The following is a 57,671-nucleotide window of genomic DNA, read 5'->3' as shown; positions in this document are numbered from 1 at the left end:
ACTTGTTTCTGGGTCTGTTGTTCGAAGCTTTCGTACGGCTTTTGCTAGGTACATTCTAATGTCTGCTTCTTTTCCTGAAAGCGCGAGCTTGGATAGGGTAACTATATCTATTTCAGATTTCATCTTGACTACTTTTTTGATTTTTTGAATATTTAGTCATTATATATGTATATGTAATGATTTTAAAGTACTTTGACTATGGCTAGATTTTGTATTATTTTGAAAATTAGTCATTTTGGAGGTCGTGTAAATTGTTTGAATCAAGAAAACTAAAGTTTGAGAAAGGAATTTGGCGAGTTGATGCCTTCGGTGGAATTGAGCTTTCAGCATATGGAATTCCCAAAATTTTTATTTCGTTATCTCAGATTCAAGACGTAGGCTTGAATAGTCCATTGGTTAAGGGAGTTCAGACTGGTGAACAGAAATGGATAAAAGAGCCACTTAATCGCATTTCAGAGTATTTAATTGGCTCATGTTGGGAGCACGGAAAGCGCATAAGTCGTCTTAGCGCTTTTGAAAATACGTTTGAGGTTGATACCTCTAAAATTCAATTTGTTCATGCGGGAGATAATATCCATTTAAACGGTATTGATTATCCATCGGCAGTCCCCGATAGAGCTATAAAACTTGGTAAGAATCTGAAGGGGCTTTCTAAAAAGTCTATTTATGCAATTGTCCCTGTACTTAATAGTAATCTTACTGATTTCTTAGTTGTTCCTTGTGTTGAGTTATATCGTTTCTATATTGGCGTAAGTAGTGGCTTCATTAATAAAGTATTAACCAACGATATTTCTCAATACTTTTGTTGGGAAAAACCTCATTTGAGAGTTAAGACGCGACTTAGTCGTCTTGAGCAGTTCGTAGCTTACCGAGGTTATGATACTGAAGAAGGAAAAGCCTGGTTCCAGTGTTCCTCGGACCATATCAAGAGAACTGCAATAGAAAAACGATTAGTTGAAGATGATGATCCTGAGTCAATCACCACAGCAGAATTAGCTTCAAATTTTTCTGCTGGAAGAGCTCCCTTTTCATTAAAATCGAGGTTTCCATTTTCAGATAGTACGACATTAACTGTTTGTGGAAAGCGGTTTCGATATTTTATGGATGGGAAAAAAGATACATGGGCAGTTTTTGCTGCCAATATTATTAATTGTGATCATAAAGAGTCTTTTTCCGTCAAAATATCTAGTGATAGAAGCTTGGATGAAGCTCAACCTTGGTCTCCTGAAATAGGTGATTCGGATGACTTTATTGACAGTCCATTTGACGGGGAAAGTGCATTGCCTGAAACCGATGAAGATCCTAATGTATTTGTGGGTGGAGTTGCGGTTCTGAATTCAAGTAATCGCTTTACTGCTATGAATGATGTGGACTTTATTCATACTGCGACAGGAGAGGTTAATGATCCTGTTTATGGTCAAGGGGCAGAAGGAGAATCCATTTGCTATTCTTATGAAGATGTTGTTGAAACAGATACCAACGAAAATACTCTTCATAAAAAAGATTTCGATTCTCATGTGTACGAAATTGATCGTCTGATCACTGATTTTGTTCGTCTGATCCCTTACATGAGGGTATATAATAGTGCCAAGGGCTGGGAGGTTGCGTCCCGAGGCTGCGAGTCTGTTTTGGAGCAATATGGAGAGATAGTGACTACATTTTTGCCATCTCGATCTAGAAGGCACTCTTGGCGAACCATAGAAGATAATGGTTCTAGACGTCTTCGACAAATTGTGTGGTTAGAAATCTGTATTGCGCCAGATAGATTTATTTATTTGGCTGAAATGGAACTGAAAAAATCTGAACTTGGACGAAGTACTTTAGGAATTATCAGAAACAACTTCGAATATATGTCTGAATCAGATTTTAAGATCTTTTTGGAAATGACAGCGGTTAAAAATCGATGGCCAAAAATGTCTCATGGATGGAGGAGTGAAAAAGCTCGAGCAAGATCTGCGCAGTATTTCTCAGAATATTCTCATGTAGGTTTTAGTCATCCTGAATTTATCTCTGATACAGATTTGCTATCTGAAGAAAAATTGGCCAAATGGGCTGAGGTCCTTAGTAAAGGTGTTCTAAGTGAGGTGAATAAATACTTAGCGGTCATATAGATTAAAAAAGGCGTTTCAGCATCTTTTCTTTTTAGGCTGAGTTAATTAAATAGTTAGGTAATACTTTAATGTTTGGAGCGTCTTTGAACTATTAATGTACTTTTGTTTAAAAACAACAATAGTCTGTCTAGAGGCTAACATAAGCCTCTAGACTAAATTTCACTTATTCCATGATTGCTATCTCTTATGTGCAGTAGATTAATGCTGTAACCTATTTGCAAGGTATCAACTTTGATCTCTGCTTATTCTCTTGAAATGATTACTATAAAGGATTTTGTTATTTAGCTGTTTTCAAGTATTGTAAATCACAGTGGTTTAAAAACATGACGTAAATATAATATTTAGAAAGGATTTCTATGAAAGGTTTTTCATTTGCTCTCGTTTTATTTTCTTTGATGGCTTTTACGTCTAGTACAGTTAGCGCACACGGTGGCCGTTTAAACTCCTCAGGCTGCCATAATGAACGAAAAACAGGTGGTTATCATTGTCATCGCTCCTCTGGCTATAGTGCCTCAAGAAACTCTTCTAGCAAAAGTGGTATTAATGCTACTAAACCTATAAAGAAGGATATAATTAGAACATCAAGCAACAAGGTTAATTCTCTTTCTAAGAAAGCCACTATTCAAATTAGTTCAGATCTCACTACAACAGATATTATTCAACTCCAAACTTACCTTGACTTGTTAGGATACGATATTGGTGTGATTGATGGCATTGCTGGAGAAAAAACTAAGCGAGCTTTAGAGTTATATCGCTTAAAACATTCGAACAGTAGTAATCAAGTGTTTTCTAAAAAGAGTCTTACCCTATTGAAGTCAAGGATTAAACTTTATTTTCCGTAGGTGTTTACTATCGATTTATATAATGAAGGCGCTAATTTGTTTGATTTTATCTAATTAGTTATGCTCCAGAAGCTTGTGAATACTTATCTTGTCATTGGGAGTAGCGCAACATTCCGGTTTTGTGCAATGTAGGCAAGGATATGCAATCGCTTACAACTACACTTTGAAGTCTTCAGAGAGGGGATTATACCTTCTGGCAAGAAGGTGCGATTTCTTTTCTTACTCCTCATAAAGTATTAAAAGCAATTCAACCAAACAAATAGCTGCTTTGAATCCATTAATGCTATTGAGGTAAAATCTGGCTTTGAATTCTTATCTTCATTACCTGTGATGATATAGGAGATAGCATTGAATCTATAAAACTAGAAAAACAGCGCTAAAGCCGCGTCAAGTCGTTTGGGTTATTTAGGTTTTTTTGGGAAACGTTGGGTTAGATAAATTTGCTACAAAACCAACTTTCTTTCTGAGTGTGCCAACATACATGTTTGCATATAGACTAACTGTTCTATCGGTTGTAGGGATTCTATGTTTCTTGAGGTATTTAACAATACTATTCAGTTCTTCTATATTTGCTGTATAAATGCTTTTATCTAAATCTGAAAAAATAACTTGTCTCAGCCAATAGCATAAAGGCCTGTCAAAGTCAGAGTATGCGGATTTGGAAAAAATTGTTCCTTCAGATAGTGTAATTAAACGATTTGGCCAATCATCTAGAAGCCACAATACAGTAATTAGGATTTTTAGTCTTTCTTCACTAGAGCGTAGTTCAAAACTAGGGTGAGATTTCTGATCTATACTGCTGGCAATGTCAATATTGAGGATCTCCTTTATTTTTGTCTTTATACCACCCTCAAAATAGCGCCTTTTCATTAGGCCGGCTATTAATTCCCATAAACCATTGAACTCTTGCAAAGCTAGAGGTTGGTTTAGAGAAGGAAAGCAAGGCTCTCCTTTTGTAAATTGTTTAGTAAAGTGAAGGCACAATCCGATATAAGGCTCCAACTCTGATGATATTTTGCGATTATTCCCCTGCCATAAGGGCCGCTCACAAAAGGAGCATAGGGACAGGTCTGTTGCTGGTGTTTCGTATTGTTGGCTACCTATGCCTCTGCGTTGATAATCGATAACGTTATTACAGTGAGGGCACTTGTCCCTTAGTAAACACTGATGCTTTTCACAAAATAAGCAGAAAGAGAGGCGCCAGTGTTTTCTGAAGTAAGCTGTCGAAGAATCCTTTAAGCATTGAGGGCAATACTGAATTCCATGCTTTTTTCGTGTTCTATGGTAAATTCCAAGAGGTAGTATCCATTTAGTGAACCCGTTTGAATTTATTTTTTCGAATAGTTGACCTTCAAAGCTCGTAAGCATTAGGTTCTTAATTTGCTCAGCATTTTGTTTGGTCTTTACCTCAAGCTTATTAATTAATTCAGGGATATATAGTCGATCAATGTCTCTAGTAAAGATTGAGGAATCTAAGTTTAAGACCCCTTTGTATAAGGCATGAGAATACATACCGTTCTCGATAGCTAACCTTGTAGCCCATGAAGATAGAAGCTCATCCTTGAATGGTTTTGGATGAAGCGGTAGAAGCATAACTAAAGAGCTATTCCCGTATCCCTAACTCGGTCTGATGGCGGAGTAAAACCGCAGTTAGAAATGGTTTCTGGGGTAATTTTCTCCTCTCCATTTTTTAGAGCGAATGTAGCAGCTTTATTGAGAAGCATGGATAGCTCTCCGATACTCCCTTCTGAAAAGGCATAGATCTTTTTACTCAACAAACCACTATGTAGATTTGATTCTTCTTTTAGGGGGGTAATTGATTCGAAAGTTCTTAATAGTTGCCTAAAGCCTTTATCTAGTTTCCATTTTGGAAGAAAGATTGGTTGAAAGCGGTTTTGAATTTGTGGGTCTGTACTTGTTGCTCTTAGTAAATCTTCCGTACCACAGGCAATTATAGAAATGCGTAGTTCATTTCCAAGATATTTTAGTGCATTCAAGAATTGCTGTCGCTTTAAGGTGGAGCCAGCAAGAGAGTTGTGCAGTTCGTCAATACAGAGAACTTTAAGACCTATATCCTTCAAAACTTGAACTGTTCGCGTTCTTTTAGCTGACACAGAGGCTGCAGGTACCCTCTCATAGAGTGATGATAGGATCGATGCATATAGGTCTGACTCATTGGGCGACGGTGGAGATTGAACATACATTACAGGAATTATAATGCGACCATAATCTGACTCATTGTCTGGCAAGTGAGATTGACAAAACTTATTTACAAGATCTGTTTTTCCATTATTAGTCCTGCCTATCAACATCAAATTTGGCATCCTTGCTACTCGTGGATGTCGGTAGATGTCTTCAAAATGTTGAAGTATCTCGCGTGCTTTTGGATATCCGATCCACCTAGGTGAGGATATTTCTTGTATTCTTTCTTCAATCGAGAGAAGAACTTTTTGCTTGCAGGATGAGTGTAAATGAGGGTAATTAGACATAGCTCACCTTAGTATAATTCAATATCAGTAAATGGTAGGATTTCATCTTCTTCTGGAGTGAGTTCATCATTAATTTCTATAGAAGGTTTCACGTTGTGTTCGACTTGCCAGTTTCTACGCCTTTCTGCTTGGCGGCGTTTTCTTTTCTCCGTCGCACGCTGTTGTTTAGCTAGACGAGTTTTTTCAATCGCCTCTTCTTCAATCTTTCGAAGCTTTTCGATTCCTCGAAATATAGTTTCTTCGTCGATTGCATATGCTTCATTGTCTACTACTAACTTTTTAGCTGCTTTGAGTTCCCAGAGACTGATTGAAGGGTGTGAGGAATTAAGATATGGAATTGGAACATATCTTTTTGAGTCAGGATCGAGAAAATATATGTGACTAATATCTCTAGGGTCACGAGCGAAAATAAACTTCTTGGATTTATTTGGGGTATCTTCGTCGGGAGTTCCAATCCATTTTCTTAAAGCATCTGAGTAGTAAAAAATATAATCGGCTTCTACACCATGTGGTTGGATAGAGCGTTTGATATAAGGAGTAAAATCTAAGCGTAATGTTTCTTCGTCTTCAATTGGAAACGGTAAACCAATTCCTGGTTTATCTTTGCTACCGAAAATTGCTTCTGAGTATAGTTTTATGGGAGGTATGTTGCTAATTCCACGGTGGGGACGATGGTGGTAGCAGTATACAACGAAGACTGAAAACCAGAGGTCAAGTTCTGATAAGGTCATACAGGCTTTACCTTCAGAGTCGTAATCTAATTTCATTTGTACATTGGAGAACGTCGTTCCAGGCAAGTCTTGTACTTCTTGCATGAATGTCCGAAATGCTCTTTCTACATGAGGCCCATAGTTAGGTTGTCCGCGGGGACGAAATTCTAGAATAATTCCATGTTGTTGGCAGGCACGTTTCAACATATCACCACGAAACTCTTTTGCGTTATCGACATGAATTTTTTGCATCTTTCCGAAGATAGGCCATTCTGCATCTATATCGCGTTTGGCTAGCCAATTTTCTTTCGGAAGAATTGCTTGAGATAGACAAAGGCCTGCTGAAGACGAGCCTGGAGGGTCAAGTGTCATCTTGAAGCCACTTATCATTTTCGTCGCGACATCTAAACAAATTGTAAGAAATGGGCGCCCAATTGGATGTCTGTGTTGCTCATCAACTACGATTATATCAACGGGCGTATGATCCACTTGGACGACTGAGTTAGGGTAATCTGCTCCAGGGAAGGACCCCGTCTTCGGATCATATTTCTGTTTGGCTGCTTTTGCACCTAATCGAGATTTGAAAGTGTTTTTCCTGTCTAGCTGTTTGATACGGGCATAGACAGTATTTTTATGAGGAACAGGAAGCTCAAGCTTCTGGCACTCACTTTTTAATAAAGTGAATACTTTAGTAATCGATTTCCGCTCTTGTTTGAGATAGTGATTCTGAATATACGAATCAATGAGCTCATTGACCTCAGGATCAAGTTTTAACGTACCACTATCAGATCGCTTTTGTCTTAATAAGGAAGAGACTAAGCCAGTTTCTTCATAGGTTTTAAGCCAACGGTATATCGTTGCAACACCCTTGTTACTCTTTCTAGCGACTGTTTGTACACTCTCTGCTGTACGCTTTTTCAATAAAAGTAAAGGTTTAATGATTTCATAACGCTCAACTGCTAGCTCCCACTCTTTGTCTTTTGCCAACAAATGGGTATGTGCTGGTGATTCTGAAGAAACCTTTAAAGCAATATCTTGAACGTCCACCTGTTCAGTTTTTCCTGATTCGATTAGTCGAATTAAGAGGCGGGAAAAGCTCTTAATTTCAATGACGATTGCACCATCTCCTCTCCAGTACACAAGCTTACCAGGGACTATAGATATCATATTTCCTCCTGTGTCCAAATTTTACTATGCATTGTGAGCGGAACATTGAGATCGCAGCCAATCCTAAAGTTGGCGATTAAGTACCAAACTATAGGAATCATTGTGGCTTTATTCCTTGGGGTGTTGCATAAGGCTGCAATAAGTAAATCTGGGTCCGCTTCCTGAAGATCACTGAGAACAGTCAGAATGTGTAATGCCATCTCAGATTCGACGTTAAGGTCTTTATATCGCCACAAAAACTTTATATTATCTAAATAAGGGGTTCGCACCTCGACCTCAGTGAAAACCTTAAATTCCCAACCTCTCGCTAGTGCCATAGTTTTAGCTGCTCTGAATTTGGGTAGTAGACTTTTCCAGCTATCTCTAAAGTCAGCCCTGTATTTAATTTCATATAGAACAGGTTTGTGTTCCAAATAATCTTGAAATATTAGAAGGCCATCGGGAGTATAGCTTCGCGCAATATTGTATTTGTCAGAATAGCGAATGGTTAGAGGCTGTGGGGTTATGCTTTTGACAGAGTCGTCGAATCGCCACAGCTCCATAAAGTCGCGCTCTAGAGAGGATTCATATGAGCCGATTTTGGGTACAACGCCGGATACACTCCGGTTTGTAATACCAATTTTTCTAACGGATGAGAGATTGGTTATATTACTCATTATCAATTACCTCTAGAATTATAATAAATATTATCACTTATTAATGTTTCTTACATCTGTCCCTAAGCCAGGTGAAATCTCTTTGGCTCATTGTGGCGTTTTATTCTTGGATGAGTTGCCTGAGTTCGACCGTAAAGTGTTAGAAGTGCTTCGAGAACCTTTAGAGAACGGTGAAATTCATTTGTCCCGGGCACGAGGGCAAGTTTGCTATCCCGCTCGCTTTCAATTGGTCGCCGCTATGAATGCGAGCAATGAAGCTTATCAAGGGGATGATTATTATGGTTCAAGGGCCAGCCAAGGGTATTTGCGTAAACTCTCAGCGCCATTCTTAGATCGGATCGATCTCCATGTAGAGGTGCCACCTTTGCCTTCCAATGTCTTGGTAAACGCTGGCGAAACGGGGGAAAGCAGTGCTTCTATACGAGAGCGGGTCGAGCAGGCTGTTACAAGACAAAGAGCACGCCAAGGCTGCTTAAATGCTCAGCTAAATGGCCGTGAATTAGAAGCAATTTGTGCCTTAAATGAAAGTGATAAAGCTTTTATGCAAGGGGCGTTAGACAAGTTAGGCCTATCCGCAAGGGCCTATCATAGAGTGCTAAAAGTAGCGCTTACTCTCTCTGATTTAAGCCAAGCTGATCTGGTAGAGCGTCGGCATCTTATGGAGTCTCTCGCCTACCGTAAAATGGAGCAGAAACTTGCGAAAGTGATAGGGCAGGGGTAGGTTAGCGCTAAGATGAGTTTTTCAGCTTACCGCCTAATCGCTGACATGATGGAAAAATACAGCTATGTACCCAAGGAAAACGCTCGATATTCCCTTCGCTAAAATATTTAAAAATATCCTCTTTAATAAAGATAAAGAGGGGGCTGGATTCGATCAAGAAGGCTATTTAGCCTGCTTTTCTGTGCGATCGGGCTTTGATCTTTTGATTAATAGTCTTGGGTTAACCTCTGAGCACAAGATACTTATGTCTGAAGTGAATATTAAAGGCATGGTGGATGTGGTTGAAGCAAACCACAAAAGTATTCAATTGATTTCACTGGATGACGACTTGGATATTGACGCTGATATTGATGAGTATTTGGATGAAAATACTAAACTGGTCGTGATAGCACAGCTTTTTGGTGGTTATAAAAATATTGATGCTCTGATTCAAAAGTTTCAGGCCAAAGGTGTGTTTGTGGTGGAAGATTTATCTCAAGCTTACCAAGGGAACTTAAAACGGCATTCTTCCTATTGTGATGCGGCGTTTTACAGTTTTGGACCACTAAAAACGGCTAGCCTTGTGGGTGGTGGTATCGTCTATTTGAAAGACAAAGCTTTGTTAAAACGAATGCAGCAAACCTTGCTTTCTTACCCTAAACAAGCTGAATTAACCTATGTTTCCAAGGTGATAAAGTTCTATCTATTTCATCTACTTTTGCATAAACAAGTCTATTCACTTATCTCTCGTTTATTGGGGGATAAGCTCACTTCTGTAGTAAACAGATTATCGCAAACAAACTCAGGGCCATTTGACATTGAGTCTGTTCGGTTTCAGCCTTGTTCAAGCTTGAAGCGCATGCTGATCGAAAAAGAACAGCCTGTAGAATTACAAGGTGAGAACAAGTATGAGAGTCTTATTAAGTTATTGGATTCTCATATTAGCTTTGTGAATAAAAGCTATGTGCATCAAGAGTATACGAAGGATGAGAGTACGCATTTCTGGTTGTTCGCAGTGAGAAGCCAGAATAGCGCAGCCTTAATGAGTGCTTTGAGGCTGCAAGGCTTTGATGCGTTTGATCGTACTAACTTACTGTTAATTCATCAGGATGCAGAAAAGGCAAATACCGCAGGTAAATTAGCGGATTTAGTTTATTTGCCTTGTCTGAAAAAGATGAACCAAAAGAGCTTGGTTAAAATGGCTGAAACCATCAATAACCTAGCTTAATCTCGTTGGTTTTTTGTTTGCTAAGCGGCAAAAAATTATAAAGCGAGTTTATTAACGGCCACGCTTGCTACCGCAAGATCTTGAGCGCCAATGCCTGTGAGGTCTACGACACTGATATTGACCTTAGCAAAGTCGATATCGTCCCTCTTGCCTGCAAGTAAATGCCCTAGCTCAATATCACTGTCTTCAGCAATTGCGTCAGCGCGTACCGCATTCCCAAAATCCCCATGGTGTAGGCATTGTTCATGGTTATCTGTGACCAGAATATCGGCGTTAGCCAGTACATCTGGCGCGATTTCAGATTTCCCCGGGCTATCAGCCCCAACCGCCACAATATGAAGTTCTTTAGGAAGGTCTTCTGCTTGAACCAGTGCAGTACTTGAAGGTGTGGCAGTGACCAGTATTTGGCTTGTGTGACACACCTCTCGTACACTTTGCATAACTTCGACTGTGATCCCTGACTCTGCTTCGAGCCTTTGTTTGAAGGATTGGCTTTCTTCTAGCTTTCGAGCATAGATAGCCACTTTTTTGATGCCTAGCTTTTGGCTAATCATTTGGGCTTGTAGATAAGCTTGGGTGCCTGCGCCGACTAAGCCTAAACAAGCATCCTTGGATACAGGCTTTAAAGAAGCCGCTAAGGCACCTGCTGCCGCTGTACGAACCTGAGTTAGCCAGCCTTCATCTTGGAGTAATGCTACGGGGACGCCTGTTTGTGCAGACATCACAAGCACTAAGCCATTGTTAGCCGGAAGGCCTTTTGCCGTATTCTGATAAAAACCAGAGGCCACCTTGATGACAAAATAAGGCTGCTGAGTATGTTGAGCCGCCTTAACATGGCAGTCACCAAAAAAAGCACCATTGGACTCTTTAAATAGAATCTGCATTGGCTCAGGCTGCTCAATTAAGCCCTTTGAATAATCAATAAAGATCTCTTTTACGGCATCTATTGCTGCTGTAAAAGATAAAGCTGGGCGAATATCTGCTAACGGAATAACGTGCATCTTAGTCTCCTTATAATCCTGAATCTCTGGGTTACAGGTTGAGGGCTACAGGTTGGAGAAGTTAGCTTCAAAGTGCTGGCGCATGGCTTTGAGGCCTTCAGTGAATACCTTGTCTCTACCAAAACCAAGTCGGAATCTGTCTTTAGATACCTCATTCAAGTCAGAGGCATAAATTGAGGCGGGCAATAGTAAGATACCGCTTTCTTCAAGGAGTGATTTGCAAAAGTCTTCCACATTGCCAGGGCCAATATAACGAGGGAAGGCCACACAACCACCTAAAGGACGCTGCCAATCAATGATGCCAGGGTAGTCCGCAAAAAGTTGTTCTAGCTCTGCTACATTACGCTGCATCAAGTTAAGGTTGCGAGCTAAAATCGCGTCTTTGTTTTTTAAGGCAATGATGGCCAATTGCTCAGAAGGCGCTGAGTTACAAATAGACAAGAAATGCTTATAACGCTCTACTTTTAAAAGTACTTCTTTATCTTGTGAGGCGATCCAGCCAATTCTAAGGCCGGGTAATCCATAGGCTTTAGACATGACATTAAGGGAAATACCTTTTTCATAGAGATCGGCTATTTGTGGCATTTGATCATCTGAATTGAGCTCGACCCCACGGTAAACTTCATCACTGAAAAGGTAGATATCATTTTCTCGGCATAAAGTGATGACGTCTTCGAGCTCTGTTGCGCTCAGCACATAGCCTGTGGGGTTATGGGGAAAGTTGATTGATAGTAGCTTGGTATTAGGGCGTATAGCGGCTTTAATTCCTGCAATATCCAGTTTCCAACCGCCTTTGCTCTGGCCTGTTTTATCTTCGATGAGAGGGACACCTGTTACATCGCAAATGGCTAAAGGGATAGTCTCAGCGCTTTGGTAATTTGGAGTAGGCACTATGACGTGGTCTTTTTCTGTAAGTAAGCATCTTGCTAGGGCATAAATGCCTTCGCCTGCACCTGCTAGGCAAAGAATATTGTCTTTTTGCATGGTTTGATAAGTGCCCGCGATGAGTTCGCGTAATTCAGGCGCGCCCCAGGTTTCCGTATAACCTAATGTGAGGTTGTCGTACTTTTCTCTGTCTTCCTCACTTGCCATGGCCAATAGTTGGCTCAATGTCAGGGTTTCTAAATCTGAGGCTGTCATATGGTGTTTGGCTTTAAATTCCCACTTGGAAAAAAAGACTTCTAAAGAAAAATCACGCATAGGTTTTGGGGACGTCATCATTATCAAACTCTCCGTTTAAGCTAAATGTTGAATAGCGTATTTGTTGCATTAATTGAACGATCAGTGCTGTCGAACATCTCGTAACAGGGTGTATAAACTGGCTCTTGAGATGCCAAAAGCCTTGGCAACATAGTCGCTAGAACCTCTTACTTGAAAAATCTGATTGGCTTCTAGGGCCGCCACTATCTTGAGCTTGTCTGCTTTGCTTGTTGCATGCATTGCCATCCCAAGTTCGGCCAAGGTTTTAGCTATGATTTGGTTTGTATTTTCGCGCCAATCTGAGCCCATAAGGGCAGGGCTTTGTTGCTCTGATTCAATATCGATTAATGACGCCAGTAGCTTGGCAGATTGTGCTAACAAACCGGTTTTCATATTGATGCAAAGTAGGTGGGTTGCGACGCCTTCATCATCTCTTAATACGCTTGTAATCGATTTTGTGCTTTCACCTTCTGGGGTGGATTTCGAATAAGGGCCAATAATGGCTTTGTTATCAATTTCAGTGGTGAGCTCATCTTCATCAATCAGTGAGTCATCACCTATTGTTCGGTTGGAATAAGGGTTCTCGATATGAGCAATTTTGCCTGAGTCTAAATCGTGTATGACGACCTCAAGTTGATTGGGCAATAAGAGTGAAATGGCTTTACATAACACTCTGTAATTTTGAAGAGAATCAGACATCTTAGCTTCCAATAAATTAATCAATAGATAAATTAGATTTGTACAGATTATCTATATTTAGATGATTTGTCTAATTTTTATTTCGTTTTTAAATTATATTGCTTAAACTGGCTCTTAACTCCACTTCCAAGAGTGATGAAAATAGACTTAATTATGTTGTAAAGGTAAGTGATCAATACGTGAATGCTTCGAATATTGGCCTGCAAGGAAAAAGTAATGAAAAATAAGCATCGACAAGCAATTTTGGATCAAGGTCTTGATATTAAGAATCTAGATTCAGATCCACTGATACAGCTAAGTAAGTGGCTAGAGTGCGCCAATCAAGCAGGCATTCGTTACCCAGGAGCTATGAGCCTAGCAACCACTGATTTTTCTGGTTCTCCAACTCAAAGAATGGTGATGTTAAGAGAGATTAGTGCGGATGGTTTAGTATTTTTTACAAGTCTAAGTAGCAATAAAGCTGAGCATATAAAGCGGCACTCACAAGTGAGCGTTTTGTTTCCATGGCATATGTTGGAGCGGCAGGTTGTAATAAGAGGGTGTGCTGAAAAGATTGCAAAGAATAAGGTACTTAAGGCCTTTTTAAGTCGTTCTGATATGAGTCAAACGAGTGCTTGGTTATCGGATCAAAATTCGCCGGTCACCTCTCGTGGGTTGATTGAGGCAAAATTAAATGAGATTCGCGACAATGCTAAAAATGGAAAATTGGGTATGCCCGCATTTTGGGGTGGTTATATGATAAAACCTGAAAGCGTTGAATTTTGGCAAACAGGAAAAGATGGTATAAACGACAGGATTCTTTACCGTAAAGATCAAGCTGGCTGGATTCTGGAAAGATTAAACCCTTGATGCTCACTTAGGCCATATATAAATAATGGCCTTAAAGTAAGGTCATCAACTTTTTTACATGTGGTTTAAACCAAAATTCTCCAAGAGAGAAATTAACATTCGACCGCTTTTTTCCCTGTGCTGGTGATGAATTAAGCGAGCTGTTTCAGCGTTATTGGATTCAATCGCATTAATAACATCCAAATGGTCTTTATTTGAACTATTTGGTTTAGGTCGCATTTTCAAGGTTAGCATTCTTACTCTGTGAGATTGCTCAATAAAGTTGCTAACCAATTTTTGTAAACGCTGATTATCGGAAAACTCAACTAGATAACGATGGAAACGTTCATCAGCAGCAGCCCACTGAATTAAATCATCTTGTTGTAATGCTTCATCCATTGCAGTTACGGATTCACGCATAAGCGAAAGCTGATCATTATTGAGACCATTAGTTGCACATAACGCCGCAGCTGTGGACTCTAAACCCGTTAAAATCTCATAAATTTCTTTCATGTCTTCAATCGAAACAGGTTTTACTCTCATACCATGTCGTGGCTTAAGTTCAATTAACCCTTCACGTGCCAATTGCAGCATGGCTTCTCTTGTCGGTGTTCTGCTCATTTCCAATAGTGTCGAAACTTCTTGCTCAGTCATATGACTGCCTGTATGAAGTTCGTTATCGAGAATTTTTCTTTTAAGTTCTCGATAGGCTTTATTAGCTAATGGTTCTTTTGGCTTGGTTTGTTTTTTATTCATTCTATATACTTTATTGAGTCTATTTCTTGAATTTTCTTTGTGTATTCGACTCGGCAGATTGATATATCAAGTCTTCAACAGTTAGGTTATTCATGTAACTTTCAACAGGGTTGGCTAATTCTGTTTGATACAAAATATGATTGACAACATGTTGCTGTAAATTAAATACACAATCGCCGCCAAAATTGTCCGTCGAAAACTTGTACTCATGTGGCTGCCAATTGGCCTCTCCATGTAAACGAGTGTTAATTTTACCATCCCCATTTAATATTAGAGAAGCGTTACTGCCTTCTATTTGCATTTCCCCCATGGTTAATCGTGTATTTTGGGCGCTATGGTCAGCTAATCGGTTTCCATCAAATACGGCTCTAATATCATGATCGAATTGGAATAGGACAATGCCTGCATCCTCACCTTTAATATTAGGATTTAATTGTTGTAAATCAGCATAAATGGACTCAACTTCACCTAATAGATAACGAAAAACGTCAATCCAATGAATTCCTGTTTCATGAATCAAAAAGCGTTTCATTTCTCTAAAATAAGGCTGTCTTACTAGATAAGCGTTTTTACCTTGGCCATCACCAGGTCTCAGTCTAAAGGTCACATTGTAAACTTTGCCTAAACGGTTGTTGTCTAATAACGTTTTGATTTCTTGATACCAAGGCTGAAAACGAAAGTTTTCATGAATGATAACTTTGCCATTATGCTGCTTAATAAGATGGGCTAACGCTTCGGCTTCTTTTAAAGAAGGTGTAAAAGGCTTTTGGCAAATACAAGGTATGCCACGTTCTACCGCCGCTTTTACAAATTCAACATGGGTTTCTGGTGGTGTAATAATATCAACTAGATCTGGTTTAGCTTCATCCAACATGCTGATGAAGTTGGTATAGGTTGATTTGATATTGTATTTAAGGGCAATATCAGAAGCGGTTGTGGCGTTACGACTACATAACGCCACTAATTCTGCTTCTTCAATTCGAGCCCAAGCATCATAATGAAACTGGCTAAAATAACCGGTTCCTACTGTCGCTACTCGAAGTGTTTTTGGCACAATAATTCCTGCTAATTAATTTTTAAGTTGATTAATAACAGCTGAGGTAATAGCTTCTGTCCCTGCTGTTCCACCAAGCTCAAAAGGGGTAAGCTGACCGTCGGCAAAGGCGTTATCTACAGCATCTCGAATGAGATTGGCTGCTAGGGATAAACTGGCCATCTGGTGATTCTGCCCTAACCAATCTAACATCATGGCAGCAGATAAAAACATAGCAGTAGGGTTAGCTTTTCCTTCACCAACAATATCTGGCGCACTACCATGACAAGGTTGGAAAACAGCATGATCATCACCTATATCTGCTGATGGAGCCATCCCCATACCACCCATTAACGCCGCTCCTAAGTCAGAGAGAATGTCACCGAACATGTTTTCTGTGACTAATACGTCAAAATGCCAAGGATGTCTGACAAGGTTTAATGCCATTGCATCGACATAACTATGATCTGCAATGATAGATGGCGCTAGTTTTGACTGCTCATCGAAGACCTTACGAAAGAAAGCAAATGACTGAAAAACGTTAGCTTTATCCACACAGGTTACTTTGCCTTCGCTACCATTTTCTTTACGGTGAGAGGCTAATTTAAAAGCAAAATCAAATAATCGTTCTGATACTGAACGAGTAATTACCATGGTATCTTTTGCAATTGCGTCGTTTTCAACAGAGCCTTTACCGTGAGAAGCAAATAAACCTTCAGTTGATTCACGAATTAAAACAAGATCAATATCTTTTGCTTTTTCACTTGCTAAGGGTAGGTCTAAACCTGGCACTAATCGAACAGGCCTTACTCCAGCATACAAACCTAGTTCCATACGAAGGTCGATTTGAGGAGATACTTCGGTACCATCTTCATAACGAACAGAAGGTAATCCCATGCAGGATAACAATATGGCATCAGCGTCTTTGGCAATACGCTTAGATTCATCGGGAAAAGAGGTACCTGTGTCTCGATATAATGCTGCGCCTGCAGGAACATCAATAAAATTAAGTTCAACATCACCTGTTTTTTGGCAGGCAAGCTTTAGTATTTCTAAACAAGGCGGTGTAATTTCTGGCCCAATACCATCACCTGCAAAAACTGCGATATCAAATGTCTTATGAGACTCTTTCATTTTTTATTCTCCGATTGAACTAAGGTTTTATTTGGCCCATTAAAGAGCCAATGACTAGGTGCGAGACCTGTATGGTTTTGCTTGAACTTTGAAATTTGATGACCTAATAAACAGCCTAAAAAGATCGTATTTCGATCTGGACCACCAAAAGCTAAACTAGAAATATTTTTCAACTTTTGACTTTTCACTTGATCTAAATGAGGTCGACCCATTGAATGAGATAAAAAAGCAGTTTCAACCCAATCCAAATGATTTTCATCTACATCAATTAACTGTGTAGCTTGCTCTTTACCGTCAGGTGCTACGCGGATAATCTGGTTACTCACTATGCTAGTAACCCAAAAATAGCCTGTGTCATCTTTAACTAAACCATCTGGAAAGACGCCCTTATCAAAGTGAGTTAGGGTGACCTTATTGGTTAAGTCCCCTTTTTCACTAATATCGAAACGGCTCAAACGACGGGAAAAAGTCTCGTTAACATATAAGAAACTGCCATCTTCACTTACGAGGCATTCGTTGGTGTAACCAAGATTGTCAGCAACAATACGTGCCTCACCTTTGTCATAAAGAATGATAAAACCGTCTTGGACATCGGAGCGATAAGCCGCTGCACGAGGAATGGTTTTGGTACTGACTGTTATCCAAATTCTGCCTTGATAATCCAAATGCACAAAGTTGGTTGGAGGAATTCTTTTATTATCTAGATGAGTTAAAAATGCTTGAGCTGAGCCATCTGGAAACAATTGATAAACGCCACCTTCTTCTTCTCCTAAGTGGGCGATTAAAAAGCTGCCATCTTCTAATAAACAAATACCATTGGGCTTAAGTCTAAAGTCTAAGTTGTTCGCTAAGATTGAAAATTGCTGGCCATCACTTTCAATGACAGTCACACCGCCATCCCAATTTGAACAATAAATCCGCTCATTTGATGTTGTTAATACACATTCGGGTCGCTGCAATTGTGAGCCAATGCTGCTGATACTATCTAAGCTATACATAAGTCATCCTTAGCTAGGTCTTTATGGATGTTTTTTACAATAGCTAGGTTTATATTTTATTGCAATAATTAATTTATTAACGTATACATTAATAAATCTATTCGATAGAGTAGATGTCTCAAGAGTGAAAATAAAAACAAAATTTTGGAGTGACGAAATGAAGAAGGCTATTGCTACGTTAGTTTCTAGCGTTTTAATTACATGTGTTTGTGCAAACGTGACAGCAAAGGATCGCTATCCTGAAAGAGATATTACCAATGTCGTTGTTTGGTCTGCTGGCGGTGGTACAGATGTCATTAATAGAATGATAACGTCTGAAATGTCGCCTCATCTTGATGTCAATATTAACGTGACGAATCGACCTGGTGGTGTGGCTGGTTCTTTAGGGATGAGCTACGTACACAAATTAAAACCGGATGGTTATACCTTGGTTGGATTATCCGAATCAGTTGTTTCTTCTGCTGTCCAAGGGGGATGGAAACAGCGAATGGATGTATGGCATCCTTTTATCGTAGGTGGCTCGCCTGATCTCATTTCAGTTTCTTCTAATTCAAAGTTCAATACCTTAGAAGATGTCATTAATGCTGTAAAAGCTAACCCAAAATCAGTAAAAGCAAGCGCAGGTGGAGCGGGTTCTATTCATCACCTTAATTTGTTGGCACTCGCAAATGGTACCGAAGCTGAGTTTAATTATATTCCTTACCCTGGATCGGCACCGGCACAAACAGCAGTACTTACTGGTGAAGTTGATTTAGTTATTACTTCATTGGCAGAACAACAGCAGCTAATAAAAGGTGGACAGTTAAAGCCGCTTGCTATGTTAGTTGCTAATGCTCAAACCTTAGAAGGTGTAGATACTATTCCTTCTGCTTTTGACTCGTTTCCACAGCTGCAAAAGCATCTACCTATCATGCAGGCCATTGGTTTTGCGATAAAAAATGATGCACCAGACTCGGTTAAAAATAAGCTAACCATTGCTTTTCAAAAAGCCATAGCAAGTGAAAAACTGCGTACATGGGCGAAAGATAATTACTATGTTTTATCTGGATTGTCAGGTCAATCTGCCAGCAATGAGTTTGCTTTTTTAGAGTCACTATTTTCTTGGACTCTTCAAGATTTAGGTGCAACCAAAATCAGCCCAAAAGTTTTGGGCATTCCAAAGCCAGCCGAGCTTCAATTGAACTAGTTATTACTCTGTGAAAAGGTGGCCTGTCTATAGGCCATCTTTTTTGTTAATTAAAGATTTACCCTTTTGGGGGATGTATGCAACCTGAACAACTTATAGTGTTACGACGTGCTGATATCAAAGCAGCCATTGTCATCATTATAGTGTCACTGTTAATGATTTTTGAAAGTGCTTCGTTTCCACTTACAGACAGTTATGCGGGAATTCAAAATGCTTGGTATGTTTCGCCAGCTTTGTTTCCTATATTAATTGCGAGCATATTATTGATTTGTGGCGTGACCTTATTATTTAAAGGATTAGCGTTCGTTAGGGCCCATAAGGAAATTCCTGTTGTTAGAACTAGCCAAGCAAGTCGCTGGCGTTTTGTACTACTGGTTTCATTAATCTCTGGCATGGTTTTTAGCTGGGTTCCATTGATAGACTTTGCGATTTCTTCTTTTACTTTCTTATTTTTATTTATTCTGGCGTTTTATTCAGATAGCCCTGCCTTACAGCATAAGGTGCTGACCATTTGGACTTCAGTGTCATTAATTTTGTTGGTGCTGTATCAAACTAGTGCTTTAAGTGAGGGAGGTAGAAACCTATTAGATTGGGGGGCTTTGTTATTTGCTCTTTTAATGGTTGGAATCTTTAGGAAATGGTCTATTAATTTAGATTGCTTTACTAAGTGGAAAACCAGTGTCAAAACCGCTTTTATAGTCACTTTAGTTGTTTGCCCCATCTTTCGATTAGGTATGTTGGTCCCGCTACCAACAGAAGGCATAGTGATTGAAAAAATGGTGGATGCTAAATATCTAGTAAGAGATATGTGGAGGGGGAATTAATGGATATTCTGTCGTCATTTTATGTCTTTGGCAGCACACTGGCTTCTCTACTATCGTCTCCTATTAATATCTTAATTCTAATTGGTGCGTCTTTTTTCGGCATTATTTTTGGTGCCTTACCTGGATTAACAGCAACGTTAGGTGTGGCACTATTAACAACCTTAACCTATGGAATGGATGTTAATACCGCCTTGATTGCTCTGCTTGGATTATATGTAGGTGCAATTTATGGCGGATCTTACCCTTCAATATTAATTAATATTCCAGGCACGGCTGCGGCTGCGGCTACAGCCTTGGATGGATATCCACTCGCGTGTAAAGGACAAGGGGGAAGAGCTTTAGGCCTCACCACAACAGCTTCTTTAATTGGTACTCTGATGGGTATTATTGTATTGGTAATGGCTGCGCCTTGGGTTGCCAAAATGGCGTTACAATTTACCTCATTTGAGTTCTTCTTACTGGCTCTATTTGGCATTTTAATCAGTGGTACTCTCACCAGTTCTGATTTAGTTATAAAAGGCTGGATAGCGGGTCTTATTGGTTTAGCGATTGCGACAATTGGTCGAGACCCTCTGCAATTCTTCCCACGTTTTACATTTGATTTACCAGACCTAGACCAAGGTTTAGAAGTTGTGCCTGTGTTGATTGGTGCATTTGGTATTCCTCAAGTTATCAATGCTTTAAGGAATAAAGAGAGTTTAGGCGCTATGCAGGACTTCGGACGCATAATGCCTGAGTGGTCCACACTTTTTAAAAATCGCAAAAACATTACGCGTTCATCCATGATAGGAATAGGGATTGGTGCGGTTCCTGGTATTGGTGAAGATATTGCGGGTTGGGTGTCATATGGTGCTGCAAAAAACACCTCCAAACACCCTGAAACGTTTGGTACTGGAGAGCCAGAGGGAATCATTGCATCTGAAACCGCTAATAATGCTTGTATTGGCGGTGCGTTAATACCTTTACTCACCTTGGGTATCCCAGGAAGCCCGCCTGCGGCTATGTTATTAGGTGCATTGATGCTACACGGCATTACGCCAGGCCCTATGATAGTGGTTCAAGATCCTGGTTTTCTAATCGAGGTGACGGCTATTTTGGTTTTATGTTCAGTTGCTATGTGGTTTAACGGCATGTTTTTAGCCAAACAAGTGGTAAAAGTGTTAAGCATACCTGCCCCCATCTTTCTACCGGTTGTTACTTTGATGTGTGTACTGGGTTCGTATGCACTGGGATTGAATGTATTTAACTTATACATGATGGTTCTGATTGGTGTAGTTGCCTATTTCTTAGCTCAAATGCAGTACCCCATTTCGCCATTGGTTATCGGTGTCATTTTAGGGCCTATGGCGGATGAAAATTTGAGAAGAGCCTTGATGGTTTCAGAAGGTAGTCTTTTACCTTTCATTGAACGTCCCGTCTCCATTCTTTTACTACTTGTCATCGCATTAATCCTTATCAGTAAAACCCCTTTAAATCAAAAACTGAAAGACCTTTTCTTTCATAGCTTTAAACGATTGAAATCGAAATAAGAGGAGAGTGTAGTGAGTGTATTGTTAGGCTGTATCGCTGATGACTTCACTGGTGCAACGGATATTGCATCGGTATTAAAACGAGAAGGTATGCGGGTTTTGCAAATTAATGGTAACCCAGCTGAACAAGGTGTCGTACCTCAAAATGTGGATGCTGTTGTTATTGCTCTCAAATCAAGAACTCAGCCAGTAAATAGTGCTGTTTCTGACTCTCTTGCCGCGTGTAATTGGTTATTGGAGCAAGGCGTTCTGCAAGTCTTCTTTAAGTATTGCTCGACTTTTGATTCGACAAAAGAAGGGAATATAGGGCCTGTCATAGATGCGCTGTTAACACGATTAAAGACGGATCAAACTATTGTTTGCCCCAGTTATCCAATTAATGGTCGTACCTTGTATGCGAGTAACTTGTTTGTTCATGGGGTGCCTCTTGCTGAATCTGCAATGAAAGATCATCCGCTGACACCTATGACAGATTCAAATTTAATCCGTTTGCTAGAAGGGCAAACAAAACACTTCATAAAGCCGATCAGTTGGCAACAAGTCCAGTCTGGTGTGACTGCATTAGCTAAAGAGTTTGAAAGCTTAAAAACGGGAATCTATGTAGTAGATGCTTTGGTCGATGAAGATTTGGTGACTATTGCCCATGCTGCCAAGGACATGACGTTATTAACCGGTGGTGCGGCATTAGCGCAAGGTCTGCCGAGTTTATACCGCAAACTTAAGTGGATGAAAGCTCAGCCTGAAACAGACGGTCTTAAATTTTCTCAAGGGCATACTTTAATCTTGGCTGGTAGCTGTTCAACAGCCACACGTTCGCAAATAGAGTACTTTTTAGCCTCATATTCAGGTATTGCTATTGATGCTATTGCTTTGTCCCATGGCGGTGAAGAGCTGCAGCGGCTTGAGAGTTTTATTCAAAACAACGCTGGTGCAGATCCCATTTTAGTTTACGCCAGTGATGCTCCCGAGAATATCGCCAAGGTGCAAGCAGAGCTAGGTGTGGAAGTGGCTGGAAAGCTAGTAGAAGACTGCATGGCTCAATTAGCAATCAAAAGTGTTTCTGAATATGGCGTCAACAATATTATTGTGGCGGGTGGTGAAACATCTGGTGCTGTTGTCTCTGCTCTTGGAACCCCAGCATTAGTTATCGGCGATGAGATCGAGCCGGGTGTGCCATGGACTTTTTTAGAAGGCGAGAAAAACATCGCTCTTGCGTTAAAGTCAGGTAATTTTGGTTCTCAAGCTTTTTTTGTAAATGCCTTTGATATGACCTGTAAAGGGGGTGTTAAATGAAATGGCTTTCAGAGCGAGAAAACTTAATTGAATCCGTGCTTAAAATGAATAATTTAGGCATAAATCAAGGAGCGTCTGGTAATGCCAGTATTCGGGTTGAAGGTGGCTTTCTTATTACTCCTTCTGGGGTGGTTTATGAAGACCTTGATCCTGAGGATATTGTCTTTGTAGATACACAAGGAACTAGTCACCCTGACAAAATAAACCGTAAACCATCAAGTGAGTGGCGTTTTCATTTGGATATTCTCAATGCCCGGGATGATCTCAATGCTATCGTGCATACTCATGGTAAATCAGTTGCGACTTTAGCTTGTCTTAGAAAAGAGATCCCCCCGTTTCATTACATGATTGCCCTAGCAGGGGGAAACACGATTCGTTGTGCTGAATACGAAACCTTTGCGACTCAATCATTATCCAGTGCGGCTTTAATCGCCTTGGAAGGGAGAAAAGCGTGTCTACTTGCTAACCATGGACAAATTGCCTGTGGAACTAGTTTAAAACAAGCCTTAGCCATTGCTCTAGAAGTGGAGACACTTGCGGATATCTACCTTAGAATTTTAGCATCGGGACAATCCCCTTTTTTACTTACCGATGAGCAAATGCAAGAAGTACATGCACGTTTTTCAAAAGGCTATGGTACCGCCGGAAGTCTACAGAATGAGAGAAGAGGTTAACTATGTTTGTTGTGACTGTTAAATTTACGATTAAGGCGATTAATCAAGACAGGTTTCAAACCTTAGTATTACAGCAAGCGAGTAACAGCTTAATAAATGAAGATGAATGCCATGTATTTGAAGTCTCAAAACAGGCCCAACAAAATAGTGATGTAACCTTCTTTTTATATGAAGTTTATGAAAGGAAAAAGAGCTTTGAATTGCATTTAGAAAGTCAGCATTTTTTGACTTTTAATGAGATAACCGCTGACCTTGTATTGGCCAAATCAATAGAAGTGTTTGAGACCTGTTGATCAGCTCGATTGGACTTAAGAAATGACTCATTCGCCCGAGTATTATACTCGGGCTTTTTTTATATCTAAGCATAGAGTAAGGTAATATAAGCTTAATTTAATCTTGGTTTAATACCGCACTTAACCTTTGACAGCTTAATATAAATGTCTTGAATAGAGCCAAATGAACGGCTTCTCGTACCTTACAAGAGCTGCAGTAGCTGCCAACCTCCAAAAATAATCAACAAAACGCCCGCGATCTGACTGACTTTTAGCATCCATTCTGGGCTAATTTTATGGCGTACCATGGCGACTCCAATTGCTAGCATCAGCCACCAAGTTGCAGAGCCTAAAAATACCCCAGTGACCATGGTGCCAGCTGAACTTGATGTCAGAGAGATACTGCCGCCAAGAGCCGAGAAAACAGCCACAAAAGACAGTATTGTCATGGGGCTCGCGAGTGTTAGTGCAAGAGTCGAAAAGAAAGCGCGGAAAATACCTGCTGTTTTTTTACTTGTACTCGCTGAGCTGTCTGGTGCTTTGGCTCTCAGTAAGCCTTGGCCTAACCAAATTAAAAAGAGCCCACCAAATAGTGCCAAGGGGGTTGAAAGGGAGGTAAATGCTTGAGTCACCGCCGCGAGGCCAAAAGCCCCAATGGCCCCATAAACCGCATCGGCAGATGCCGCACCTAAGCCGGAAGCAAAGCCTACTTTTGCACCACTGGTTAGAGTGCGTTGCATGCATAATAAGCCAATAGGGCCAACGGGAGCTGCAATGGATAAACCAATAACAGCGGCTTTCATCAATAATAAAAAGTCCATCGGACCTCTCCTTTAAGTCAGTAAATGAATAGGCATATTTTGACAAAAGAGAAGAAGGGGCAAAATAATGAAGTTTCTGAATAAATTTGAATTGAACTAAACTATTTAGGTAAAACAACAAAAGTACCGAAATTATGAAAATAGATCCTTTATCTTGGAAAATTTTAACGGCGGTTCAAAATGATGGGCGCATATCCTTAAAAGCCCTTGCGAATGAAGTTGGCTTGTCTTTGCCTGCAACCTCAGAAAGGTTAAAGCGGTTAGAAGAAAGTGGCATTATTAGTGGTTATAGCGCCACCATATTACCTGAAGCCATCGGCTATAAGGTGATGACCATAATCGGCATGACTACATTACAGCCTAACAAAACTCGATTGATGCAAGAGTTAAATGAGATGCCAGAGGTGATTGAATGTTTGCATGTAACAGGGCAGGATTCTTATTTATTAAGAGTAGTAACACGGGATTTGCAACACCTTGAAGATTTTGTTGGCTCGATTAACCACTTTGGTGAAACCCGTACTTCTATTGTGTTATCACACCCGATTCGAATGCGACCGCTAAAGCCTGCTCCTGCTGAAACACAGTCAATTTTTTAGTACTTTGACTTAGCCAATTTTTTCGAATCGGCTAAGTCTGAAAGATCACTGAGTTAATGGCCTAGAACCAGCTTAGTGACACAGGTCTGAATGGCATCTAATTGGCTAGAAAGGTCGGTATTTGCGGCTGGAAAAAGGCCATCTAATGCAGCCGTACCTATGGTAAAGCCTGCGGCATTTGCTTCATAGGCTGCAATTATTCGTTCAGGTCCTGCGATAGACCCTGCTACTATCACAGGTTTATTGATTGCACTTGTTACCGCAGCCATGAGCTCCGGTACGGATTCACTTGAACGATAAGCTAATAAGTCGAGCCCATGTACACCCTCATGTTGAGTGAGTGAAATAGCGCTTTTAACTATGTCTTCTATGCTACCCATAAGATTACTTGGGTGGCCTTCAATTCGCCCTGGGAAAGGGTAATATTGAATATTGCTATCTTTGAGTAGAGGTAGAACATGCTCAACTCTTGTGCCCCCTAAAAGGTAATCCACCCCAATTTCGATAGCAGCTTTAGCGGATGCAATTTCGCTATCTGTATCAAGAGAAACAACTTCAATATAGCTTGTGGCACCGCCAGTTTTTATGAGTAGATTGAGCTCTTTAAGGTCTTTAATGGGCAGGCCAATATCTTTAAACCCTATGTGTTTTACTCCAGAGTTAAGGACAGTTTTTAAGTGTTGTTTGGCGTCAGCCACAGTGCGGTCATTACGGGTAAGCATAAAGATAAAATTATAAGACATGATTGGCCCCTTGGTTTTTACAATTGATGAGTTGTGTTGCGTAGCTAATGGCTGTTTCTAAACTTGCGTGATCTGCAATACCTTTACCTGCAATATCAAATGCCGTGCCATGATCTGGGCTTGTACGTATGAAGGTTAGTCCCAGAGTGATATTAACCCCAGCTTCTATGCCCATATATTTTACTGGGATCAGACCTTGGTCATGATATTGCGCGACAACTATGTCGAATTTTCCTTGTCTTGCCTGCATGAAAACCGTGTCCCCCGGCCAAGGACCACTAACTAGATACCCTTTTGCTTGAGACGCTTTAATAGCTGGTTGGATAATATCGATTTCTTCTCGACCGAATAGACCGCCTTCTCCCGCGTGGGGGTTGAGCCCTGCAACGGCAATACGGGGCTGCTGAAACCCCAAGGCCTTAGCGCCCTGTTGAGCAAGTTCTATCGCTTGTATTTGTCCATCAAAATTAATCCTGTCTAACACCTCTCTTATGGAGCAATGAATGCTGACTAATACGGTGCGTAACTCTTGATTTGCAAGCATCATGGCGACTTTGTCAGAGTCACCATAATGGGCGAGGATTTCAGTATGACCTGGGTATTTGATACCCGCTAAACTAAGGGATTCTTTATGAATAGGGGCGGTGACAAGTGCTGATACCTTATCCGTTTTTGCTAACTCAATTGCTGTGACTATGGCGTCAAAAGCGGCTTTACCATTATCTGCATTGATTTCACCCACCTTGGGTAATTGGGTGAAGTGCGAGCTCGCGATCAGATTAATAGTATTAGCGCTAAAATTTGCTTCTTCAGGGCTTTTTATCTCATGGATCGACCAGTTTACCGATACCTGTTGGATTGCCCCTTGCATCACAAGAGGATCACCTATCACCACACATTGAGTCGTAAACGTGGGTGCAGTGAGTGTTTTAGCGATGATTTCAGGCCCTATTCCGGCCGGGTCTCCCATTGTTATGGCAATGGGGGCTTTAACATCTTGCATAGAAATACCTCAGTCGTGAGTGGTGAGAAGTGAATGAGCGGCTTGGTAAAGTACGTTAGGATCTCCAAAGCCACCTGCTTTCATGGCTAACGCTAAAGGCGTGCCTGTTTCATCTAATGTTTTAGCGAAGGGAAAGCCTGCCTCAAATTCACCTATAAGTTGAAATGACTTAATCGAAAGTGTGCTGAGTATGGCGTCCATCGTCTCCCCACCTGTTGCGATCAGAGCATCAAATTCCTGTTTATGAATGGCGTTTTTCGCTTCTGATGTGAGATTTTTGAGGACAGTTTTTGCATCATTTCGGGGCGATTTAGGTACAGTTAAGCAAGCAATTTGAGCATCTTTATTATCATGTTTAAAAAGCGCCTTGGCACTAAATACCACGGGAACGCCTTTGCTCTTTAAATACTCACATTGGGCTTGGCTAACGGGATTAGCACTACCTATTACAATTAAACATTTTTTTGCTTTAACTTGGGGCTGAGCTTGAAAAAGGGGTTCCTCGTTAGAGTGAAAGTGAGTTCTAGCCGCTTTGCCTAGAGTATTAGCCAGTGCTTGTGCAAGACCGGGAGAGCCTATCCAAAGTACCTTGTGTTTATTGGGAATAAGCGCAATTTGTCGGTTTAGTTCAGCTTGGGTTTTAGCATCTAGAATCAGTGTAGGTTGCCGTTTAGCGGCTCTTATTATGTCTTCTTGGCTTGCCCCTGTCGATATGATTGTCGCTTGACCTAAAGAAGGTGCAATCAAGTCTTTAATTGAGCTGGTTCTAGCCGGATGCACAGGGTCATTAGCGTATTGGCTGGTTGAAACGCTTTTGCCTTGCACAAACTGAATGCCATTGTGTGTGGTTCGTCCTGCATCAGGAAAGGCGGGAGCGATGACAATATTGTGAAACCTATCTTTTTCAGTCGATTGATAAAGGGCCTCTAATTCAGCTCGAATATGACCTCTTAAGGTGGAATCTATAGTTTTATAGATAATCTGCTGGCTAGAAAATGTGTGGATAGCCTGCTGAACACGTTTGATAGCGGCTTGTTCACTAACTTGTCTGCTGCCTGTATCAAGTGCAATGAGCTGGGTTTTTATTTCACTTTGTTGTGTTGCTTCTAGTTCAAAAAAGTCTTGGCGAAGAACAATGGAAGAGAGCCCTTTTGCTAAAAAGGGGGCGGCACCATCTGCGGCACTGGTTAGGTCGTCTGCTATGATGGCAATATTGGCTGAAGTCGCATTTAAGTTTTTCATACTGGTGATTCTAGTGAGCCTATTAATTTAAAAAAGCCATATTTTTTAACCATTATTGGTGATTAAAAATCACCATTTTGTAATCTGCTTGTTATGCTTTTTATGGCAATATGTAGGCTTAATCTGAGAGTTTGAGAGGAATTATGCAGCGGGTAAAAACACCATCTCTTAATGACCTAAGAGCATTTGAAGCGGTAGCAAGGCTGGGTACAGTTCGTGCTGCAGCCGATGAAATTGCTGTCACCCATGGGGCAGTGAGTCGACGAATTCGAAACCTTGCTGATTATATTGAGGTTCAGCTATTTGAATCTGAAGGACGTGGTATTCGCTTAACTTCTCAGGGTGAAGTCTTGGCTGGGGCTGTGACTGATGCTTTTGAGTTAATCCAAGAGGCGTTAGCTGAGATACAAGCACCTGAGCAAGCAGGCCCCATTCTTCTATCCTGTGAAAGGTCTGTGGCGATGCGTTGGTTAATGCCAAGGTTGAGTAACTTTCAAACTCAGTACCCTGAAGCGGATTTACATTTATCCGTGGGTGGAGGTGAACTGGATTTCACCAAAGATAAGGCCAGCATCGCGTTGCGTCGATTAGATTTTGCCATTGATCCTCATTATCAAGTCGATGTTTTAATGCTTGAAAAAATGGGGCCAGTGATGACGACAAGTATGCTTGAGGCGTTTGAAAGCGGTGACTATATTGGCCTTGGTTCTAAAACTCGCCCAGAAGCATGGAGAGATTGGTTAGTTAAACATCCAGATGTGCCAAAGCCAAAAGAGGTGCGCTATTTTGATCACCATTTTTTCATGGTTGAAGGGGCGGCAAGTGGTCTGGGCGTGGCGTTATGTCCTAAGGTAATCGCCTTTGACTATGTGCAAGATGGCCGTTTAATCGATCTTTATGGTTTTAAAGAAGATGGCACTGAATATGGTCTTATTTATCCTAAGTCGATGAAAATGAATGAATTTACCTTAGCGTTAAAGTCTTGGTTGAGCCAAATTGCGGCGGAAATAGACAAGCTCTAGTTCTGTTTATTTATGATGAGAAGAATAAATAACTTGCAGTTTAATGCGTATGCATGTATTTTTAAATAATGAAAAATAAAATTGAACCTTGCTTAGCTTTATCTATTCGCCGTGCTGACCGTATCATCAGCCAAGCCTATAACGACCGTTTATCTGTTTTAGGTATTCGTTCAACTCAGTTTTCTGTGTTGAGAGTGATAGATGTGATGCAAAAAGCCAGCGCTAAAGATTTACAACAACATCTTTCTATGGAGCAACCTACCGTTTCTCGGGCATTAAAACCCTTGATTAGAGATGGCTATATATTGGTGAGTGAAGGCAAGAATAAGAAGGAAAAGTGGCTGACGCTTACGCCGGAAGGTAAGACGTTATTTGATCAGTGTATGATTCCTTGGCGACAAGCACAGGATGATTTAGCCGCTCATTTAGGGCCTGAAACAAGTCAGCTATTGCATGAGTTAAGTAACAAAATCGTATCTTTTAAGAGCTGATTGTTAAGTTGTAAAGAAAATGAACGAGTATTTTAATAAACAAGTAAATATATGCATATGCATTCAGTTTTAATTTTTAATCGAGGTGAATAATGCAGCTATACACTTATCCTGTTACGACAAATGCGCTGAAAGTGGCTTTATTAGAGGCTTATATCAAGCCTTTTCTCGATTTAGGCATAGAGCAAAGGTTAATTCAGCTACAAAAAAGAGAGCAGATTCAGGCGGGTTTTTTAGCGATTAATCCTAAGGGGAAAATTCCAGTTTTAGTGAATGCTGCACGTGGAGAAACAGTGACAGAATCCAATGCCATCTTGCTGTATTTACTTGGCCTTCCACAAGTTCAGGCCGTGCCTGAATTAGCCAAATTAAGTCAAGGATCTAGTGTTATGTCTTGGTTGTTTTGGCAGGCAAGCGATACGGGTATCGATAGGGCGGGTTATCACTTTAATCGTGTTCTCTTACCTCATTGGGGTGTTAACAGAGACCATGAACCCGATGAAGAGCAGCTAGGTAAGTTTTCTAAAAGTTGCCAAGTGTTAGAGCAGGCACTCGCCCAAAATACTTATTTATGTGGCGATGACGTGAGTGTGGCTGATATCTCAGTCGCTGCAGTTTTCATGTTCCATCAAGAAGCTGGTATGCCATTAGATAATTACCCACATCTGGTGGCTTGGCTAACACGTTTAGAAGCAAGGAGCTGGTGGCGTTTAACTAAGGATGAGGCGGTCGATTTTATTGGTGATTTGACGCACCGATAGGGATATTGAGCAATGAGTAATGGCTTTTAGTTGTTACTCATTTTATTTATATAAATACATGCATATGCATTAATTGTTGTTTTGTTACAGATCTCTGTAACGGGAGTTTAAGATGAAAGATTCAGCCCCAGCCGCCGTCAGTGCGGCATCACCTAACGCTGTAAAAGATTTGAATAGAAGCCAAGGCTACCGGCTGTTTAGTTGGATAGTTTCACACCCCAAGCGGGTTTTAACCTTCGGCTTGCTTCTTATGGCGTTGGTCATTTCCCAAATTACTTCGCTCACCAAGGATACTCGCGCTGATGCCTTTTTAGCTGATGATAATAGCGCGCTCGTGTATCGGGAAAAGGTGAAAAAAATCTTTGGCTTAAGTGACCCTTTGGTTATCGCCGTGGTTGCTAAAGACAGCATCTTTACCCCTGAAGGGCTAAATGCAGTACAAGCTGTGACAGATGTGGTGATGGATCTAAACAATATTGATCCGGACGGCATTACCAGTTTGGCCACAGAGAACAATATATTTGGCACTCAAGAAGGCATGGAGGTTGAGCCTTTTTATGAGTATGAAATAGAGAGTCAGGCAGAAGCCTTAGCTGTGCGAGATGCGATTCGAGACTTTCCGCTTTATCAGGGTAGCCTAGTTGCACAAGATGAATCGGCTACCTTGGTGGTGGCTGAGCTTTTAGATGAGAAGCTAGTGGAGCAGTCTTACGATGACATGGTCATTGCGATGAATGAGCTGACTCTGCCACAAGGTATTCAGCTTTATGTAGCAGGTGAAGGGGCTGTTTCAGGCTATCTAGGCAGCTATATTGATGCGGATGCAAAGCGCTTAAACCCGCTTGCTGGTGTCATTATTACCTTGATCGTGTTTATCGCCTTTGTTCGCTTTGGTCCCATTATTATGGGGAACCTAGTAATCGCCGCATCTGTATTAATGACAATAGGGGTTATGGCGTTTGTTGGTGTGCCTTTTTATGTCATTACTAATGCTTTACCTGTGATTTTGATTGGTATTTCTGTGGCTGACAGTATTCACATTTACAGTGAATATTTTGAGCGTCGTGCTCTTTATCCAAATGAATCGATCAAAGAGTCAATCATTCAAACCATGATGGAAATGTGGCGTCCTATTACATTGACCACATTAACCACAGTCGCTGGATTTATGGGGCTGTACTTTGCTGCTTACATGCCTCCATTTAAGTTTTTTGGTCTCTTTACCGCCGTTGGTGTGTCTGTGGCTTGGTTTTATTCGCTGGTGGTATTGCCTGCGGCCATGAGTCTTATTAAAACAGAAGTAAGGCCCGGATTTGCCGCTAAAGTACGTTCGCAAAAGCATGATATGACAGCGCGTTTTATGGTTTTCTTAGGCCGTATTACTGTGCGCTTTGCTAAGTCTATTCTTGCTTTGTCATTGGTTATTTTTGTTCTAGGTCTATTTGCTGCAAGCCACTTGGTGGTGGATGAAGAACGCATTAAAACCTTCCATCCAAGTGAAGCGCTTTATGTGGCGGATGAGGTGATAAACAGCCGCTTCGATGGCTCAAATTATCTGGATATTGTGGTAAATACTCAGGATATTGAAGGCATATTTGATCTTGAGGTGCTGGCTAAAATGGAAGCACTACAGGTCTATGCCGAAGGTCTTGATTATGTCGAGGGTTCCACCTCATTAATTGATTACTTGAAGCAGATGAACCGTTCTTTAAATGACGGTGATAAAGCCTTTTACCGTTTGCCTCAAGATCAGGATTTGATTGCTCAATTCTTCTTATTGTATTCCGCTTCAGCTGAACCGACGGATTTTGAAGAAGAAGTCGATTATGACTATCAAAGAGCCAATATTCGCCTAACCCTAAATAATGGTTCTTATGTTAATACCAAGGAGGTGGTTGAAGACCTGCAATCTTATCTGGATAAACAATTTAATGATGACAAGGTGAATGCCACGCTAACTGGCCGAGTGACTCTGAATTACCACTGGATTAAAGATCTGGGTGAAAGCCACTTCTTCGGTATGGGGATCGCTCTCTTACTCGTACTGATCGTATCTTCCTTGTTATTAAAATCCCCTGTTGCTGGGTTTTATACCTTGATTCCCGTGGCGATGAGCATACTTCTGGTTTACTCGTCCATGGTGTTGTTTTCTATCTCATTAGGCATAGGTACCTCTATGTTTGCGGCGGTTGCTATTGGCCTTGGGGTCGACTTTGCCATACATACGATAGAAAGAATGAGAGCCTTATATCAGGTAGAAAAAGATATGAAAAAGACCTTCGCCCGTTTTTATCCATCAACAGGTCGTGCTCTGTTGTTTAACTTACTCGCAATCGCCTTAGGTTTTGGTGTGCTGATTTCTAGTAAGGTGGTGCCTCTTAACAACTTTGGTGCCATTGTCGCCATCTCTGTTGTCACCAGCTTTCTCTTTAGCCTGACCCTATTGCCCGCACTTATCATGCTGTTTAGACCTAAGTTTATCCTGCAAGAAAAAGCCGTTAAATCAGGGGTAAGGCTATCAAATGCGACGCCTTTGTTATTAGTTGGCGTAGTGGGAGCTGGGCTTTTCTATCAAGATAAGGCGCAGGCTAGCCAGGACGATACGGCTTTACCTGATGCAAATTGGATCGTAGAGCAAATTAACCATGTGGAAGAGGGTCGTCAGAGTTCCAGCAAGTTATCCATGACCTTGATAGATAGACGCGGTAAGGTAAGACAAAGAGAAACCGTGAGCTTTCGCCAATATGTAGGGCTAGAAAAGCAGACAGTACTTTATTACTTATCTCCTAGAAACGTGAAAAACACAGCCTTTTTGATCCATGATTTTCCAGAAGCTGAGCGTGATGATGACCAATGGTTGTATCTACCTGCATTACGTAAAGCACGCCGTATTTCTGCATCGGATCGTGGTGATTACTTCTTAGGAACGGACTTTAGTTACGAGGACATTAAAAAGGAAGGCAAGTTTGAAACCGCTGATTTCAAGTTTAAAACCTTAGCCAAAGAGACTCTAAATGGAGTGGAAACCATTAAGTTAGAAGCCATGCCGATAGATAAGAAAACCTCGCGAGAGCTAGGTTATGGGCGTCAGGAGGTTTGGGTTGACCCGAGCAATTGGATAATCCAAAAGGCTGAATATTGGGATATCAAGATGAACCCATTAAAAACCTTAACTATCAGTGATATACGTAAGGTTGAAGGTATTTGGACTCGTCATAATTTAAAAATGGTGAATCATAAAACGGGTCATAGTTCTGAGTTTATTTTCTCTGATATGAATTACAGCAAAAAAATTAAAAATAGCGTCTTTACGCGTCAGGCCCTAAGCCGAGGAGCTCCAAAATGAAACCTCAATTATTAGGAGCGATATTGGCGCTTATTCCCAGCCTGAGTTTGGCGTTTGAAATGAGTCATAGCCTTAAAAGTCAAACCAGTTATGGTACCAGTGCGAGTGAGTGGCAACAGTCTGATTGGCGTCTTGATAGTGAGCTTTATCAAGGCTTAGAGAATGGCGAGATTACTGGCATTTTACGCAGCCGCTTTGATCTGCAAGATAAACTTAACTCGGATCAAACACTGAATAATTATAGTGCTCATTCTGAGCCACTCACCGCTGGCGACCATGAATGGGTCGAGCTAAGAGAACTGTATTGGCAAGCAGGCTTTGATAACAGTTACTGGCGAATTGGTAAGCAGCAAGTGGTCTGGGGGGAAGCGGATGGTATCAAACTATTAGATGTGATTAACCCACAAAGTTATCGCGAATTTATTCTGGATGATTTTGATGATTCTCGTATTCCTTTGTGGATGGTAAATGGTGAGTTTCAAGTTGGGGAAGAGGGTACTTTGCAGGCTCTATGGGTATTGGATACCAGCACCCATGAGTTAGCGCCATCCAGTTCGCCTTTTGCCTTTACTAGCCCTGTGCTAGTGCCAGATAGCGCTGCTGTACCAGCAGGTGTTACTGCCACATTAGAAGAGGCAAACACACCTGCCATGACACTTAAAAACAGTGATTTTGGTTTACGTTATACCAGCTTTATTGATAACTGGGACTACTCTCTTAATTACCTCTATCACTATGTGGATGAGGCGGTGATTAGCGCAGATTTAAGTGGCTCTTCCCTTACTTTAACACCTGATTATAAGCGTAGTCATTTACTGGGTGGCTCTGCTTCTAGTGTCTTTGGAGATTGGGTACTAAGAGCAGAATTTGCTTATGAAACAGATAGGTACCATAGAACAACGGCATCAGTACCGGGTGTGGATAAAGCCGATCAATGGGGCATCTTGGTTGGTTTAGACTATCAAGGTATGACGGACTATTTGATCTCGGTACAGTGGTTTCAATCTAATCTTGTGGGGCAAACGGAAAACTTGGTGAAAAATCGCCAAGAAAATACCTTGAGCCTTCTGGTAGAGCGAACTCTCTTTAATGAAACCTTACTGCTTAAATGGCTACATCTACATTCAACCGATCATGGGGATGGCGTTGTTCAGCCGCAAATTAGCTATAACCTAGAATCGGATTTTGATGTTTTCTTAGGGATGGATATCTTCTATGGCAACGAAGGTGGACTCTATGGGCAATTTGATGAGGCAGACCGTATTAGCGCTGGTTTTGAATGGGGCTTTTAAACAATAACCTCTTATAAACAAGTGTTGATAATGTGCTTTTTTCCTAAAGGTTAAAAGCACATTGTGTTGCTTTTAACCTATTCTCGATGACAGTTGTCGCGCTGCTTGGATTAACTTCTTCGCATTATCTCTGGCTTCTTGCTGGTCCAGATAATCACCACTGATACTGGCACTGATGGCGGCAACTGGCTCATTTCGTAAGTTTAAAATTGGTGCTGAAATACAACTGACACCGGCTTCTATTTCCCCGTGAGTGACGGCATAGCCTAAGCGTTTTGCTCTATCTAATTCTTCTTGAACTGTCTGCCACTCTTGTTTGATTTGCGGGTTAACCTTTTTCTCTGAGGCTAGGTAAGTTTGCTGAAACTCAGTGCTGCGCATAGAGAGGATCGCTTTCCCTGATGCGGATTGATAAAGGGGCATGGTTTGGCCGATAAAGATATTAAACGCACTGTTTAACGAGGTTTCTAATTTAGATACCACCACTATGGTATTGCCCACAGGCACGCTTAAAAAAATGGTCTTATGGATCTCGTTTTTAAGGATCTCAGCAATAGGATAAAAGAAGGGAATGATGCTCTGCTTGTTGTAAATGGTAGAAGCAATTTGAAAAATCTTTGCGCCTATGCAGTAAGACTTTTTGCGACTTGGGTCATGGGCCACCATTTGGTGTTCTAACAGGGTATTAATAATGCGATGGCCGCTGGCAGAAGGAATGCCCGTTTGTTCACAAATTTCAGACAATGTCATAGGGTAATTTGCGCTGGCAAGAAGGTCCATAATGAGTACTGAACTATCTACTGCTGGGGCTTTTGACTTCTCTTTCTCTGGCATAGCTTGATCCTAAAAGTGATGTGACTCACAGATTAAAAATTCTATATATGAAAAAACTTGTGCAAAACTCACTAAATTAATCCCACTTTTTTAAACCTGATTCCCTAAGGGAAAATAAAATGAAAAAAATATAATTTTTTTTGTTTTGGCCAAGCATAGAAGATAACTGGCTTGCGCTGCTTTTCTCTCTTTAAGTGTGAACTTAGTGGCTGATTATCGAAAAACTGAGCTAAGCTTAAAGACCCGAATTATAAGGCTTTCAGGATATTATTCCATATATAGAATTAAAATTTCTCATATGGAATATTTTTTGACTCAAGCAGGGATGAGGTTTTAGCATGGCCATATTCAGTAAAAGGGTGAACCCATGAGAAGCGATCAAAATTTTATCAATAATGCATTTGTTCCATCTATCACAAGCAAGGCTATGCCTGTTTATAGCCCAGTAAATGAAGCGCAAGTTGCTCAGGTTGCACTAGCCAGTGCGGAAGATGCACTGGGTGCTGTTGATATCGCTGCCAAAGCTCAGAAAGGCTGGCGTCAACTGACCAGTATTGAGCGTGCTGGTTTCCTTCATAAATTGGCAGATGCTTTGTTGGTCCGTAAAGAAGCCATTGGCCAAGCTTTGGCATTAGAGTCAGGCAAAAGCCTTGAAGATGCGACTAACGAAGCGGTTTACGCGGCGGATATTACCCGTTATCACGCTGAATGGGCGCGTCGTATAGAAGGTGAAATTATTCCTAGTGATTCACCATCAGAAAACCTCTTACTGCAAAGAGAGCCGATTGGTGTGGTGGCTTGCCTAATCCCTTTTAACTATCCGGTTTACACCCTGTTGCGTAAAATTGCCCCAGCTTTAATTACTGGTAACAGTGTGGTGGTACGTCCAAGTAACAATACCCCAAGCTCAGCGTTTGAAATTGCGAAAGCCGTGCAAGATTCAGGTATTCCAGCAGGCGTAGTGAATATTCTAACTATGGATCACGCCACTGCTGAGAGCGTCTGTACTCATCCTAAAGTTGGTATGATTACACTTACTGGTAGCGTAGGCGCTGGCCGTAAAGTGTTGGAGTATTCTCAAGTGAATATTGCCAAATCTTCTTTAGAGTTAGGCGGTAAATCACCTGCCATTGTTGAAGCCGATGCAGACCTTGAAAAAGCGGCCCGTGAGATAGTGGCATCTAAAACGACTAACTGTGGTCAGCTTTGTACTGCGATCGAAAGGGTTTATGTACATGAAGCCATTTATGATGAGTTTGTTGCCTTACTAAAAGGACAGATGAGCGAACGCCAGTTTGGTGATCGCGCAAAAGATGCCAGCTTTATGGGGCCGCTCATTAATGAGAATGCGCGTTTAAACATACATCAAATGGTTGAAAGAGCCATTGATGATGGCGCATCTCTAGAGGTCGGTGGCTATATCCCAGAAGGTAAGGGCCACTTCTATCCTCCTACTTTATTGACTAACTGCCGCCAAGATATGGAAATCGTGCAAGAAGAGATCTTTGGTCCTGTTTTGCCTGTTCTTAAATATACCGATGCTGACCAAGCCTTAGAGCTGGCGAACGATCACCAGTTTGGTTTGGCATCGGTTATCTACACAGAAAATTATCGTACAGCCATGAAGGTCGCCAACAATATTGAAGCGGGTGAGATTTATATTAATCGTACACCTGCTGATCCTTACCAAGGCTTCCATGCTGGTTGGAAACGTTCTGGCCTAGGTGGAGATGATGGTAAGCATGGTATGTTGGAATATACACAAACCCGTTTAGTGGTACTTAACTACTAGGGCTCAGTCGTTTGAATTCAGCCACTTGAGTTCAATAGTGTGAGCTTAACCCTTGGTGTAATTAAGTGATGCCTGTGCTTTGCATGGGGTCACTTTTTCTTACACACAAACATTCCCATTAACCCATATGCCCATAACACGAGGTAGGAATCCGTTCGTCTCTTAATTAGAAAAATTGAATGGAAAATAAATAGAAAAGAGCACAGGGCGTAAGCCCATTAGCAACACCTGTAGACACTTAAAAAGATAAAAACAACAAAACAAATAATAGAGATTAAGACTATGAGTGACACCATGACAGCCGGACCTGAGGTATCAGGTAAAAACCTGAACTTAAAGCGTTATTTCCAGTTCACCCTATTACTTTTAGCTGCTGGGGCTATCTACCCTTTGCTGTACTTAAGACAGAATTTTGAAAGCTCGATTTTGGAAGTCTTTCAAATAACCTCGGGCGATCTTGGCAATTATTACTCCATGTTAGGGGTAGTGTATTTTGTCTGTTATGTGCCAAGTGGCTGGTTGGCCGATAAGATTTCACCTAGGCTTTTGGTCACCTTATCTATGGTGGGAACGGGTGTTTTAGGCCTATGGTTTGCGAGTATTCCCTCAAAAGAGGTGTTGGTTTACATCTTTATGGCATGGGGCATAGCAGCAGGTTTGACCTTCTGGGCTTCTATGATTAAAGGCGTGAAAATGCTGGCTCATAAGAACGAGCAAGGTCGGTTCTTTGGTGTGCTTGATGGTGGTCGAGGTTTGGTGGAAGCGGTACTAGCCACGATCGCTATCGCCATTTTTGCCTATGCTATTGAAAGTCAGGGGCAAAGTACCACGCTAGCACTTAAACAAGTGATTTATATGTACTCATATACCTGTATTGCAATTGGTGTGCTGACCTTTTTCTTTTTCCGTGGCGAAGCAAACAAGGACGAAGCGTCAGGCCCAAAAGTCACAAGTAAGAACTTGTTTAGGGATTTGAAGTTCCTTGCCTCTATTCCTGAGTTATGGATGGTCGCTGCGGTTATCTTTTGTGGTTACCAGCTTTTTTGGGCGACTTACTCTTTCTCTTCATTCATGCAGCTTGGTTATGAAGTGAGCGCGGTGACAGCTGGTTTTATTACCGTGGCTAAACTTTGGATGCGCCCGATAGGTGGCATAGGCGCTGGCTTTTTAGGGGATAAGTATGGCAAAGAAAACATCCTAGCGGTTGCCCTTGCAGGTTCGACCTTGGGCTTGGTGGTTATGATTGTCTTCCCTCAGCTTAATACGGTTTATTTCCTATTGGCGATAGTGCTTTTAATTGGTGTTTTAACCTATGCCATTCGAGGTCTTTATTGGGCTATCTTGGATGATTGTGACATCCCTCTACAGGTAACTGGTCTTGCTATAGGTGTGATTTCTCTAATTGCTTACACACCCGATATTTTTCTACCTCAAATCAACGGCTATTTTGCTGCTCGCTATGAAGGCATTACCGTCTATAACCTGTATTTTGGCTATATTGCAGTAATGGGTGCTTTAGGCACGCTAGCAGCCCTTAAACTTAAATCAATGACAGCTAAGAAGAAGTCTAAATCATGAAAGTAACCCATTGCGATACTCATATTGTTGCCACGCCACCGCCTCATGTAGGGGGTATGTATTGGATTTTTGTTAGCCTGAAAACAGATGCTGGCATCGAAGGGGTTGGTGAAGTCTATGCTGCTACCTTTCATCCAGAGGTGATGGTAAAAGCGATAGAAGACGTATTTGAGCGCTTTTTAAAAGGGCACGACCCGCATCATATCGAGCGCTTTTTTAGGGAAGCTTATTCAAGTGGTTTTACCCAAAGACCTGACTTAACCATGATGGGGATTGTCAGTGGTTTGGAAATGGCATGCTGGGATATTATCGGCAAAGCAGCAGGTAAGCCTGTCTATGAGCTGATAGGGGGCAAGGTGAATGACAAACTACGTTCATACACTTACCTCTACCCTAAGGATAAAAACGGTGACTATAACTACGACAATGTAGAGCTGGCTGTTGAATGTGCTTTAGCTGAGAAAGCACGTGGTTTCACCGCCTTAAAGTTTGATCCAGCTGGCCCTTATAGTGCTTATTCTGGCCAGATGATCTCCCTTGAAGCCATGGAAAAGTCCGCAACCTTTTGTCGTCGTATTCGTGAAGCTGTGGGTAATAGCTGTGATTTACTCTTTGGTACACACGGGCAGATGGTGCCAGCTTCGGCGGTGCGTTTGGCGAAGCATTTGGAACCTTTTGACCCTATGTGGTTTGAAGAGCCAGTACCACCGGGCCAAAGTGAAGCGATGGCAAGAGTCGCTGCTAAAACCAGTATTCCAGTGGCGACAGGTGAAAGGCTAACAACTAAGTATGAATTTCACGATGTTCTAAAACACAATGCGGCTTCGATTTTGCAAATGAATCTAGGCCGAGTGGGTGGCATTTTAGAAGGTAAGAAAATTGCCGGAATGGCCGAAGCCTATTATGCCCAAATTGCACCGCACCTTTATAACGGTCCAGTAGGTGCTGCTGCCAGTATTCAATTAGCGGCGACCTTGCCGAACTTCTTGATTCAAGAAAGCATAGGTACTTGGGATGGTTTTCATGCTGAGGTGCTGGAAGAAAAAATTAATTGGCAGGATGGTTACATTATACCGTCGGATAAACCTGGCTTAGGGGTTGAGCTCAACATGGAGACAGTCAAAGCCTGCTCTCCTTATCGTGGCAAAGCTTTACACCTCTCTATGGACCCAAGACCTTATGATGTGAAACGAGAATCAGGAACTGAGTGGAAACATATTCCGGAGAAGTGATGATGGAATTTGATTTTATTATTGTGGGCGCCGGGTCTGCTGGCTGCATTGTGGCAGACAGATTGAGCGAGTCTGGTCGCTATTCAGTGTTATTGATCGAAGCGGGTGGCAGAGATGCCTCTCCTTGGATCAAGCTGCCTGTGGGTTTTGGTAAAACTTACTACAACCCAAAATACAATTATATGTATTACAGCGAAGCCGAAAAGGAAATGGCTGGGCGTAAGTTGTATGCCCCAAGAGGCAAGGTGCAAGGTGGATCAGGTTCGATCAATGCCATGATTTATGTGCGTGGCCAAGCCTCTGACTTTGATGATTGGGCAAAGGCTGGTAATACAGGTTGGTCTTATCAAGATGTATTGCCCTACTTTAAAAAGCTAGAACAGCACCCGCTTGGTGAGACCCAATATCATTCTGATCAAGGCAAGATAGGTATCTTCCCAATGAAAGATGGGGCTCACCCTATTTGCCAAGACTATCTAGCGGCGGCGAAAGAGCTGGGTTATCCCTTAAATGATGATTTTAATGGGGCTGAGTTTGAAGGGGCTGGGGTGTATGAGACCAATATTAAAAGTGGTCAACGATCCTCCAGTAATATTGCTTATTTAAAGCCAGCCTTGAAGCGAGACAACCTCACTCTTTGGCGTGTTAGCCAAGTTGAAAAGATAGTGCTAAATGAAAAGACAGCGCTAGATGAGACTCATCGTGCAACCGGTGTACGGGTACGTCATGAAGGCAAGCTAGTCGAGGTTAAGGCTAACAAAGAGGTAATTCTGTGCGCAGGTGCCGTAGATTCACCTAAGTTACTGCAACTATCTGGTATTGGCGATAAAGAGGAACTTGAAGCTAAGCAAGTCGCGCCTTTGCATCACTTGCCTGGGGTAGGGAAGAACTTACAGGATCATTTATGCGTGAGTTATTACTATCGCGCTAAGGTGAAAACTTTAAATGATGTGTTCTTATCCTATGCTTCTCAGGTTAAAGCAGGACTTGAATATGTGATTAATCGCACGGGTCCTTTATCTATGAGTGTGAATCAGGCGGGTGGTTTCTTTAAAGGTAATGAGCAAGAGACTGAGCCAAATATTCAGCTCTACTTTAATCCTATGTCTTATCAGATTCCGGTAGACCCTAATGCCAGCTTAGAGCCCGAGCCTTATTCTGGTTTTTTATTGGCATTTAATGCTTGTCGCCCTACTAGTACGGGCACCATTGAGCTTGCTTCTAATAACCCTTTGGACGCGGCCTTGATCAAGCCAAATTACTTGTCGACCCAAAAAGATAAGGATGAAGTGATTCAAGGGAGCCGCTTGATTCGTAAAATGATGCAGGCCAAAGCTTTGCAGAAGATTACCGAAGAGGAAGTGATTCCAACCTTATCCCAGGTAAATGATGATGAAACTATGCTGCAGTACTTTCGTGAGAAAGGTGGATCTATCTATCATTTGTGCGGTTCTTGCAAAATGGGGCCAAACCCAGACGATGCGGTTGTCGATGATAGGCTCAGAGTTCATGGTATCAGCGCATTGAGAGTCATAGATGCTTCTATCTTTCCTAATATTACTTCGGGCAACATCAATGCCCCTGTGATGATGGTGGCTGAAAAAGGCGCCCAGATGGTATTGGAGGATTGTTAAGGTTTTTTTATTCACTCTCTTTGGTCAGTGATTATTTCCAATTGTTTTGTTTTATTGCAAAAGGCGACATTACTGGCTGAATTGTGTGATTTTATTGCCACACCAAGCAAGATGTAATTAATTTCATATAATTCAAGCTAATACATTTATCGGTAAATAGTGGTGACTCTATGACGCGTGAAGTGAGTGCTTTGAATAAAAAGAAAGATCTCAATCATTTTGTTAAGTTGCTAGTTTCACTTTTCTGCTTTGTTTCCATTACTGGCTTTGGCCTTTATTCCTATACCCTCTATTTGAGTGAAGAGCTCACCCAGAAATCGGCCTTAAACAGTGCCTCCATTTACACTAGAGCACTTAAAAAAATCCGCTCGCTTTACTCGTCTGAAGTGGTTGATGCTGCCTCTAGGCATGGCATGCTGGTTACCCATGATTATGACAAACAAGACGGGGCTATCCCTCTTCCTGCTACCTTCAGCATGTTAATAGGCAAGCAAATTGGAGCGCAAAACGATGCAAAATCTCAACTATATAGCCCTTATCCATTTCCTTGGCGTGAAGACACTGGTGGCTTAAAAGGCGAGTTTGCTAAAAAAGCATGGTCTTATTTACAAGCAAACCCAGACAGAGCTTATTCTGAGTTTTTTGAACTTGATGGAGAGCCTGTACTTAAATACGCCACTGCAGATGTGATGACTGAAAGCTGCTTAGCCTGTCATAACTCACACCCAGATTCGCCTCAAAAAAACTGGCAGGTAGGCGATGTTAGAGGTGTGTTAGAAGTCACATTACCTCTGAATAAAATTATTGAGTATTCGAATAACAGCCTATTAGGTGTGTTTTGGCTATTGTTTTCTATTTCTATTCTGGGTGTGCTGAGTGTTAGCTTTTTCGTCATACGTATGAAAAAAGATGCGATCAAGTTGGAGCAAAGTGCGCTAATAAAAGAGAGCTTAAATGGGCTTAATGATGCTATGAGTGGCGAGCAAAATATCTCGCAAATGAGCCAATCTATTTTAGGATACCTAGCACCAATTCTTGGGGCTCAACAAGGGGCGCTATTTCTTGCTAGAGAGGACCAAGCCTATACCTTAACTGGCAGTTATGCTTTATCACGGGGTGAAAGTGCCAAACAAAAATATGAAAAAGGGGAAGGTTTAGTCGGCCAAGTGATTGCTGATAAAAAGGTATTAATTGTTAGGGATGTGCCTGAAAATTATTTGATTTTAGACTCTGGTTTGGGAACGAGTGAACCAAAAATGATAGTGCTTTACCCAATATTATTTGAGGGTGAATTACTGGCTGTAATGGAACTCGCAAGTTTAGGTAGCTTCACTGATCAGCAGTTTGAGTTTTTAAAAGACATTGCGCTGATTGTGGGTATCGCCTTGAAAACAACGATTTCCCGCGAGAAGACGGATGAGTTGTTGATATTGAATCAGTTCCAAGTGTTGGAGCTGAAAGCGCAACAGGAAGAGTTGGGAGTCGTTAATAGTGATCTTGAGGCTCAAGCTCAGCAGTTAAGGTCGTCGGAAGAAGAGCTAAAAGCCTCCGAAGAAGAATTGATTCAACAGAGTGAGCAGTTACGCTTGAGTAATGTTGAATTGGAAGAGAAGCAGGAATCTCTCACCATTCAAGCACAAGAGTTGATGATTTCGAAAAAAGAGTTAGAAGAGAGTGCCTTAGAGCTAACACAGGCAAGTAAGTACAAATCTGAATTCTTAGCTAATATGTCCCACGAGCTTAGAACGCCTCTTAATAGTTTATTAATCTTGTCTAAAATATTGGCTGAAAATAAACGAGGTAACCTCACGTCAGACCAAGTTGAGGAAGCCAGTATTATTCATAAAAGTGGCCAATCTTTATTAGAGCTGATTAACGACATAATGGACTTGTCGAAAGTCGAAGCTGGCATGTTGGATATCTGTATTGAGACCACTTCTCTAAATGGCATTTGCCACAGTTTAGAGTCTCTCTTTATGCCAATTTCTAAAGATAGAAATATCGGATTTAGTATCGCTTTAGACCCAGCCTTATCGGATCAAATTCAAACGGATCAAAAAAGAGTCGAGCAGGTGCTTAAAAACTTTTTATCCAATGCGTTTAAGTTTACTAAGCAAGGGGAAGTAAAGCTTGATATAGGTTCTGCTGAATTAGAAGGAAGTCCCGCTGTCATCTTTTCTGTCACAGATACAGGGATTGGAATTCCTCTATCGAAACAAAAGTTAGTCTTTGAGAGTTTTAAACAAGCTAATGGCTCCACTAACCGTGAATTTGGCGGTACTGGATTAGGTTTGTCCATTTCAAAAGAGTTAAGCCAGCTACTTAAAGGTGAAATAAGACTGACAAGTGAAGAAGGGCAAGGCAGCTGCTTTGCGCTTGTTATTCCTTATACACTTGAAGAGAAGGTGCAGCTTATCGCGGATGAAAATCCGCCTGTAGAAGGTCTCGTTTCTGAACCGATTTATCAGGTATCGAGCACCTGGTTTGATGATGATAGGGATAATCTAAAACCCAGTGATAAAAGTTTATTGATAGTGGAAGACGATCAAACCTTTACTAAGGTGTTAATTGAGTATGCGAGGTCAATAGACTTTAGTGTGATTGCAACCAATAAAGGCGCAGAAGGACTCTTATTAGCGAAGCAGTACAAGCCGAATGGCATCTTGCTTGATATCGGCCTGCCAGATGCTGATGGCCTCGAAATTCTTGAAACCTTAAAGGCCAATCCTGATACCTGTGATATCCCAGTCCATGTTTTATCTGCCAGTGATAATAAAGTTGCTTCCATGCATTTAGGGGCTGTGAACTATCTGCAAAAACCTATGGAGATAGATAAGATTGGAGACTTGCTACAAGGTACTAGTGAGCAAGCTGAAACCAGTCTGACCCAAATTTTGTTAGTAGATGATGATAAGGATGCGCAGGTTGCCATTCAGCATTTGGTAGATAACAGTGAAGTGGGGCTAACCTGTGTTAGTAATGCCGAAGAAGCCTTTGAGCAGATAGACAAAAAGCGCTTCGATTGCATCATTTTAGATTTGGGTTTACCAGATGTCAGTGGTATGGATTTGGTTAAAGCGGTGAGCCATAAGGTCGCCGACTTTAAAACGCCAATTATCATATATACAGGTAAGGAACTTAGCCCTGAAGAGCAAAAAGTCTTACAAAATCTTTCTATCTCTATTGTGATTAAAGGTTCTGAGTCGCCAGAAAGATTATTAGATGATGTGGCTTTATTTTTAAATCATATCGATGGTTCCCATAGCCCGACCCAGCCAGAAAAATTAAAGATGCTGCATGATGAAAATAGCATGCTAGAAGGGCGTCGTGTGCTGGTAGTTGATGATGATATGCGTAATGTTTTTGCAATCACTCGGGTGCTCGAAGAGACAGGTTTGATCATTACTCAAGCAGAAAATGGGCAGGCAGCTGTTGATGCTGTGACACATGCTGATGAGGTATTTGATTTGATCTTAATGGATATCATGATGCCCGTCATGGATGGCTTAGAAGCGACGCAAATTATCCGTGATATGCCTGATTACCAATCTATTCCTATTATTGCTTTAACTGCTAAAGCCATGCCTGGAGACAGGCAAAAATGCCTTGATGCGGGTGGCTCGGAATATTTAATCAAACCTTTAGATATGGATATGCTGCTCTCGATTTTACGTGTTTGGCTCTATCAACCTAGTATGGTGTAAAGCTTATGGCTGAAAATGCAGAGATAGATTCGGATAGTGCTTTATTATTAAGTGCTGAAATAGAGCAGCTAGAAATCGATCTGTTTTTGGATGCGGTTTATAAACAGTATGGTTATGACTTTCGTCACTATGCTAAACCTTCGTTGCACAGACGAATTTTGAACTGCTTAGCCAGAGAGAAAAAACAACATGTGAGTGACCTTATTCCCTGTATTTTGCATGATGAATTCTTCTTTGATCGTTTCCTACAGGACATGTCTGTCACAGTCACCAGCATGTTTCGTGACCCTGAGCTGTTCCGTTTATTGAAAGAGCTCGTGATTCCAAAGCTGAGTACCTATTCTTCAATCAATATCTGGCATGCGGGTTGTGCAACAGGTGAAGAAGTTTATTCCTTAGCGATTCTGCTAGATGAAGCGGGTTTGCTGGACCGTTGTCGTATCTATGCCACTGACTATAATAATGACTCTTTGAAGCTTGCTCGTTCTGCCATTTATTCGTTATCCCATTTTGATGAATACCAGAGGAACTACATCTTGTCTGGCGGGGAGAGGCGACTGGCAGATTATTATCGGACCAATAACAAGTCGGCCATATTTTCACCTGCCCTAAGAGATAAAATTATCTTTGCCCATCATAACTTTATGAAAGATGGTGCCTTTGCTCAGATGCATTTAGTGCTTTGTCGTAATGTGCTGATTTACTTCGATTCTTATTTAAAAGAGAGAGCGCTCAAGGTGCTTCAAGAAAGCATTATTCCTCGAGGTTTCTTCATGCTGGGGGATAGGGAGAGTCTAGACTGTACAACTGAATCTGATGCTTTCGAAAGGGTACTGCAGGATGTGAATTCCATTTATCGTAAAAAGCTGTTTTAGGCGTAATCTAGTTTCACCTTTCTTATATCAATTCCAAACTTTGCTAACTTCTTTCTATTGTAATTGCGTCGCTTGCACGCAGTATTCGTCTAACTTATGGATAGGTAACGCTGGGCTGTAATAGTAGCCTTGTATCTTGTTACAACCTAAAGCAACCACTTGCTGGTGGTGCATGGTGCTTTCAACGCCTTCGGCAATCACATCCATATTACACGCATCGGCAATGGTGATAATGGCTTTTACTAGGGCTTCTGTTTTTTTACAGGTGCCTAATCGTCTGACAAAACACTGGTCTATCTTGATCGCGTCAAAAGGCAGCTTCTGTAAGTAGTTTAAGGAGGAATAACCTGTGCCAAAATCATCAAGCGCTAAGCGTACGCCCATGGCTTTTAAGTTGTGAATACTGCTAATGATGGATTCACTATTGCTCAAAATAGCAGTTTCTGTAATTTCGAATATGAGCCGTTCTAGCGGGAAGTGATATTTTAATAAAATATCTTTTAGCTCTTCTAAAAAGAAAGGGTGGTTGAGTTGTTTGGCGGATAAATTAACCGAAATTGTAAGGTGCTTGTTCTTGTTTTCTTGATGCCAAAGGGCGAGTTGATCGCAGGCTTGAATTAAAACTTGCTTTCCTACTTCTTGAATCAGAATGGATTGCTCAGCAATAGGGACAAAGACACCTGGTGATATTTGTTCTCCATAGCCACTTTCTGGCCAACGGGCGAGGGCTTCAAAACCAACAAACTCACCTAGATTGACACTAAATTGAGGTTGGTAATGGACCACAAGATCACGGCTTTCTAATAAATGCCTAAGTTTATGTTGAATGCTTGCCTGTAGGCTTCTTTGTTCTGCCATTTCCGAGATAAAGAGTTTAAATCGATTTTTACCAGCGAGTTTAGCTTCATTAAGGGCAATATCTACTGACTTTAACAAAGCTGATTTGTCGTAATTGCCAGTTTTTGCATCGGCTATTCCGATACTGGCTTCAATGTATATTTCTTGGTCTTGGATAATGAAAGAGTTCGAAATGAATTGTACTAGTTGCTTGGCTAGGTTCTCTGCTGCATGGATTTCTGGGTGTTGTATTAGGATAGCAAACTCATCGCCTCCTAAACGGGCAGCAAACGCATTATCTGGGAGGTTTTCAGTCAATCTTGAAGCAACGCCAACTAATAATTTATCACCAATACTATGGCCTAAGGTGTCATTGATTTTTTTGAAACCATCCAAGCCCAACATTAATAAGAAGAAGTTTGACTCTTTCTCTTGTGCATCAACGAGCACTTTATTCAGGTGGGTATTAAAGTAATTACGATTGGCAAGTTTGGTTAAACTGTCGTAATTCGCCAAGTGTGTGAGTTCGGCTTCATAGGCAAGTTGTTGGGTAATATCTTGAAACAATACAATAACATCGTCATCCTGATCCGCTTGTTTGCGAGAGCAGGTAATTTCAATTTTATGGACGTCTTTGTTAAAGGGCTTTAGCGTCACTTTTTGCTGTAAAACACTGTTAGCTTGAATTTTTGATTGGATACCCGTAAAGAGGTTTTCATTGTTATCACAGCGACTAAACCATTTATTGAATTGTGTTGATAGCACCTCACTTGAGCTTTGATTAAGCATGTTGAGTGCCGCGGCATTGGCAAACTCGATAACCCCTTCTTGGGACACCTTGATTAAGCCTTGGCCTATTGATTCTATGATGGCGTCTTTTTCTGCTTTTAGTCTTTCGGTGCGATTTTGCAGTTGGTCGAGGGTAACATAGAGACCAACCTTGTTGAGTAAAATTGTTGGCTCAATCGGCTTGGTTAAATAATCTACCGCCCCAGAATTATAGGCTTTAAGCGCACTTTGGTTACCTGTGTGAGCAGTGAGCATTATGATTGGTGTGTGCTTATGGCTTTCGGTGCTTGTTATTAGCTCTGCCACTTCGTAACCATCCATTTCTGGCATGTTTACGTCGAGTAAAATAAGTGAAAATTGATTGTGAATGATAAGGCTTAAAGCCTGGTTGCCGGACTCGGCATGAAAAATTTCTATATTTTCTATAGGCTTAAGCAAGCGCTCCAAAGAGACCCTATTAGAGTGATAATCGTCAACAATGAGTATTTTACTTGCTCTTTTTTTCACATAGATGGCCTTTTAAATAACTATGAATAAAGGCTAGTTCAGTTTATTTGCTACGTATATGAAGGACCTGTTAGGAATTTGTAGCTAATCGTTTCTAAATGAAGTGAATGTATCTTTATGAAATTAGATAAAGTGAAAGCGTATAATTTGTAAGCTTTAAGTAGTTGCTTATGCTGCTCTCATGTAAAATTGTCGAATTGTCCTTTTTTGAGTTAACAGCATGTCAGAAGCCCCGCCAACAATTCGCCAGCGAATGAAAAACCTTAATGATCGCCAACTCGATGCCGTGAAGCGCATTGATGGCCCCCTCTTGGTATTGGCCGGTGCTGGTAGTGGTAAAACCAGTGTAATCACAACAAAAATTGCCTACTTGATTCAGGAGTGTGGTTATAAAGCGTCGAATATTGTGGCGGTAACCTTTACCAATAAAGCAGCCCGTGAGATGAAAGAGCGGGTGGTCAGCATGTTAAGTAAAGATGAAAGTCGTGGCTTGAAAATCTCGACCTTCCATAATTTAGGCTTAACTATTTTACGTAAAGAGTACGCTAAGGCAGGCTTGAAGCAGGGCTTTACTCTGTTTGACTCTCAGGACTCTCTTACCTTGATTAAAGAGATTCTGGATAAAGAGTTTAACGAACAGGCTGATGAAGCTAATTTTTGCCAGATGACGATTTCGAACTGGAAAAATGATTTAACCCCACCGAATGAGGCCGTGGTTAATGCGGATTCAGATGAGATTTTGTTAGCAGCCCATGTGTATGGCCAATATCAGCGTTATTTAAGAGCCTACAATGCTGTGGATTTTGATGATTTAATTCTCTTGCCCGTTAGCTTACTAAGTGGGTTTGAAGATTTAAGAGAGCGCTGGCAGCGTAAAGTTAGATACTTGCTGGTGGATGAGTGTCAGGATACGAATAATAGTCAGTATGAGCTAATACGTATTCTAGCGGGGGCGCGCAAGTGCTTTACTCTGGTAGGTGATGATGACCAATCTATTTATGCTTGGCGTGGTGCTAGACCCGAAAATTTGGAGCGCTTGAATTCTGACTATAAAGGGCTCAAGTTGGTTAAGTTGGAGCAAAATTATCGCTCAACAAAAACCATACTTAAGGCTGCCAATACCTTAATTGCAAATAACCCTCACGTGTATGACAAGTCTCTTTGGAGTGATTTGGGCATTGGTGATCCTATTCGGATTATGGTGACACGTAATGAAGAGTCTGAGTCTGATCGTGTTGCTGCTGAAATACAGTCTCGTCATTTAAGACATGATATTCCTTATAAAGATTTTGCGATCCTGTATCGAGGTAACCACCAAGCACGCTTGATAGAAATTAAGCTGCAAGCTTATCGTATTCCTTACAAGATGAATGGCGGTACTTCATTTTTCGCCCGTGCTGAGATTAAAGACCTCATGAGTTATTTACGTTTATTGGTGAATCCTGAAGATGATAATGCCTTTTTACGTATTATTAACTTGCCTAAGCGAGAAATCGGGCCTGCGACCTTAGAGAAAGTCGGCATACTGGCCACCGAGCATAAAGTTAGCTTGTTTGCTGCATGTGAGTTGGCCGAGCTAGAAGAAAGAGTCACTGGGCGCTCTTTAAAGAGTCTACGTGAGTTTGAACATTGGATTAGTTCTTTGAGAAGGCGTTTATCCGGCGCTTCTCCTGTGCCTGTGATAGAGCAAATGATTCATGATATGGATTATTATGGTTGGTTGCAGGAGCAGTCGAGTTCGCCAAAGGCGGCTGAAAGACGCATAGAAAATGTGCGATTCTTGCTCGAATCTATTCAGCGTATGATGGAAAGTGCTTGGGAAGAAGATCCAAATGCTGAACTTGATCAGGCGATTAGCAAGTTACTATTGATCGATATGCTGGAGCGACAAGAAGAGGAAGAAGACGAGGACAAGGTACAGCTATTAACCTTGCATGCTTCTAAAGGCCTTGAGTATCCACATGTCTTTTTGATCGGCTGTGAAGAGGAGTTATTGCCACATCGAAACAGTATTGAGAATGATGACATTGAAGAAGAGAGGCGCTTAGCTTACGTAGGAATTACCAGAGCAAAGCGTACCTTGTGTATTACCTTGGCATCTAAAAGGCGTCAGTACGGAGAAGAAATTGACTGTATGCCGAGCCGTTTTCTAGATGAATTGCCTGATGACGTGGTGCAATGGGAAGGTCGAGGTGATGAATCAGATAAAGTAAAAAAAGAACAAGGTAAAGCGTCTTTGTCTGCACTAAAAGCCATGCTAAACAATTAAATGTTAATGGGCTAAATACAAGAGAAAGCGAGTAACAAAAAAGCCGTGTAACAGGGTTACACGGCTTTTTATATTCTAATCTTTAAGAAGACTAGATAGCACCTTTTTCCTTTAGAAGGTAATCAATATGATTACGGAAAAGGTTTGCAGCATTAGTGAAACTATTATTATTCGGAATAATAAAGTCTGACTTGTTGCGGATATCTAATGTTTTCAATGCAGCTTGTCTAACATGACGCATATAGCGACTTGTGACTTCGTTTACATTACGGCCACGCTCTGAAATATCTCTCTTTAAGCGACGTACCACTGCAATATCAAGGTCAGTATCAACGAACAGTAGGTAATCAACGGCATCGCGAATACCTGGATCTTGAAACATCATGTGACCTTCAACTAAAACAACATGAGTAGGTTCAAGGTTACGATAGCCAACACGACTGTGTTTCGAGTGATCGTAAATCGGAATTTCATTAGGCTGTTGACGGTTTTTACAGTTATGGATAGCTAAAGTGAGGCTTTCAGTATCTAAAGAGCTCAAATCATCGAAATTATAAACATCAGGATCAATGCTGCCGCAGCCATTATAAAAGTTGTCCTGGCATAGAACCGTGATTTTATCTTCATGACCTTCCGCCAATAGCGAACAAAGACGGCTCTTTCCGCTACCGGATACACCAGTAACGCCAATAACTAGCGCCATTTATTACCTCATTTTACAGTTGTTTACGGGATTGAACTCCTGTGTTGGAAGTCCTTGATGTAATATAACAGAAGCAAGGTCAAAATTCCTTGCTACTCTTATAGATACTAATCTTTTTCAAATCTTTTTTGTGGCTGTAATTCTCATGAACACTTGGTTTTTTTCTCGCATCTTATGCTGCCTTAGCATAATGAGCTTTGTTTTTGTTTCTATTACTGTAAATGCTGAGGAAGTTAAGCTAGGAAAGCCTGCCCCGCCACCGAGTTATGCCAAATCTGCTGAATTATTTGGCTTACTGATTAATGATTTAAGCCAAGAAGAGTTTGAAAAGCACCTAAGAAGCATGGGCATGTCGCCTTATCCTAGTTATCAAGCAGGGCAAGCAAACTATAGTTTGGGTGATAAAGGCATTCTAGGTATTAGGCAGATTTCAGTGCATTACAACAATTATAATTTTGTTGAAAAGATTGAATTACATGGCGTTGTTGAAAATGTGAAACAGCGCAGTTCTCTCGGTAACCTGTTATCTAAAAAATATGGACCACCTATGGCTGGTTTTGTCAGAGATGGTTTTGGCCGTGCTCAATGGCGTTTTGCCGATGGCACCTTAGTTGAACTTCATAATACTACTTATGAGGTCAGCATTTCTTATCGTGATCTTATCCCTAAAAGAAAATCCGTATCAGGTGAAATTAATGTTCAAGCCTTAAAAGATAGGCTCTGATCATTCATTTATGCTTTCTTTTGGAATAGGTTTCTCCTTGTCATATTTTTATGTTATTTCTTGCAGGCTAATGTCCAAATTAACCTTCTGTGAGAACAGACTTGCTAATACAAAACGTAAATGAACTTTATTTTAGAACTTAACCAAGACCTTGTTTCCTTAATGCGCCCTTATTTGGCGGATATTTCTTTGGCTTTGGTGGCAACTTGCCTAGTTGTGTACGGTGATAATGTTAATAAGCTTATTAAACGTTTAGTTTATAAGTGGCACTTTGTTGCTAGGGTTCTGGTTTTTATTCTTATGTGTACATTTGGTTATGGAATTTTAACCTTATGGTTACAACCACTTATTGAATCTTTGTTGAGGCTGGTTTCAACAAATTATTTGGCAATTCTGGTAATCAGTATTTTCTGTTTTTTAGGTGTTATGGCTGAGCGAAAGCGCCATTTATAAAAAAAATAGAAAAAAAACGTGAAAGTTAATCCCTTTTCATGTGATCTAATAACTACATAAATTGAGTAATATTCATAAATATTGTAAGAATGAGTTACTCATGTCGTAAACTTTCATAATTGCTCGGTTTTTTTTCGTTATTTCATAACGAAATTGCACCTAAGCTCCCGTTTTTAGGGCGTTTCGTAGGCTTCTTTCAATTTGTAATGAGACGTTTTGCCAGCTAATATTCGCGCAAATATCGCTTTATGTTACTGCTTTCGGAGAAACTAATGACAAACGCTTGGCTTACCTCTCTTTCACTTGTTGAATCTATGATTCCTGTTTTAGGTCAATTGGGCCGTGAACAAAATGTTAAAGTACAACTAGCAGGTAAAAGCCTACTAGCTGACTCTGTAACAAGTTTGATGACAGTGTTTGATCAGTATCCAGAGATTGACCTTGCGCAAATCGTAACGCTTTTAAATGAGCTTAAAGATAGCAATGCATCTAACACTATTGTTGATCTAGAAGCTTTGATTGCTGAAAATGAACTTGATGCTATTTTGCAAACAAGTGTTGATAGCGGCGAACAAACACCTGTTGTACTTTATGGTTTTGGTCGTATCGGTCGTTTATTAGCACGCCGTATGTGCAGTATTGGCCATACAACACCAAGCATGAAGCTAGCTGCAATTGTTGTTCGTAAAGCTGGCGATAAAGACCTTAAGAAGCGTGCTAGCTTGCTTAAGTATGACTCAGTACACGGTACTTATGATGGCTTGGTAAAAGTTGATGCTGATCAGCAAACTTTGATTATCAATGGCCAGCCAGTAAAAATTATTTATGCTTCACACCCAAGTGAAGTTGATTACCAGTCTCACGGTATTGATGGTGCATTACTTGTTGATAACACAGGTATCTGGCGTGATCATGATGGCTTGAGTGTACACCTACAACGCCCTGGCATTGAACGTGTTGTTTTGACTGCACCTGGTAAGCAGATGAAAAACATTGTATTCGGTGTTAACGATTCTGATATTGATAGCCAAGATCAAATCCTTTCAGCGGCGTCTTGTACAACCAATGCGATTACACCAATTCTATCTGTTCTAGAAAACAAATACGGTGTTGAGTCTGGTCATGTTGAAACAGTTCACGCTTACACTAACGATCAGAACTTGATTGATAATGTACACAAAGGTGATCGTCGTGGACGTGCGGCAGCCATGAATATGGTTATCACTGAAACAGGTGCTGCTAAGGCGGTATCTAAAGCGATTCCTGCACTGGAAGGTAAGTTGAGTGGTAGCGCAATTCGTGTGCCTGTAATCAATGTATCTATCGCAGTATTAAGCTTAAACCTTAAAGCAGAAACATCGGTTGAAGAAATTAATGCATTATTGAAAGATGCGTCAGCATCTGCTGAGCTAACAGGTCAGATTGCTTATAGCGATGCACCAGATGCGGTTTCTTCTGACTTTATCGGCTGTGAAAATGCAGGCATCCTAGATTCTCAATCTACTAAAGTTCGTGGCAAGCAAGCGACTTTATATGTTTGGTACGATAACGAGTACGGCTACAGCTGTCAGGTTGTTCGTCTAATGGAGCGTTTGTCTCAAGTAGGCCTTCAGGTAAAGCAAGAAGAGCAAAACCAAGCAGCATAATGTCTTAGTTTCGTAGTTCTAAAAAACGGCAACCTTAGGTTGCCGTTTTTTTTGCTTAAAATAAGCTCATTATTGAACCTTTCTGCATACTTGCTAGTCTTTAACTCAATAAAGTTGAACTAATTGATCTTATTCATAAGTTGGGGTTGACGAATCAACTCTCAATAGGGTGTATTAGGGGTATCAGGTGGCAATTCTCCCACCATAATAAATAGGTAAGTAGATAATGTTTAAGTCTTTTTTTCTTAATAAGAAGTGGCTGCTTTGGTCATTATTCGGCTCGATTTTGATCTTGGGCGTGACCTGGTACAAGGTACAGCTAGATGTGCAAATTAATGAATGGTTTGGCGATTTTTATAATACGTTACAGCAGGCATTAGCTGAGCCAAACAGTGTTTCGCTAGAAGAGTTTATTAGTAAGTGTTTTACCTTTGCAAAAATTGCGGGTTTGTACGTTTTTATTGCTGTGATGCTTGGCTTCTTTGTTAGGCATTATATTTTCCGCTGGCGTACGGCGATGAACGAATATTATATGAGCCATTGGCAGAAACTACGTCATGTAGAAGGTGCTGCCCAGCGTGTGCAAGAAGATACCATGCGCTTTGCCAGTATTATGGAAGGGCTAGGTGTTGCTTTTATTCGTTCGATTATGACTTTAGTCGCGTTTTTGCCTCTGTTATGGGTATTAAGTGAAAATGTGACCGAGTTACCTTATTTTGGCCCAGTGGATCATTCATTGGTTTATATTGCCATTTTATCTGCGTTATTTGGTACTGTGCTCTTAGCTGCCGTTGGTGTGAAGCTACCTGGATTAGAGTTTAAAAATCAAAGGGTAGAAGCGGCTTATCGAAAAGAGTTAGTTCTTGGTGAAGATAATGATGATAGAGCGGACCCGCCAACGGTCAAAGAACTCTTTACTCATGTTCGTAAGAACTACTTTAACCTGTATCTGCACTATATGTATTTTGATGTAGCTAAATGGTCTTACTTGCAATTTACTGTGCTAATTCCCTATATAGCGATGGCGCCTACCATAGTTGCGGGGGCGATTACTCTTGGGTTATTACAGCAAATCTCACGAGCGTTTGGACAAGTAGAGAACTCTTTCCAGTTCCTTGTTAACTCTTGGAGTACTATTGTTGAATTGATTTCTATTTATAAGCGTCTGAAAGCTTTTGAGTCGATTATCCATAATCAAGAGCCTGCGGGTGAAGATGCTATTTCTTCTCAACCATAAATTTTAGACAAAAAAAACCGGGCAAACCTAGGTTTGCCCGGTAATACAAAAGTAACTAGCAGTTGCCTGGTAAAAATGCATGTGGGTCGCATTCTTACCTGCCAAACTATGTCTGTGGGGGCATAATTCGGCCAGATAAAAGCAGTTAGGGCTGCTTTTATCAATCTCGATCAGATCGAGAAGATGTGCGTATTTTAGGTATTTTTAAGCTAACTACAAACGATATAAATTAATTTTTAGCATTAGCTGTGCTAATCTAAAAATCACTTCTGTTTGAAAAATCTATTTTTTATTAAATTTTGATAAATCATTATTTTAAAGTTTAAAATTCTTTAAAATATAGGTTTTGTAGTATCTATATCTGGCACTTTTGTAATAATTAATGATTTTAATGAAGGCTTTATGTTTTTCTTTCATGTTTTTAGTGTAGATCACCTAAGTATAAATTGGAGAGCTTCTTACAATGCGCCAACTTCCATTAGCCACACTCTTCACTTTTGAGGTTGCTGCTAAGCACCTGAACTTTACTAAAACGGCTGAAGAGCTTCATATCACTCAAGGTGCTGTTAGCCAGCAAATACGTCAGCTTGAAGAAAGAATAGGATTCAAGTTATTTGAGCGCTATCACAGGCGTTTAACCTTGACTTCAGAAGGGGCTAGATTAGCGTTACAGCTTAATCATAGTTTTACTGAAATAGACTCGCTACTGACAGAGCTAAAAGAAGATAAACAATCTAATATTCTTACCTTATCCGTTATGCCTTCTTTTGCGAGTAAGTGGTTAATTCCCAGGCTAGGAGATCTACAAGCTGCATATCCTGATATGCAATTGCGGATACAGGCTAATGATAAAGAAGTAAATTTTGGTCGCGATAGGGTAGATGTTGCTATTGTCCATAGCCACCTTTATAAAGGAGATGATTTTCAGGTTCCTTTGATCAAGGATAAAGTCTTCCCTGTATGTAGTCCAGATTTTGCTAAACAGCATAAACTGTTTGAACCTCAGCAATTAGTTGGTCTCCCCTTATTAAATGATGATTCAGAGAGCCGCTTTAGTACGCCATATGTGGAGTGGGAAAACTGGCTGCAAAAAGCCAATGTAAAAGGTGTTAAGCCGTCTCGTGCTATTAGCTTTAACCGTGGCGACCTTGCCATACAAGCTGCTGTGGCGGGGCAAGGGGTGGCATTAGGTCGTACCCCTTTAGTCATGGATGATATTCAAAGTGGACAACTCATTAAGCCATTTTCTGCAGAGTTAGACGATGGCTTGAGTTACTTGTTTGTCTGTCCTCAAGCGCAAAGTTTGCGCCGAGAGGTAAAGGACTTGCTTATCTGGTTATTGCAGAGTTGTCTTGAATACGAGCCAGAATCAACTTTAACCTCACCCTCGGCATTTATAGACTAAAACCAGTTTGTGTGGATTAGCTTGGCCGACATAAGTAGGCACATGGTAATCACCATAGGGCGTATTAATAGGTTCCCTTTGGTGACAACTAACCGAGAGCCAATCTGTGCGCCCAGCCATTGACCTGCGGCCATACAAAGCCCTAATCCCCATAATACATGTCCTGTAAATGAGAAAATCACTAATGATGCGACATTACTTGTTGCGTTTAATACCTTGGTGTTCGCCGTTGCTGAAATAAGGTTCATGCCGGTTAGGCAAAGGTAAGCCGTAGTAAAAAAAGCGCCTGTTCCTGGGCCGATCAAACCATCATAAAAACCAAATGATGTACCAATTATCAAGGCAAAAGCAAAGGTGGAAAACTGTACTTTACTACTGATAAGTGGCTGTAGTTTATTGAGAAATAGAAAGAAAATAGCTACTAAAATCAAAATGATAGGGACTGCTTTGAGCAGTAAGCTACTATCTAGATAGGCCACTAGAATAGTGCCTAAAACACTACCTAAAGCTGTTGTTACTATGGCTGGAAATAGGGCTTTTAAATCGACTTTTCGTCGTTTTATAAAGTGGTATGAGGCTGATAAGGTTCCGGCGCAACCTTGTAATTTATTGGTTGCTAAAGCTTGAGCAGGTTCTACACCAGAAAATAAAAGTGCAGGTACTGTAATCAGGCCTCCACCCCCTGCAATTGCGTCTATGATGCCGGCTAAAAAAGCCACGCCAGTTAAAATAAGCAAGGTGCTTAGATTAAAATCGAAAAATATAAAATCCATTTAATTGAGGTCCAGCTAGGAGGGTTTAG

General features: G+C 41.0%; 49 protein-coding genes (1 of these 49 only partly in view). 29 read left to right on the top strand and 20 right to left on the bottom strand.

Going from position 1 to position 57,671, the window contains the following annotated elements:
• On the bottom strand, positions 1-123 hold the start of the coding sequence (locus tag TW85_RS13920) for an AAA family ATPase (RefSeq protein WP_052702203.1). It extends 996 nt beyond the left edge of the window; the window shows 123 of its 1,119 coding nt (coding positions 1-123); its start codon is at positions 121-123; its stop codon lies beyond the left edge, outside the window.
• Between the two features lie 128 nt (positions 124-251).
• On the opposite strand from TW85_RS13920, the gene TW85_RS13915 reads away from it, so the two are divergent.
• Together TW85_RS13915 and TW85_RS25525 are read left to right on the top strand one after the other, a co-directional pair.
• The gene (locus tag TW85_RS13915) at positions 252-2,111 is read left to right on the top strand and encodes a hypothetical protein (protein ID WP_046017727.1); all 1,860 of its coding nucleotides are present in this window, start codon (positions 252-254) and stop codon (positions 2,109-2,111) included.
• A 356-nt stretch (positions 2,112-2,467) separates the two neighbouring features.
• Positions 2,468-2,953 (top strand): YHYH domain-containing protein, encoded by a 486-nt coding sequence (locus TW85_RS25525; RefSeq protein ID WP_052702201.1) that lies wholly within the window; start codon positions 2,468-2,470, stop codon positions 2,951-2,953.
• Positions 2,954-3,358: 405 nt separating this feature from the next.
• Here TW85_RS25525 and TW85_RS25520 read toward each other — a convergent pair whose 3' ends face one another.
• The 4 genes from TW85_RS25520 to TW85_RS13890 are packed head-to-tail and all read right to left on the bottom strand — an operon-like array spanning position 3,359 to position 7,975.
• Positions 3,359-4,546, bottom strand: coding sequence for a TniQ family protein (locus TW85_RS25520; protein ID WP_052702199.1), 1,188 nt, complete (start codon positions 4,544-4,546; stop codon positions 3,359-3,361).
• Between the two features lie 2 nt (positions 4,547-4,548).
• Complete coding sequence (locus TW85_RS13900; protein ID WP_046017726.1) at positions 4,549-5,442, bottom strand: TniB family NTP-binding protein; 894 nt, start codon at positions 5,440-5,442, stop codon at positions 4,549-4,551.
• 8 nt (positions 5,443-5,450) lie between these two features.
• The gene (locus TW85_RS13895; RefSeq protein WP_046017725.1) at positions 5,451-7,319 is read right to left on the bottom strand and encodes a Mu transposase C-terminal domain-containing protein; all 1,869 of its coding nucleotides are present in this window, start codon (positions 7,317-7,319) and stop codon (positions 5,451-5,453) included.
• A complete protein-coding gene (locus TW85_RS13890; RefSeq protein ID WP_046017724.1) occupies positions 7,316-7,975 on the bottom strand; it encodes a heteromeric transposase endonuclease subunit TnsA in 660 nt (219 codons plus the stop codon). The genes TW85_RS13895 and TW85_RS13890 overlap by 4 nt, the downstream gene beginning before the upstream one ends.
• Before the next feature lie 43 nt (positions 7,976-8,018).
• On the opposite strand from TW85_RS13890, the gene TW85_RS13885 reads away from it, so the two are divergent.
• Both TW85_RS13885 and TW85_RS13880 read left to right on the top strand, forming a co-directional pair.
• Positions 8,019-8,696: an ATP-binding protein gene (locus TW85_RS13885; RefSeq protein WP_084616316.1), complete on the top strand. Its 678-nt coding sequence runs from the start codon at positions 8,019-8,021 to the stop codon at positions 8,694-8,696.
• Between the two features lie 64 nt (positions 8,697-8,760).
• Positions 8,761-9,903 carry an aminotransferase class V-fold PLP-dependent enzyme gene (locus TW85_RS13880; RefSeq protein WP_046017723.1) on the top strand — a complete coding sequence of 381 codons (1,143 nt, stop codon included), beginning with the start codon at positions 8,761-8,763 and terminating at the stop codon, positions 9,901-9,903.
• A 35-nt stretch (positions 9,904-9,938) separates the two neighbouring features.
• Here TW85_RS13880 and TW85_RS13875 read toward each other — a convergent pair whose 3' ends face one another.
• From TW85_RS13875 to TW85_RS13865, 3 genes are read right to left on the bottom strand one after another with little or no spacing between them, the layout of a single operon-like run.
• Entirely contained in the window at positions 9,939-10,904 is a 966-nt protein-coding gene (locus TW85_RS13875) for an ornithine cyclodeaminase (RefSeq protein ID WP_046017722.1), read from the bottom strand.
• 45 nt (positions 10,905-10,949) lie between these two features.
• Positions 10,950-12,125: an aminotransferase class I/II-fold pyridoxal phosphate-dependent enzyme gene (locus tag TW85_RS13870; protein ID WP_046017721.1), complete on the bottom strand. Its 1,176-nt coding sequence runs from the start codon at positions 12,123-12,125 to the stop codon at positions 10,950-10,952.
• 60 nt (positions 12,126-12,185) lie between these two features.
• The gene (locus TW85_RS13865; protein ID WP_046017720.1) at positions 12,186-12,803 is read right to left on the bottom strand and encodes a PAS domain-containing protein; all 618 of its coding nucleotides are present in this window, start codon (positions 12,801-12,803) and stop codon (positions 12,186-12,188) included.
• Positions 12,804-13,019: 216 nt separating this feature from the next.
• Between TW85_RS13865 and pdxH the strand changes: the two genes are divergently transcribed.
• A complete protein-coding gene (gene pdxH / locus TW85_RS13860; RefSeq protein WP_046017719.1) occupies positions 13,020-13,652 on the top strand; it encodes a pyridoxamine 5'-phosphate oxidase in 633 nt (210 codons plus the stop codon).
• A gap of 54 nt (positions 13,653-13,706) precedes the next feature.
• On the opposite strand, the gene TW85_RS13855 is transcribed toward pdxH, so the two are convergent.
• The 4 genes from TW85_RS13855 to TW85_RS13840 are packed head-to-tail and all read right to left on the bottom strand — an operon-like array spanning position 13,707 to position 17,552.
• Entirely contained in the window at positions 13,707-14,387 is a 681-nt protein-coding gene (locus tag TW85_RS13855) for a GntR family transcriptional regulator (RefSeq protein ID WP_046017718.1), read from the bottom strand.
• A gap of 19 nt (positions 14,388-14,406) precedes the next feature.
• Complete coding sequence (locus TW85_RS13850; RefSeq protein WP_046017717.1) at positions 14,407-15,441, bottom strand: Gfo/Idh/MocA family oxidoreductase; 1,035 nt, start codon at positions 15,439-15,441, stop codon at positions 14,407-14,409.
• A gap of 15 nt (positions 15,442-15,456) precedes the next feature.
• The gene (locus TW85_RS13845) at positions 15,457-16,554 is read right to left on the bottom strand and encodes an isocitrate/isopropylmalate dehydrogenase family protein (RefSeq protein WP_046017716.1); all 1,098 of its coding nucleotides are present in this window, start codon (positions 16,552-16,554) and stop codon (positions 15,457-15,459) included.
• Positions 16,551-17,552: an SMP-30/gluconolactonase/LRE family protein gene (locus TW85_RS13840; protein WP_046017715.1), complete on the bottom strand. Its 1,002-nt coding sequence runs from the start codon at positions 17,550-17,552 to the stop codon at positions 16,551-16,553. The genes TW85_RS13845 and TW85_RS13840 overlap by 4 nt, the downstream gene beginning before the upstream one ends.
• Before the next feature lie 157 nt (positions 17,553-17,709).
• Here TW85_RS13840 and TW85_RS13835 point away from each other — a divergent pair, with 157 nt between their 5' ends.
• From TW85_RS13835 to TW85_RS13810, 6 genes are all read left to right on the top strand, one after another.
• On the top strand, positions 17,710-18,738 hold the full coding sequence (locus TW85_RS13835) for a tripartite tricarboxylate transporter substrate binding protein (RefSeq protein ID WP_046017714.1): 1,029 nt from the start codon (positions 17,710-17,712) through the stop codon (positions 18,736-18,738).
• A 77-nt stretch (positions 18,739-18,815) separates the two neighbouring features.
• A complete protein-coding gene (locus TW85_RS13830) occupies positions 18,816-19,562 on the top strand; it encodes a hypothetical protein (RefSeq protein ID WP_046017713.1) in 747 nt (248 codons plus the stop codon).
• The gene (locus tag TW85_RS13825) at positions 19,562-21,091 is read left to right on the top strand and encodes a tripartite tricarboxylate transporter permease (RefSeq protein WP_046017712.1); all 1,530 of its coding nucleotides are present in this window, start codon (positions 19,562-19,564) and stop codon (positions 21,089-21,091) included. The genes TW85_RS13830 and TW85_RS13825 overlap by 1 nt, the downstream gene beginning before the upstream one ends.
• 12 nt (positions 21,092-21,103) lie before the next feature.
• On the top strand, positions 21,104-22,384 hold the full coding sequence (gene otnK / locus TW85_RS13820; protein ID WP_046017711.1) for a 3-oxo-tetronate kinase: 1,281 nt from the start codon (positions 21,104-21,106) through the stop codon (positions 22,382-22,384).
• Positions 22,381-23,058, top strand: coding sequence for a class II aldolase/adducin family protein (locus TW85_RS13815; RefSeq protein WP_046017710.1), 678 nt, complete (start codon positions 22,381-22,383; stop codon positions 23,056-23,058). The genes otnK and TW85_RS13815 overlap by 4 nt, the downstream gene beginning before the upstream one ends.
• Positions 23,059-23,060: 2 nt before the next feature.
• Positions 23,061-23,351: an antibiotic biosynthesis monooxygenase gene (locus tag TW85_RS13810; RefSeq protein WP_046017709.1), complete on the top strand. Its 291-nt coding sequence runs from the start codon at positions 23,061-23,063 to the stop codon at positions 23,349-23,351.
• Between the two features lie 182 nt (positions 23,352-23,533).
• On the opposite strand, the gene TW85_RS13805 is transcribed toward TW85_RS13810, so the two are convergent.
• On the bottom strand, positions 23,534-24,151 hold the full coding sequence (locus TW85_RS13805) for a LysE family transporter (RefSeq protein ID WP_046017708.1): 618 nt from the start codon (positions 24,149-24,151) through the stop codon (positions 23,534-23,536).
• Between the two features lie 134 nt (positions 24,152-24,285).
• On the opposite strand from TW85_RS13805, the gene TW85_RS13800 reads away from it, so the two are divergent.
• Positions 24,286-24,750 (top strand): Lrp/AsnC family transcriptional regulator, encoded by a 465-nt coding sequence (locus TW85_RS13800; RefSeq protein ID WP_046017707.1) that lies wholly within the window; start codon positions 24,286-24,288, stop codon positions 24,748-24,750.
• Between the two features lie 53 nt (positions 24,751-24,803).
• Here TW85_RS13800 and TW85_RS13795 read toward each other — a convergent pair whose 3' ends face one another.
• The 3 genes from TW85_RS13795 to TW85_RS13785 are packed head-to-tail and all read right to left on the bottom strand — an operon-like array spanning position 24,804 to position 27,738.
• Positions 24,804-25,493, bottom strand: a complete 690-nt coding sequence (locus TW85_RS13795; RefSeq protein WP_046017706.1) for a 4-hydroxythreonine-4-phosphate dehydrogenase — start codon at positions 25,491-25,493, stop codon at positions 24,804-24,806.
• Positions 25,483-26,496 (bottom strand): 4-hydroxythreonine-4-phosphate dehydrogenase PdxA, encoded by a 1,014-nt coding sequence (gene pdxA / locus TW85_RS13790; protein WP_046017705.1) that lies wholly within the window; start codon positions 26,494-26,496, stop codon positions 25,483-25,485. Before pdxA ends, TW85_RS13795 begins: the two co-directional genes overlap by 11 nt.
• Before the next feature lie 9 nt (positions 26,497-26,505).
• Positions 26,506-27,738: a four-carbon acid sugar kinase family protein gene (locus TW85_RS13785; protein ID WP_046017704.1), complete on the bottom strand. Its 1,233-nt coding sequence runs from the start codon at positions 27,736-27,738 to the stop codon at positions 26,506-26,508.
• Positions 27,739-27,881: 143 nt separating this feature from the next.
• Between TW85_RS13785 and TW85_RS13780 the strand changes: the two genes are divergently transcribed.
• The 5 genes from TW85_RS13780 (at position 27,882) to TW85_RS13760 (ending at position 34,650) form a co-directional block, all read left to right on the top strand.
• Positions 27,882-28,760, top strand: coding sequence for a LysR family transcriptional regulator (locus tag TW85_RS13780; protein ID WP_046017703.1), 879 nt, complete (start codon positions 27,882-27,884; stop codon positions 28,758-28,760).
• Positions 28,761-28,828: 68 nt separating this feature from the next.
• Positions 28,829-29,251, top strand: a complete 423-nt coding sequence (locus TW85_RS13775) for a MarR family winged helix-turn-helix transcriptional regulator (protein WP_046017702.1) — start codon at positions 28,829-28,831, stop codon at positions 29,249-29,251.
• Between the two features lie 92 nt (positions 29,252-29,343).
• The gene (locus TW85_RS13770; protein WP_046017701.1) at positions 29,344-30,012 is read left to right on the top strand and encodes a glutathione S-transferase family protein; all 669 of its coding nucleotides are present in this window, start codon (positions 29,344-29,346) and stop codon (positions 30,010-30,012) included.
• Between the two features lie 112 nt (positions 30,013-30,124).
• On the top strand, positions 30,125-33,358 hold the full coding sequence (locus tag TW85_RS13765; protein ID WP_052702197.1) for an outer membrane lipoprotein-sorting protein: 3,234 nt from the start codon (positions 30,125-30,127) through the stop codon (positions 33,356-33,358).
• Positions 33,355-34,650 carry a DUF1302 family protein gene (locus TW85_RS13760; protein WP_046017700.1) on the top strand — a complete coding sequence of 432 codons (1,296 nt, stop codon included), beginning with the start codon at positions 33,355-33,357 and terminating at the stop codon, positions 34,648-34,650. Before TW85_RS13765 ends, TW85_RS13760 begins: the two co-directional genes overlap by 4 nt.
• Positions 34,651-34,722: 72 nt before the next feature.
• Here the strand turns inward: TW85_RS13760 and TW85_RS13755 are convergent, their stop codons facing one another.
• Positions 34,723-35,484, bottom strand: a complete 762-nt coding sequence (locus TW85_RS13755; RefSeq protein ID WP_046017699.1) for an IclR family transcriptional regulator — start codon at positions 35,482-35,484, stop codon at positions 34,723-34,725.
• Between the two features lie 367 nt (positions 35,485-35,851).
• On the opposite strand from TW85_RS13755, the gene aldA reads away from it, so the two are divergent.
• The 6 genes from aldA to TW85_RS13725 all read left to right on the top strand — a co-directional run bounded on the left by aldA (position 35,852) and on the right by TW85_RS13725 (position 46,299).
• Complete coding sequence (aldA, locus tag TW85_RS13750; protein WP_046017698.1) at positions 35,852-37,276, top strand: aldehyde dehydrogenase; 1,425 nt, start codon at positions 35,852-35,854, stop codon at positions 37,274-37,276.
• A gap of 294 nt (positions 37,277-37,570) precedes the next feature.
• Positions 37,571-38,854, top strand: a complete 1,284-nt coding sequence (locus tag TW85_RS13745; RefSeq protein WP_157196953.1) for an MFS transporter — start codon at positions 37,571-37,573, stop codon at positions 38,852-38,854.
• Positions 38,851-40,086: a mandelate racemase/muconate lactonizing enzyme family protein gene (locus tag TW85_RS13740; protein ID WP_046017696.1), complete on the top strand. Its 1,236-nt coding sequence runs from the start codon at positions 38,851-38,853 to the stop codon at positions 40,084-40,086. The genes TW85_RS13745 and TW85_RS13740 overlap by 4 nt, the downstream gene beginning before the upstream one ends.
• The gene (locus tag TW85_RS13735) at positions 40,086-41,720 is read left to right on the top strand and encodes a GMC family oxidoreductase N-terminal domain-containing protein (RefSeq protein WP_202904862.1); all 1,635 of its coding nucleotides are present in this window, start codon (positions 40,086-40,088) and stop codon (positions 41,718-41,720) included. The genes TW85_RS13740 and TW85_RS13735 overlap by 1 nt, the downstream gene beginning before the upstream one ends.
• Before the next feature lie 170 nt (positions 41,721-41,890).
• Positions 41,891-45,424, top strand: coding sequence for a response regulator (locus TW85_RS13730; protein ID WP_052702195.1), 3,534 nt, complete (start codon positions 41,891-41,893; stop codon positions 45,422-45,424).
• A 5-nt stretch (positions 45,425-45,429) separates the two neighbouring features.
• The gene (locus TW85_RS13725) at positions 45,430-46,299 is read left to right on the top strand and encodes a CheR family methyltransferase (protein ID WP_046017695.1); all 870 of its coding nucleotides are present in this window, start codon (positions 45,430-45,432) and stop codon (positions 46,297-46,299) included.
• Positions 46,300-46,353: 54 nt separating this feature from the next.
• On the opposite strand, the gene TW85_RS13720 is transcribed toward TW85_RS13725, so the two are convergent.
• Complete coding sequence (locus TW85_RS13720; protein ID WP_046017694.1) at positions 46,354-48,432, bottom strand: EAL domain-containing protein; 2,079 nt, start codon at positions 48,430-48,432, stop codon at positions 46,354-46,356.
• A gap of 220 nt (positions 48,433-48,652) precedes the next feature.
• Here TW85_RS13720 and rep point away from each other — a divergent pair, with 220 nt between their 5' ends.
• Entirely contained in the window at positions 48,653-50,701 is a 2,049-nt protein-coding gene (gene rep / locus TW85_RS13715; protein ID WP_046017693.1) for a DNA helicase Rep, read from the top strand.
• Positions 50,702-50,792: 91 nt separating this feature from the next.
• On the opposite strand, the gene TW85_RS13710 is transcribed toward rep, so the two are convergent.
• The gene (locus tag TW85_RS13710; RefSeq protein ID WP_009832869.1) at positions 50,793-51,404 is read right to left on the bottom strand and encodes an AAA family ATPase; all 612 of its coding nucleotides are present in this window, start codon (positions 51,402-51,404) and stop codon (positions 50,793-50,795) included.
• A 145-nt stretch (positions 51,405-51,549) separates the two neighbouring features.
• Here TW85_RS13710 and TW85_RS13705 point away from each other — a divergent pair, with 145 nt between their 5' ends.
• The 5 genes from TW85_RS13705 to TW85_RS13685 all read left to right on the top strand — a co-directional run bounded on the left by TW85_RS13705 (position 51,550) and on the right by TW85_RS13685 (position 56,869).
• Complete coding sequence (locus tag TW85_RS13705) at positions 51,550-52,128, top strand: uridine kinase (protein WP_238326216.1); 579 nt, start codon at positions 51,550-51,552, stop codon at positions 52,126-52,128.
• Positions 52,129-52,248: 120 nt separating this feature from the next.
• Positions 52,249-52,581 (top strand): DUF3392 domain-containing protein, encoded by a 333-nt coding sequence (locus tag TW85_RS13700; RefSeq protein WP_046017692.1) that lies wholly within the window; start codon positions 52,249-52,251, stop codon positions 52,579-52,581.
• A gap of 272 nt (positions 52,582-52,853) precedes the next feature.
• Entirely contained in the window at positions 52,854-54,227 is a 1,374-nt protein-coding gene (locus TW85_RS13695) for a glyceraldehyde-3-phosphate dehydrogenase (RefSeq protein ID WP_052702192.1), read from the top strand.
• 226 nt (positions 54,228-54,453) lie between these two features.
• Positions 54,454-55,464, top strand: a complete 1,011-nt coding sequence (gene sbmA, locus TW85_RS13690; protein WP_052702190.1) for a peptide antibiotic transporter SbmA — start codon at positions 54,454-54,456, stop codon at positions 55,462-55,464.
• A 463-nt stretch (positions 55,465-55,927) separates the two neighbouring features.
• On the top strand, positions 55,928-56,869 hold the full coding sequence (locus TW85_RS13685; protein ID WP_046017690.1) for a LysR substrate-binding domain-containing protein: 942 nt from the start codon (positions 55,928-55,930) through the stop codon (positions 56,867-56,869).
• Here the strand turns inward: TW85_RS13685 and TW85_RS13680 are convergent.
• The gene (locus TW85_RS13680) at positions 56,866-57,642 is read right to left on the bottom strand and encodes a TSUP family transporter (RefSeq protein ID WP_046017689.1); all 777 of its coding nucleotides are present in this window, start codon (positions 57,640-57,642) and stop codon (positions 56,866-56,868) included. The two genes, TW85_RS13685 and TW85_RS13680, sit on opposite strands and share 4 nt — an antisense overlap.
• Between the last annotated feature and the right edge of the window lie 29 nt (positions 57,643-57,671).

The sequence above is a fragment of the Marinomonas sp. S3726 genome (assembly GCF_000967665.1).
Classification (GTDB): domain Bacteria; phylum Pseudomonadota; class Gammaproteobacteria; order Pseudomonadales; family Marinomonadaceae; genus Marinomonas.
Note: the sequence above shows the minus strand (reverse complement) of the source record. Positions and strands in the feature narration are given on the sequence as shown.

Coding starts and splice junctions, on each gene's coding strand:
- TW85_RS13685 (WP_046017690.1), top strand. CDS start 55,928: ATGCGCCAACTTCCATTAGCCACACTCTTCACTTTTGAGGTTGCTGCT.
- TW85_RS13800 (WP_046017707.1), top strand. CDS start 24,286: ATGAAAATAGATCCTTTATCTTGGAAAATTTTAACGGCGGTTCAAAAT.
- TW85_RS13865 (WP_046017720.1), bottom strand. CDS start 12,803: ATGTCTGATTCTCTTCAAAATTACAGAGTGTTATGTAAAGCCATTTCA.
- TW85_RS13890 (WP_046017724.1), bottom strand. CDS start 7,975: ATGAGTAATATAACCAATCTCTCATCCGTTAGAAAAATTGGTATTACA.
- rep (WP_046017693.1), top strand. CDS start 48,653: ATGTCAGAAGCCCCGCCAACAATTCGCCAGCGAATGAAAAACCTTAAT.
- TW85_RS13740 (WP_046017696.1), top strand. CDS start 38,851: ATGAAAGTAACCCATTGCGATACTCATATTGTTGCCACGCCACCGCCT.
- aldA (WP_046017698.1), top strand. CDS start 35,852: ATGAGAAGCGATCAAAATTTTATCAATAATGCATTTGTTCCATCTATC.
- TW85_RS13810 (WP_046017709.1), top strand. CDS start 23,061: ATGTTTGTTGTGACTGTTAAATTTACGATTAAGGCGATTAATCAAGAC.
- TW85_RS13875 (WP_046017722.1), bottom strand. CDS start 10,904: ATGCACGTTATTCCGTTAGCAGATATTCGCCCAGCTTTATCTTTTACA.
- TW85_RS13855 (WP_046017718.1), bottom strand. CDS start 14,387: ATGAATAAAAAACAAACCAAGCCAAAAGAACCATTAGCTAATAAAGCC.
- TW85_RS13760 (WP_046017700.1), top strand. CDS start 33,355: ATGAAACCTCAATTATTAGGAGCGATATTGGCGCTTATTCCCAGCCTG.
- TW85_RS13725 (WP_046017695.1), top strand. CDS start 45,430: ATGGCTGAAAATGCAGAGATAGATTCGGATAGTGCTTTATTATTAAGT.
- TW85_RS13880 (WP_046017723.1), top strand. CDS start 8,761: ATGTACCCAAGGAAAACGCTCGATATTCCCTTCGCTAAAATATTTAAA.
- TW85_RS13795 (WP_046017706.1), bottom strand. CDS start 25,493: ATGTCTTATAATTTTATCTTTATGCTTACCCGTAATGACCGCACTGTG.
- TW85_RS13710 (WP_009832869.1), bottom strand. CDS start 51,404: ATGGCGCTAGTTATTGGCGTTACTGGTGTATCCGGTAGCGGAAAGAGC.
- TW85_RS13845 (WP_046017716.1), bottom strand. CDS start 16,554: ATGAAAGAGTCTCATAAGACATTTGATATCGCAGTTTTTGCAGGTGAT.
- sbmA (WP_052702190.1), top strand. CDS start 54,454: ATGTTTAAGTCTTTTTTTCTTAATAAGAAGTGGCTGCTTTGGTCATTA.
- TW85_RS13785 (WP_046017704.1), bottom strand. CDS start 27,738: ATGAAAAACTTAAATGCGACTTCAGCCAATATTGCCATCATAGCAGAC.
- TW85_RS13815 (WP_046017710.1), top strand. CDS start 22,381: ATGAAATGGCTTTCAGAGCGAGAAAACTTAATTGAATCCGTGCTTAAA.
- TW85_RS13885 (WP_084616316.1), top strand. CDS start 8,019: ATGTTTCTTACATCTGTCCCTAAGCCAGGTGAAATCTCTTTGGCTCAT.
- TW85_RS13900 (WP_046017726.1), bottom strand. CDS start 5,442: ATGTCTAATTACCCTCATTTACACTCATCCTGCAAGCAAAAAGTTCTT.
- TW85_RS13895 (WP_046017725.1), bottom strand. CDS start 7,319: ATGATATCTATAGTCCCTGGTAAGCTTGTGTACTGGAGAGGAGATGGT.
- TW85_RS13745 (WP_157196953.1), top strand. CDS start 37,571: ATGACAGCCGGACCTGAGGTATCAGGTAAAAACCTGAACTTAAAGCGT.
- TW85_RS13735 (WP_202904862.1), top strand. CDS start 40,086: ATGATGGAATTTGATTTTATTATTGTGGGCGCCGGGTCTGCTGGCTGC.
- TW85_RS13770 (WP_046017701.1), top strand. CDS start 29,344: ATGCAGCTATACACTTATCCTGTTACGACAAATGCGCTGAAAGTGGCT.
- TW85_RS13775 (WP_046017702.1), top strand. CDS start 28,829: ATGAAAAATAAAATTGAACCTTGCTTAGCTTTATCTATTCGCCGTGCT.
- pdxH (WP_046017719.1), top strand. CDS start 13,020: ATGAAAAATAAGCATCGACAAGCAATTTTGGATCAAGGTCTTGATATT.
- TW85_RS25525 (WP_052702201.1), top strand. CDS start 2,468: ATGAAAGGTTTTTCATTTGCTCTCGTTTTATTTTCTTTGATGGCTTTT.
- TW85_RS13780 (WP_046017703.1), top strand. CDS start 27,882: ATGCAGCGGGTAAAAACACCATCTCTTAATGACCTAAGAGCATTTGAA.
- pdxA (WP_046017705.1), bottom strand. CDS start 26,496: ATGCAAGATGTTAAAGCCCCCATTGCCATAACAATGGGAGACCCGGCC.
- TW85_RS13755 (WP_046017699.1), bottom strand. CDS start 35,484: ATGCCAGAGAAAGAGAAGTCAAAAGCCCCAGCAGTAGATAGTTCAGTA.
- TW85_RS13695 (WP_052702192.1), top strand. CDS start 52,854: ATGACAAACGCTTGGCTTACCTCTCTTTCACTTGTTGAATCTATGATT.
- TW85_RS13705 (WP_238326216.1), top strand. CDS start 51,550: ATGAACACTTGGTTTTTTTCTCGCATCTTATGCTGCCTTAGCATAATG.
- TW85_RS13835 (WP_046017714.1), top strand. CDS start 17,710: ATGAAGAAGGCTATTGCTACGTTAGTTTCTAGCGTTTTAATTACATGT.
- TW85_RS13765 (WP_052702197.1), top strand. CDS start 30,125: ATGAAAGATTCAGCCCCAGCCGCCGTCAGTGCGGCATCACCTAACGCT.
- TW85_RS25520 (WP_052702199.1), bottom strand. CDS start 4,546: ATGCTTCTACCGCTTCATCCAAAACCATTCAAGGATGAGCTTCTATCT.
- TW85_RS13730 (WP_052702195.1), top strand. CDS start 41,891: ATGACGCGTGAAGTGAGTGCTTTGAATAAAAAGAAAGATCTCAATCAT.
- TW85_RS13825 (WP_046017712.1), top strand. CDS start 19,562: ATGGATATTCTGTCGTCATTTTATGTCTTTGGCAGCACACTGGCTTCT.
- TW85_RS13700 (WP_046017692.1), top strand. CDS start 52,249: ATGAACTTTATTTTAGAACTTAACCAAGACCTTGTTTCCTTAATGCGC.
- TW85_RS13840 (WP_046017715.1), bottom strand. CDS start 17,552: ATGTATAGCTTAGATAGTATCAGCAGCATTGGCTCACAATTGCAGCGA.
- TW85_RS13830 (WP_046017713.1), top strand. CDS start 18,816: ATGCAACCTGAACAACTTATAGTGTTACGACGTGCTGATATCAAAGCA.
- TW85_RS13680 (WP_046017689.1), bottom strand. CDS start 57,642: ATGGATTTTATATTTTTCGATTTTAATCTAAGCACCTTGCTTATTTTA.
- TW85_RS13870 (WP_046017721.1), bottom strand. CDS start 12,125: ATGATGACGTCCCCAAAACCTATGCGTGATTTTTCTTTAGAAGTCTTT.
- TW85_RS13805 (WP_046017708.1), bottom strand. CDS start 24,151: ATGGACTTTTTATTATTGATGAAAGCCGCTGTTATTGGTTTATCCATT.